The organism is Salinicola sp. CPA57 (assembly GCF_003206035.1).
Classification (GTDB): Bacteria; Pseudomonadota; Gammaproteobacteria; order Pseudomonadales; family Halomonadaceae; genus Salinicola; species Salinicola socius.
Genome location: NZ_PZJR01000009.1, coordinates 57,672 through 115,342, shown reverse-complemented (window position 1 = coordinate 115,342; position 57,671 = coordinate 57,672). Strand labels below are relative to the sequence as shown.

At 61.3% G+C, this 57,671-nt stretch carries 49 protein-coding genes and 2 tRNA genes (1 of these 51 only partly in view); 17 read left to right on the top strand and 34 right to left on the bottom strand.

What is annotated here, in order from left to right; all coding sequences use genetic code 11:
• The first annotated feature begins 83 nt into the window (after positions 1–83).
• From DOM36_RS10425 to DOM36_RS10410, 4 genes are all read left to right on the top strand, one after another.
• Positions 84–2,024: an exoribonuclease II gene (locus DOM36_RS10425; protein WP_110643055.1), complete on the top strand. Its 1,941-nt coding sequence runs from the start codon at positions 84–86 to the stop codon at positions 2,022–2,024.
• 193 nt (positions 2,025–2,217) lie between these two features.
• Entirely contained in the window at positions 2,218–3,351 is a 1,134-nt protein-coding gene (locus DOM36_RS10420) for a glycosyltransferase family 1 protein (protein WP_110643054.1), read from the top strand.
• Positions 3,344–4,159 (top strand): polysaccharide deacetylase family protein, encoded by an 816-nt coding sequence (locus DOM36_RS10415; protein WP_075569925.1) that lies wholly within the window; start codon positions 3,344–3,346, stop codon positions 4,157–4,159. The genes DOM36_RS10420 and DOM36_RS10415 overlap by 8 nt, the downstream gene beginning before the upstream one ends.
• Complete coding sequence (locus DOM36_RS10410) at positions 4,156–5,163, top strand: lysylphosphatidylglycerol synthase transmembrane domain-containing protein (RefSeq protein ID WP_075569926.1); 1,008 nt, start codon at positions 4,156–4,158, stop codon at positions 5,161–5,163. Before DOM36_RS10415 ends, DOM36_RS10410 begins: the two co-directional genes overlap by 4 nt.
• A gap of 169 nt (positions 5,164–5,332) precedes the next feature.
• Here the strand turns inward: DOM36_RS10410 and sucD are convergent, their stop codons facing one another.
• The 9 genes from sucD to sdhC all read right to left on the bottom strand — a co-directional run bounded on the left by sucD (position 5,333) and on the right by sdhC (position 16,988).
• Complete coding sequence (gene sucD, locus DOM36_RS10405; RefSeq protein ID WP_075569927.1) at positions 5,333–6,205, bottom strand: succinate--CoA ligase subunit alpha; 873 nt, start codon at positions 6,203–6,205, stop codon at positions 5,333–5,335.
• Positions 6,205–7,371, bottom strand: coding sequence for an ADP-forming succinate--CoA ligase subunit beta (sucC, locus tag DOM36_RS10400; protein ID WP_075569928.1), 1,167 nt, complete (start codon positions 7,369–7,371; stop codon positions 6,205–6,207). Before sucC ends, sucD begins: the two co-directional genes overlap by 1 nt.
• A gap of 118 nt (positions 7,372–7,489) precedes the next feature.
• Positions 7,490–8,941 (bottom strand): dihydrolipoyl dehydrogenase, encoded by a 1,452-nt coding sequence (lpdA, locus tag DOM36_RS10395; protein ID WP_075569929.1) that lies wholly within the window; start codon positions 8,939–8,941, stop codon positions 7,490–7,492.
• Positions 8,942–9,022: 81 nt separating this feature from the next.
• Positions 9,023–10,624, bottom strand: a complete 1,602-nt coding sequence (odhB, locus tag DOM36_RS10390) for a 2-oxoglutarate dehydrogenase complex dihydrolipoyllysine-residue succinyltransferase (RefSeq protein WP_110643053.1) — start codon at positions 10,622–10,624, stop codon at positions 9,023–9,025.
• 51 nt (positions 10,625–10,675) lie between these two features.
• Positions 10,676–13,507 carry a 2-oxoglutarate dehydrogenase E1 component gene (locus DOM36_RS10385; RefSeq protein ID WP_075569931.1) on the bottom strand — a complete coding sequence of 944 codons (2,832 nt, stop codon included), beginning with the start codon at positions 13,505–13,507 and terminating at the stop codon, positions 10,676–10,678.
• A gap of 260 nt (positions 13,508–13,767) precedes the next feature.
• Positions 13,768–14,478, bottom strand: coding sequence for a succinate dehydrogenase iron-sulfur subunit (locus DOM36_RS10380; protein ID WP_075569932.1), 711 nt, complete (start codon positions 14,476–14,478; stop codon positions 13,768–13,770).
• Between the two features lie 15 nt (positions 14,479–14,493).
• Positions 14,494–16,266, bottom strand: coding sequence for a succinate dehydrogenase flavoprotein subunit (sdhA, locus tag DOM36_RS10375; RefSeq protein ID WP_075569933.1), 1,773 nt, complete (start codon positions 16,264–16,266; stop codon positions 14,494–14,496).
• 3 nt (positions 16,267–16,269) lie between these two features.
• Entirely contained in the window at positions 16,270–16,617 is a 348-nt protein-coding gene (gene sdhD / locus DOM36_RS10370; protein ID WP_075562585.1) for a succinate dehydrogenase, hydrophobic membrane anchor protein, read from the bottom strand.
• Positions 16,611–16,988: a succinate dehydrogenase, cytochrome b556 subunit gene (gene sdhC / locus DOM36_RS10365; RefSeq protein ID WP_075569934.1), complete on the bottom strand. Its 378-nt coding sequence runs from the start codon at positions 16,986–16,988 to the stop codon at positions 16,611–16,613. The genes sdhD and sdhC overlap by 7 nt, the downstream gene beginning before the upstream one ends.
• A 496-nt stretch (positions 16,989–17,484) precedes the next feature.
• Here sdhC and gltA point away from each other — a divergent pair, with 496 nt between their 5' ends.
• Positions 17,485–18,771, top strand: a complete 1,287-nt coding sequence (gene gltA, locus DOM36_RS10360) for a citrate synthase (RefSeq protein WP_110643052.1) — start codon at positions 17,485–17,487, stop codon at positions 18,769–18,771.
• 381 nt (positions 18,772–19,152) lie between these two features.
• Here the strand turns inward: gltA and DOM36_RS10355 are convergent.
• The 3 genes from DOM36_RS10355 to gltX all read right to left on the bottom strand — a co-directional run bounded on the left by DOM36_RS10355 (position 19,153) and on the right by gltX (position 20,912).
• A tRNA-Glu gene (locus tag DOM36_RS10355) sits at positions 19,153–19,228 on the bottom strand.
• Positions 19,229–19,256: 28 nt separating this feature from the next.
• Positions 19,257–19,332 (bottom strand) — tRNA-Ala (locus DOM36_RS10350).
• 101 nt (positions 19,333–19,433) lie between these two features.
• On the bottom strand, positions 19,434–20,912 hold the full coding sequence (gene gltX / locus DOM36_RS10345; protein WP_075569936.1) for a glutamate--tRNA ligase: 1,479 nt from the start codon (positions 20,910–20,912) through the stop codon (positions 19,434–19,436).
• A gap of 305 nt (positions 20,913–21,217) precedes the next feature.
• Here gltX and DOM36_RS10340 point away from each other — a divergent pair, with 305 nt between their 5' ends.
• Complete coding sequence (locus DOM36_RS10340; RefSeq protein WP_110643051.1) at positions 21,218–21,826, top strand: helix-turn-helix transcriptional regulator; 609 nt, start codon at positions 21,218–21,220, stop codon at positions 21,824–21,826.
• 25 nt (positions 21,827–21,851) lie between these two features.
• Here the strand turns inward: DOM36_RS10340 and DOM36_RS10335 are convergent, their stop codons facing one another.
• Positions 21,852–23,045: an MFS transporter gene (locus tag DOM36_RS10335; RefSeq protein WP_110643050.1), complete on the bottom strand. Its 1,194-nt coding sequence runs from the start codon at positions 23,043–23,045 to the stop codon at positions 21,852–21,854.
• Between the two features lie 631 nt (positions 23,046–23,676).
• Here DOM36_RS10335 and DOM36_RS10330 point away from each other — a divergent pair.
• The 6 genes from DOM36_RS10330 (at position 23,677) to putP (ending at position 31,886) form a co-directional block, all read left to right on the top strand.
• A complete protein-coding gene (locus tag DOM36_RS10330) occupies positions 23,677–24,069 on the top strand; it encodes a hypothetical protein (RefSeq protein WP_075569939.1) in 393 nt (130 codons plus the stop codon).
• Positions 24,070–24,451: 382 nt separating this feature from the next.
• Positions 24,452–25,480 carry a tripartite tricarboxylate transporter substrate-binding protein gene (locus DOM36_RS10325; RefSeq protein WP_232823793.1) on the top strand — a complete coding sequence of 343 codons (1,029 nt, stop codon included), beginning with the start codon at positions 24,452–24,454 and terminating at the stop codon, positions 25,478–25,480.
• An 85-nt stretch (positions 25,481–25,565) separates the two neighbouring features.
• Entirely contained in the window at positions 25,566–25,937 is a 372-nt protein-coding gene (locus DOM36_RS10320; protein ID WP_110643049.1) for a hypothetical protein, read from the top strand.
• 24 nt (positions 25,938–25,961) lie between these two features.
• Positions 25,962–26,732: a helix-turn-helix domain-containing protein gene (locus DOM36_RS10315; protein ID WP_110643048.1), complete on the top strand. Its 771-nt coding sequence runs from the start codon at positions 25,962–25,964 to the stop codon at positions 26,730–26,732.
• A gap of 247 nt (positions 26,733–26,979) precedes the next feature.
• Positions 26,980–30,171 (top strand): bifunctional proline dehydrogenase/L-glutamate gamma-semialdehyde dehydrogenase PutA, encoded by a 3,192-nt coding sequence (gene putA / locus DOM36_RS10310; RefSeq protein ID WP_110643047.1) that lies wholly within the window; start codon positions 26,980–26,982, stop codon positions 30,169–30,171.
• A 224-nt stretch (positions 30,172–30,395) separates the two neighbouring features.
• Positions 30,396–31,886, top strand: coding sequence for a sodium/proline symporter PutP (gene putP / locus DOM36_RS10305; protein ID WP_110643046.1), 1,491 nt, complete (start codon positions 30,396–30,398; stop codon positions 31,884–31,886).
• 115 nt (positions 31,887–32,001) lie between these two features.
• On the opposite strand, the gene DOM36_RS10300 is transcribed toward putP, so the two are convergent.
• Positions 32,002–32,397 carry a GtrA family protein gene (locus DOM36_RS10300; RefSeq protein ID WP_075569944.1) on the bottom strand — a complete coding sequence of 132 codons (396 nt, stop codon included), beginning with the start codon at positions 32,395–32,397 and terminating at the stop codon, positions 32,002–32,004.
• Complete coding sequence (locus DOM36_RS10295; protein ID WP_232823792.1) at positions 32,394–33,470, bottom strand: glycosyltransferase family 2 protein; 1,077 nt, start codon at positions 33,468–33,470, stop codon at positions 32,394–32,396. The genes DOM36_RS10300 and DOM36_RS10295 overlap by 4 nt, the downstream gene beginning before the upstream one ends.
• Positions 33,471–33,722: 252 nt before the next feature.
• On the opposite strand from DOM36_RS10295, the gene DOM36_RS10290 reads away from it, so the two are divergent.
• A complete protein-coding gene (locus DOM36_RS10290; protein ID WP_075569946.1) occupies positions 33,723–34,277 on the top strand; it encodes an OmpW family outer membrane protein in 555 nt (184 codons plus the stop codon).
• A gap of 135 nt (positions 34,278–34,412) precedes the next feature.
• Here DOM36_RS10290 and DOM36_RS10285 read toward each other — a convergent pair whose 3' ends face one another.
• Positions 34,413–34,739 carry a YqcC family protein gene (locus DOM36_RS10285; RefSeq protein WP_075569947.1) on the bottom strand — a complete coding sequence of 109 codons (327 nt, stop codon included), beginning with the start codon at positions 34,737–34,739 and terminating at the stop codon, positions 34,413–34,415.
• 205 nt (positions 34,740–34,944) lie between these two features.
• Between DOM36_RS10285 and DOM36_RS10280 the strand changes: the two genes are divergently transcribed.
• The 4 genes from DOM36_RS10280 to DOM36_RS10265 all read left to right on the top strand — a co-directional run bounded on the left by DOM36_RS10280 (position 34,945) and on the right by DOM36_RS10265 (position 37,945).
• Positions 34,945–35,994: a DUF3549 family protein gene (locus DOM36_RS10280; protein ID WP_110643044.1), complete on the top strand. Its 1,050-nt coding sequence runs from the start codon at positions 34,945–34,947 to the stop codon at positions 35,992–35,994.
• 4 nt (positions 35,995–35,998) lie between these two features.
• Complete coding sequence (locus tag DOM36_RS10275) at positions 35,999–36,436, top strand: RimK/LysX family protein (RefSeq protein ID WP_075569949.1); 438 nt, start codon at positions 35,999–36,001, stop codon at positions 36,434–36,436.
• Between the two features lie 47 nt (positions 36,437–36,483).
• Entirely contained in the window at positions 36,484–37,392 is a 909-nt protein-coding gene (rimK, locus tag DOM36_RS10270) for a 30S ribosomal protein S6--L-glutamate ligase (protein WP_075569950.1), read from the top strand.
• A 112-nt stretch (positions 37,393–37,504) separates the two neighbouring features.
• A complete protein-coding gene (locus tag DOM36_RS10265) occupies positions 37,505–37,945 on the top strand; it encodes a hypothetical protein (RefSeq protein WP_075569951.1) in 441 nt (146 codons plus the stop codon).
• An 88-nt stretch (positions 37,946–38,033) separates the two neighbouring features.
• Here DOM36_RS10265 and DOM36_RS10260 read toward each other — a convergent pair whose 3' ends face one another.
• The 18 genes from DOM36_RS10260 to DOM36_RS10175 form a co-directional block, all read right to left on the bottom strand.
• Positions 38,034–38,693, bottom strand: coding sequence for an ElyC/SanA/YdcF family protein (locus DOM36_RS10260; protein ID WP_110643043.1), 660 nt, complete (start codon positions 38,691–38,693; stop codon positions 38,034–38,036).
• 271 nt (positions 38,694–38,964) lie between these two features.
• Complete coding sequence (gene sufT / locus DOM36_RS10255; protein WP_075569953.1) at positions 38,965–39,528, bottom strand: putative Fe-S cluster assembly protein SufT; 564 nt, start codon at positions 39,526–39,528, stop codon at positions 38,965–38,967.
• 52 nt (positions 39,529–39,580) lie between these two features.
• Positions 39,581–40,822, bottom strand: a complete 1,242-nt coding sequence (locus DOM36_RS10250; RefSeq protein ID WP_110643042.1) for a cysteine desulfurase — start codon at positions 40,820–40,822, stop codon at positions 39,581–39,583.
• Position 40,823: 1 nt separating this feature from the next.
• Positions 40,824–42,161, bottom strand: a complete 1,338-nt coding sequence (sufD, locus tag DOM36_RS10245) for a Fe-S cluster assembly protein SufD (protein ID WP_075569955.1) — start codon at positions 42,159–42,161, stop codon at positions 40,824–40,826.
• Positions 42,158–42,910 (bottom strand): Fe-S cluster assembly ATPase SufC, encoded by a 753-nt coding sequence (gene sufC, locus DOM36_RS10240; RefSeq protein WP_110643041.1) that lies wholly within the window; start codon positions 42,908–42,910, stop codon positions 42,158–42,160. Before sufC ends, sufD begins: the two co-directional genes overlap by 4 nt.
• A 75-nt stretch (positions 42,911–42,985) precedes the next feature.
• Positions 42,986–44,428: a Fe-S cluster assembly protein SufB gene (gene sufB / locus DOM36_RS10235; protein WP_110643040.1), complete on the bottom strand. Its 1,443-nt coding sequence runs from the start codon at positions 44,426–44,428 to the stop codon at positions 42,986–42,988.
• 102 nt (positions 44,429–44,530) lie between these two features.
• Positions 44,531–45,010 carry an SUF system Fe-S cluster assembly regulator gene (locus DOM36_RS10230; RefSeq protein ID WP_075569958.1) on the bottom strand — a complete coding sequence of 160 codons (480 nt, stop codon included), beginning with the start codon at positions 45,008–45,010 and terminating at the stop codon, positions 44,531–44,533.
• Positions 45,011–45,232: 222 nt separating this feature from the next.
• The gene (locus DOM36_RS10225) at positions 45,233–46,525 is read right to left on the bottom strand and encodes an adenylosuccinate synthase (protein WP_075569959.1); all 1,293 of its coding nucleotides are present in this window, start codon (positions 46,523–46,525) and stop codon (positions 45,233–45,235) included.
• An 89-nt stretch (positions 46,526–46,614) separates the two neighbouring features.
• Positions 46,615–47,796: an ATP phosphoribosyltransferase regulatory subunit gene (locus DOM36_RS10220; RefSeq protein WP_110643039.1), complete on the bottom strand. Its 1,182-nt coding sequence runs from the start codon at positions 47,794–47,796 to the stop codon at positions 46,615–46,617.
• Between the two features lie 264 nt (positions 47,797–48,060).
• Positions 48,061–49,026 (bottom strand): protease modulator HflC, encoded by a 966-nt coding sequence (gene hflC / locus DOM36_RS10215; protein ID WP_110643038.1) that lies wholly within the window; start codon positions 49,024–49,026, stop codon positions 48,061–48,063.
• Positions 49,026–50,273: an FtsH protease activity modulator HflK gene (hflK, locus tag DOM36_RS10210; RefSeq protein ID WP_110643037.1), complete on the bottom strand. Its 1,248-nt coding sequence runs from the start codon at positions 50,271–50,273 to the stop codon at positions 49,026–49,028. Before hflK ends, hflC begins: the two co-directional genes overlap by 1 nt.
• A 198-nt stretch (positions 50,274–50,471) precedes the next feature.
• Complete coding sequence (gene hflX, locus DOM36_RS10205) at positions 50,472–51,794, bottom strand: ribosome rescue GTPase HflX (RefSeq protein WP_075569963.1); 1,323 nt, start codon at positions 51,792–51,794, stop codon at positions 50,472–50,474.
• 14 nt (positions 51,795–51,808) lie between these two features.
• Entirely contained in the window at positions 51,809–52,060 is a 252-nt protein-coding gene (hfq, locus tag DOM36_RS10200; protein WP_075562615.1) for an RNA chaperone Hfq, read from the bottom strand.
• A gap of 127 nt (positions 52,061–52,187) precedes the next feature.
• Positions 52,188–53,144: a tRNA (adenosine(37)-N6)-dimethylallyltransferase MiaA gene (gene miaA / locus DOM36_RS10195; RefSeq protein WP_075570019.1), complete on the bottom strand. Its 957-nt coding sequence runs from the start codon at positions 53,142–53,144 to the stop codon at positions 52,188–52,190.
• A gap of 54 nt (positions 53,145–53,198) precedes the next feature.
• Positions 53,199–55,178 carry a DNA mismatch repair endonuclease MutL gene (gene mutL / locus DOM36_RS10190; protein ID WP_110643036.1) on the bottom strand — a complete coding sequence of 660 codons (1,980 nt, stop codon included), beginning with the start codon at positions 55,176–55,178 and terminating at the stop codon, positions 53,199–53,201.
• A 27-nt stretch (positions 55,179–55,205) separates the two neighbouring features.
• Positions 55,206–56,627: an N-acetylmuramoyl-L-alanine amidase gene (locus DOM36_RS10185; RefSeq protein ID WP_232823804.1), complete on the bottom strand. Its 1,422-nt coding sequence runs from the start codon at positions 56,625–56,627 to the stop codon at positions 55,206–55,208.
• A 149-nt stretch (positions 56,628–56,776) separates the two neighbouring features.
• Positions 56,777–57,271 (bottom strand): tRNA (adenosine(37)-N6)-threonylcarbamoyltransferase complex ATPase subunit type 1 TsaE, encoded by a 495-nt coding sequence (tsaE, locus tag DOM36_RS10180; RefSeq protein WP_075569965.1) that lies wholly within the window; start codon positions 57,269–57,271, stop codon positions 56,777–56,779.
• A protein-coding gene (locus tag DOM36_RS10175; RefSeq protein WP_110643035.1) for an NAD(P)H-hydrate dehydratase crosses the window boundary here: on the bottom strand, positions 57,255–57,671 show its end. It continues 1,101 nt past the right edge of the window; the window shows 417 of its 1,518 coding nt (coding positions 1,102–1,518); the start codon falls outside the window, past its right edge; the stop codon is at positions 57,255–57,257. Before DOM36_RS10175 ends, tsaE begins: the two co-directional genes overlap by 17 nt.

The following is a 57,671-nucleotide window of genomic DNA, read 5'->3' as shown; positions in this document are numbered from 1 at the left end:
AATGCCCCGGGCCGCCGCGCGATTGGCGTGCCCCTCGCGGAATCCGTATAGTGTCGCTCTCGTCCACCGACCGATCCGATCCGATGCTGCAGAACAACTCTCTTCTGGCCCAGTTGAAGCAAAACATTCGCGCCAGCACGCCGCGCGTCCAGGGCACCATCAAGGCGACCGACAAGGGTTTCGGTTTTCTCGAAGCCGAAGACGGCACGTCCTATTTCATCCCGCCGCCCGCCATGAAGCAGGTCGTCCATGGCGACCGCATCGAAGCGGTCATCAAGGAGGACGGCGACAAGAAACAGGCGGACCCCGAGACGCTGCTGGAGGCATCGCTGGATCGCTTCGTGGCGCGCGTGCAGAAGCGCGACGGGCGCCTGGCGGTGGTCCCTGACCACCCCTCGATCAATCTTTCGCTCAAGGCACGCCTCAAGCGCTCGCTGGAAGAGTCCGACATCGCCGACGGCGACTGGGTCGTCGCCCGCCTGATCCGCCATCCGCTGCGACCGGACGACCGCGCCTTCTTTACCCAGATCGACGAGCTGGTGGTCAAGAGCGAGGACCCGGCCGTTCCCTGGCGCGTCACGCTGGCACGCCACGCGCTGGAACAGGAGTGTCCGCCGGCCGCCGATGCCTGGCCGCTGAAGGACGAAGGGCTGGTCCGCGAAGATCTCACCGCGGAGCCGTTCTTCACCATCGATGGCGAGAAGACTCGCGACATGGACGACGCGCTGCGGGTCGAAGCCACCGACGACGGCTGGACCATGACGGTGGCGATCGCCGATCCCACCGCCTATGTGGACGAGTCCCACCCGGCGGACAAGGAAGCGCGTACCCGCGCCTTCACGGTCTACCTCCCGGGTCAGAACGTCACCATGCTGCCGGAAGCGCTGGCCGACGATCTGTGCTCGCTGAAGCCGGATGTGGAGCGTCCGGTACTGGCGTGCCGCCTGCAGGTGGGCCACGACGGCACGCTGGGGGAATATCGCTTCTTCGCCGCCACGATTCGCTCCCAGGCACGGCTGGTCTACGACGCGGTCTCCGACTGGATCGACGGCGAACCGAACGCCGAGGCGCCGGCGGCACCGATCGCCGAGCAGTTGACGGCGCTGGCCGAGCTCTCCCGCGCTCGCGCCGCCTGGCGCGAAGCCAACACGCTGGTGTTCAAGGATCGCCCCGACTACGCGTTCGATCTCGACGACGCCGGTAACGTGCTGGGCATCCGGGTCGAGGAGCGACGCATTGCCCAGCGCATGATCGAAGAGGCGATGATCGTTGCCAATGCCTGCTGCGCCGACCTGCTAGCCAAGGAAGTCGGCCACGGCATTTTCAACGTGCACCACGCCTTCGAACCGGAAAAGATCGATCAGGCGCTGGAATTCCTGGCCGCACAGGAGATTCCGGCAGAGCGCGAGCAGCTTTCCGAACTCTCTCGCTATCGCGAATTCCGCCGGGCGCTGGACGCTCGCGAAGACGCCTGGCTGGATGTGCGCCTCCGTCGCTTCCAGGGTTACACCAGCATGTCGGCCCGCCCCGGGCCTCACTTCGGCCTGGGACTGCCGGCCTATGCCACCTGGACATCGCCGATCCGCAAGTACGGCGACATGGTCAATCATCGCCTGATCAAGCGGGTCTTGAAGTCGGAAGTGGCCCCTGTGGAAGCCAGCCAGCAGCTGACCGAGCAACTGACCGAACGCCGTCGACTGAACCGAATGGCCGAACGTGACGTCAAAGACTGGCTTTACGTGCGCTATCTGGGTGCCACCCTCGACCAGGGCGAAGTGTACGATGCCGATATCATCGATATCCGCCGTGGTGGCATGCGGGTCCGCCTGATCGCCAACGGGGCGACCGCTTTCGTGCCGGCACCGTTGATCCACAGCGACCGCACTCAGGTCGCCATCGACGACAAGGAAGGCCGCATCCAGATCGCCGGCGAGCCGCGCTATCAGCTCGGTGGCTCCCTGCGCGTCAAGCTGGTCGAAGCGCGTGAAGCGACACGCTCGCTGGTGGCCACTCCCGCCGAGTGAGCGACGCAACGGCCCGGCAGCGCTGACGACGGCGCCGCCGGGCTACCACTATGGTGTGAACGCCCTGTGGCAGTAAAACGATATACTGCAATGTAGTCGGTCATCGATATCGTCAGTCATCGCCATTCTCGGGAATGTGCTTTTATCGACAGCGACGGTCTTGACAGGGAAAGTCTTTTAGAGGAGCGGCTCGTTGCATATTGCCGACGTCACGATGTTCTATGCCCCCGCCAGCGGCGGGGTTCGTACTTACCTCGATGCCAAGCATCGGCGCCTCGCCAAATTGCCGGGCATCACCTGCAGTCTGCTGATTCCTGGCTCGCAGCTGTTTTCCCACAACGGCATTCACGAAATTCCGTCACCGCCGTTACCGTTCAGCCAGGGATACCGATTTCCGCTTCGTCGCCGCGGCTGGGAGCGGGAGCTCGTTCGCCTGGCTCCCGACATCATCGAAGCCGGCGATCCCTACGTGACCGGCTGGGCAGCGCTGCAAGCGGGTCGCAAGCTCGACGTGCCGGTGGTCGGTTTCTATCACTCCGATCTGCCACGGCTGATCAGCAACAGAATGGGAAGCGGCACCGACAAGCTGGTAGAGCGATATGTCTATCAGCTCTACCGCCGCTTCGATCAGGTGCTGGCGCCAAGCCGGGTGATGGCGGAGCGGTTGACCCGCCTCGGCATCGAGCAGGTCGCCATTCAGCCGCTGGGCGTCGATCTGGAAACGTTTCATCCCAGCCGCCTGAATCCGGCTCTACGTCGACAGCTCAATCTCGACGACGACACCAAGCTGCTGATCTTCGTCGGGCGTGGCTCTCGCGAAAAGAATCTCCACGACCTGCTGGAAACCGCACGGCTGCTCGGCAAAGGCTACCATCTGCTGCTGGTCGGACCGAGCATGCCCAGCAACGTTCCCGATAATGTCAGCGTGATCGATCGCTACACGCCAACCGAAGAGGTCGCCAGCTGGCTGGCATCCAGTGACGCGCTGGTGCACGCCGGTACTCAGGAAACTTTCGGCCTGGTCGCGCTCGAAGCGATGGCCAGCGGTATTCCCGTCATTGCCGCGAGAGCCGGGGCCCTGGCCGAAAACGTGCCGCTGGGCTGCGGGCTGCTCAGCGAGCCGCACTCGCCGGCGGACATGGCGCGCGCCGTGAGGGAGCTGTTCTCCAACCACGATGCCGCGCAGGCCGGACGCCGCGCCCGCCGTTACGTGGAGCGCAATCACGATTGGGACATCGTCATCGACGGCCTGCTGTCACACTATCGTCGCCTCACCAGCGCCACCGAAGGCGCGGGAGAGGCCCAGCAGGGCTCGCAGCATGGATGATCGCCATTTTTCGCTGGTGCTCCACGATATCGCGCCGGAGACCTGGCCGGATTATCGCGGTTTCGTCGAAGCCGTCGATCGTCTCGGTGAACGTCTTGGTCAGCGCATCCCCATCACCTGGCTCGTCGTACCCAATTTCCACGGGCGTGGCGAATGCCGCGACAGTGATACTCTGCGCCGGGTACTCGATACGCGTCTGGCGCTGGGCGACGAGTTGACGCTACATGGCTATTACCATCGGGATGACGCGCCGGCGCCCCGCTCGCTGCGCGATTTCTACATGCGCCGGATCTACACCTGGGAGGGGGAATTCTATTCCCTCGATCGCGCTCGAGCCGGGGCCCTGCTCGACGAAGGAATGGCTCAGTTCGAGTCCTGCGGCTGGCCACATGGCGGCTTCGTGGCACCGGCCTGGCTGATGAGCCAGGGAACGCGTGAGGCACTGAAAGAGCGTCCGTTCACCTACACCAGCGACCCCCAACAGCTCTACCGGCTACCGGCCTTCTCCCCGCTGGAAGCGCCGAGCATCGTGTGGAGCGCCCGCAGCGCCTGGCGACGCGGCATGTCGCGCGTGGTCAGCGCCATTCAATATCGCCGTTTCCAGCACGCCGGGATGCTGCGGTTGGCATTGCACCCCGTGGATATGCGCTATCAGCCCTCCTACGACTACTGGCTGCAGATGGTCGAGCATTTGATGCGGTCGGGACGACAGCCGGTGACGAAACAGAGCTGGCTGAACCACGCTGCCCCCGATATTGCCTCGGACAATCTCGCCCAACGGGCGAACAAGGATCGCTCCGCGGCATGAAGCGCATCCTGTGGTTATTGGCGCTGGGCCTGGTGGCAGCGCTGGCAATACCGATTCTGATCGGTGGGCGTGGCATCGTCACCGAACTGCGGGGATTCCCCACTTCCCAGCTGCTGCTGATGATGGGCATGATCCTCGTCTGCTGGAACCTCAACGCCCTGCGCCTGAGGTTGTTGCTGGCCGGGCGTGCCGGGAAACTTTCCCAGACCCGCGCCTTTTCGATCGTCATGGCCACCGAGTTCGCCATCTGCGCCACACCCGGTGGGACCGGCGGCCCGCTGACCCTGCTTGGCCTGCTGGCTCGACGCGGCATCCGGCCGGCTCAGGCGTCCGCCATCTTTGCCGTCGATCAGCTCACCGATCTGCTGTTCTTCCTGTCCGGCTTGATTGGCGTGGCTCTCTACGTATTGATCGAGGCCGTCGATCTGAAGCTGGGCTGGCTGGTGGGTCTTCCCACTCTGCTGCTACTGACCGCGCTGGTGATGCTATGGCTGACGCTCACCCATTACGCCCGGGTCATGCATGTCACGGGGCGCTGGCTGGCCAGGCTCAACGTCAAGCGCCGCTCGCGATTCGGCTTCGCCCGTCGTCTGCTGCATTTTCGCAACTCGCTGATCGAAACCCTGCGGCTACCGCGCTGGTTGCTGCTCGCCGTATTCCTGCTCTGCTGCGCTCACTGGCTGATCCGCTACAGCATTCTCTACCTGGTCGTCCAGGGACTGGGGCAGCATATCGACTGGGCGTGGACGTTCCTGGTGCAGATGGTATCGATGGCTGCCGGCCAGCTCAGCTTCCTGCCGGGGGGCGCGGGAGGCGCCGAGCTGACATCATCCGCTCTGCTAACGCCGCTGATCGGCGCGCAGAGTGCCGCCGCCGCCGTGCTGATCTGGCGCTTCGTTACCTACTACTTCTATCTGCTGGCCGGATTTCCGATATTCGTCGCCACCGCGGGAAAGGCCTTCCTGCGCATGATGAACAAGCAGCGGGCCGCGGGCAAACGCTGACATCGAAACGACAGACAGCGTCAATCACCGGCCTGGTCGAGGCTGAGCCAGAACATTTTTAAAGGAAAGGCGGAAAACTGGCAGGTACATGGAAACAGATCGCCCCGTCAGGCGAACCTGACGGGGCGATGAGCGAGACATATCGTCTCCAGCGGTACAGCGAGAAGACTTACCAGCCAGTGGCGGCCTTCAGCGCATCACCGATCTCGGCGAGCGAACGCACGGTCTTGACGCCGGCATCTTCCAGCGCCTTGAACTTCTCGTCCGCGGTCCCTTTGCCACCGGCAATGATCGCACCCGCATGGCCCATGCGCTTGCCCGGAGGGGCAGTGACACCGGCGATGTAGGAGACCACCGGCTTGGAAACGTTGGCCTTGATATAGGCTGCGGCTTCCTCTTCGGCGTTACCACCGATTTCACCGATCATCACGATGGCCTCGGTCTGCGGGTCCTTCTCGAACATCTCCAGGATGTCGATGAAGGAGGAGCCCGGGATCGGATCGCCGCCGATGCCCACGCAGGTGGACTGACCGAAACCGTGATCGGTCGTCTGCTTGACCGCTTCATAGGTCAGGGTGCCGGAGCGCGACACGATACCGACACGGCCCGGCTTGTGGATATGACCCGGCATGATGCCGATCTTGGTCTCGCCCGGCGTGATCACGCCCGGGCAGTTCGGACCGATCAGGCGGACGCCCAGCTCGTCACACTTGACCTTGACGTCGAGCATGTCCAGCGTCGGGATGCCTTCGGTGATGCAGACGATCAGCTTGATGCCGGCGTTGGCGGCTTCGAGGATCGAGTCCTTGCAGAAGGCTGCAGGCACATAGATGACTGACGCTTCCGCGCCGGTCTTCTCGACCGCTTCCTTGACGGTGTTGAACACCGGCAGGCCCAGATGCTCCTGGCCGCCCTTGCCCGGCGTGACACCGCCGACCATGTTGGTACCGTAAGCAATCGCTTGCTCGGAGTGAAACGTCCCCTGGCCACCGGTGAAGCCCTGGCAGATGACCTTGGTGCTCTTGTCGATCAGGATACTCATTACTTGCCCTCCGCCGCTTTGACGACCTGCTGAGCCGCGTCAGTCAGGCTGGTAGCAGCGATGATGTTGAGTCCGCTGGAAGCCAGTTTCTCGGCACCCAGCTCGGCGTTGTTACCTTCCAGACGCACCACGACCGGCACGTTGACGCCGACCTGCTCGACGGCTCCGATGATGCCCTCGGCGATCATGTCGCAACGCACGATGCCGCCGAAGATGTTGACCAGCACGGCTTTGACGTTGGTGTCGGAGAGGATGATCTTGAACGCTTCCGCCACGCGTTCCTTGGTCGCGCCGCCACCGACATCGAGGAAGTTGGCCGGGCTGCCGCCGTTGAGATTGACGATGTCCATGGTGCCCATGGCCAGACCTGCGCCGTTGACCATGCAGCCGATGTTGCCGTCGAGCGCGACGTAATTGAGTTCCCACTCCTGAGCGTGCGCTTCGCGCTCGTCTTCCTGGGACGGGTCGCGCATCGCCTGCAGATCAGGATGACGATACATGGCGTTGGCGTCGAGGTTGATCTTGGCGTCGAGGCAGTGGAGATTGCCTTCGTCGGTGATCACCAGCGGGTTGATTTCCAGCAGCGCCAGATCCTTGTCGTGGAACAGCTTGGACAGGCCCAGGAAGATCTTGGTGAACTGCTTGATCTGTTCCTTGTTCAGGCCCAGCTGGAACGCCAGTTCACGCGCCTGATACGGCTGTGCACCGACCAGCGGATCGATTTCGGCCTTGAGGATCTTCTCGGGAGTTTCCTCGGCGACCTTCTCGATCTCGACACCACCTTCGGTGGAGGCCATGAAGACGACGCGGCGTGTGGAACGATCGACCACGGCACCCAGATACAGCTCGGTGGCGATATCGGTGCAGTTCTCGACCAGGATCTTGGCAACCGGCTGACCTTTCTCGTCGGTCTGATAGGTCACCAGGTTCTTGCCCAGCCACTGCTCGGCAAAGGCCTTGGCGGCTTCCGGGCTTTCGATCAGCTTGACGCCGCCGGCCTTGCCGCGGCCACCTGCGTGAACCTGTGCCTTGACGACCCACTTGTCGCCACCGATTTTCTTGCAGGCCTGTGCGGCTTCGTCCGGCGTGTCGACGGCGAAACCCTTGGAGACTGGAAGACCGTAATCGGCAAACAGCTGTTTGCCCTGATACTCGTGAAGGTTCATCGATTCATGCCATTAGGTTGCATGTGACTCGAATGGCAACGCGCCGAAAATCGGCGCGTCACCCCCGTGCCATTCCGCCAGGGAACGGCACCTATTGCAGGAAACGCGAGAGAGTGACTTACTTGCGCTTCTTGCGGTTGGCCATGTGAATGGCGTGTCCATCGACGGCCAGTGCCGCTTCGTGCACGGCTTCCGACAGCGTCGGGTGCGCGAAGCAGGTCAGTGCCAGATCTTCCGCGCTGGAGCCGAATTCCATCGCGATCACGCCCTGGGCGATCAGTTCGCCCGCGTGCTGACCCAGAATATGGACACCGAGAACGCGATCGGTTTCGGCATCGGCGATGACCTTGACCATCCCCTCCGGCGCGTTGTTGGCGAGCGCACGGCCACTGGCCGAGAACGGGAAGGCACCGGTCTTGACTTCGATACCCTGTTCCTTGGCCTGCTGCTCGTTGATCCCCACCCACGCCACTTCCGGCGCGGTATAGATGACGCTGGGGATGGCGTCGTAATTCATCTCCGGCTTCTGGCCGGCGATGAGATCGGCGACCATCACGCCCTCTTCGGACGCCTTGTGCGCCAGCATCGGACCACGCACGACGTCACCGATAGCATAGACGCCGGAGACGTTGGTGCGGCACTGATCGTCGACGAAGATGAAGCCGCGCTCGTCGAGCTTGATCCCGGCCGAGTCGTCGAGAAGGCTTTCGGTATATGGCTTGCGCCCGACGCAGACGATCAGCTTGTCGAAAGTCTGCTCCTGTTCACCGTTACCGTCGGTGTACTTGACCACGACTTCACGGGAATCGCCCTTGCCCTTGATCTCGGACCCGGTCACGCGCGCGCCCATCTTGATATCCAGCCCCTGCTTCTTGAACAGCTTCTGGGCATCCTTGGCGATCGCCTGATCGACCATCGGCAGGAACGTATCGAGCGCTTCGAGAACGGTGACTTCGCTGCCCAGGCGGCTCCACACGCTGCCAAGCTCGAGACCGATGACGCCGGCGCCGATCACGCCGAGACGCTTGGGCGCCTGGGCGAATTCCAGCGCGCCGGCGGAATCGACGATGATGTCGTCGGTCATCGGTGCCGGCGGAATGTTCACCGGCACCGAGCCGGAGGCGATGATGACATTGTCGGCTTCATAGGTTTCAGCCTTGCCATCGTGGCCAGTCACTTCGACTTTCTTGCCGTCGAGCAGCTTGCCGGTGCCTTCCAGGGCCGTGACGCCGTTGGACTTGAACAGCATGCTGATACCGCCGGTGTTCTTGGCGATGACGCTGTTCTTGAACTCCATCATCTTCTTCACGTCGGTCGAGACATCGCCGACGTTGATGCCGATCTCGGCATAATGATCGCGGGTCTCGACGAACTTGTGCGACGTTTCCAGCAACGCCTTGGAGGGGATACAGCCCACGTTGAGGCAGGTGCCGCCGTGAACCGTCTTGCCTTCCTTGTTGACCCACTTCTCGACGCAGGCGGTCTTGAGGCCCAGCTGAGCCGCATGAATGGCGGCAACATAGCCTCCAGGGCCCGCACCAATGACGATCACATCGAATTTATCGGCCATGAAAAATTTCCTGTTCGCTTCGTTTGCCATTCGCCGGGCAAGCCCGGCGAATCGACAGTCGGATGGTTGAGTCGAATGCGCTTAGATGTCCAGCAGCAGGCGCGCCGGATCTTCCAGCAGCGACTTGATGGCCACCAGGAACTGGACCGCATCCTTGCCATCGATCATGCGGTGATCGTAGGAGACGGCGAGGTACATCATCGGACGAATCTCGACCTTGCCGTTCACCGCCATCGGACGTTCCTGAATCTTGTGCATGCCCAGGATCGCGGTCTGGGGCGGATTCAGGATCGGCGTCGACATCAACGAGCCGAAGATGCCGCCGTTGGTGATGGTGAAGGTGCCACCTTGCATGTCGTCGATGCCGAGCTTGCCGTCACGGCCCCGCTTGCCGAAGTCGCCGATCGCCTTCTCGACGTCTGCCAGCTTCATGCTGTCGGTGTCACGCAGTACCGGGACGACCAGCCCGCGCGGCGTGGAAACGGCCACACCGATGTCCTGGTATCCGTGGTAGACGATGTCGGTGCCATCGATGGAGGCGTTGACGTCCGGGAAGCGCTTGAGCGCCTCGGTCGCCGCCTTGACGAAGAAGCCCATGAAGCCAAGCTTGACGTCGTGCGCCTGGAGGAAAGTATCCTTGTACTGGCTACGCAGGGACATCACCGCGCTCATGTCCACTTCGTTGTAGGTCGTGAGCATGGCCGCTGTCTGCTGGGCCTGGACCAGACGCTTGGCGATGGTCTGTCGCAGACGGCTCATCGGCACGCGCTGCTCCGGACGCTCGCCTTCGACCGCCGGTGCTGAAGCCGCCTTCGGCGCCGCGGCGGCCGGTTTGGCGGATTTCTTCGCGGTGCCGTCCTTGAGTGCCTTCTGAACGTCTTCCTTCAGGACGCGACCGCCCTTGCCGGTGCCTTCGAGCTTGCTGACGTCGAGATCGTTCTCGGCGGCCAGCTTGCGCGCGGCGGGTGCCAGAATCTTGCCGTCGACCTTGGCATCCTGCTCGCTGTCGGTCGAGCTGTCCTGTCCGCCGGCAGAGTCGCTGGAGGCACCGCTGTCGCCCTCGCCGCCCGCGCCTTCGGAGAAGACCGCCAGCAGCGCCTCGGATTCGACGACGTCGCCTTCCTGGACCTTGATCTCGGAGAGCGCGCCGTCGGCCGGCGCCACGACTTCGAGAACGACCTTGTCGGTCTCGATCTCGGCCAGGACTTCGTCGCGCTTGACCGCTTCGCCGACTTTCTTGGTCCAGCTGGCAACGGTACCTTCCTGCACGGATTCCGGGAAGCTCGGCGCCTTGACCTCATGGCTCTTGCCCGAGGCGGCGGGTTTGGCAGCCGATTCAGCTTCGCCACCAGCGTCTTCTTTGTCGCCGGACTCGCCTTCGCTGCCCGACTTGCCTTCGCTCTTGGCGTCGCTGGCCGGCTTCTCTTCGCTCTTGCCACCTTCGGAGGCAGCCCCGAGAACACCCAGCACCTGCTCGGATTCGCAGGTATCGCCTTCCTCGACCTTGATCTCGGAGAGCGTACCCGCTTCAGGTGCCACCACTTCGAGGACGACCTTGTCGGTTTCGATCTCGACGATCAGTTCATCGCGCTCGACGCTGTCGCCCACTTTCTTGTGCCAAGTGGCGACCGTTCCCTCGGCAACGGATTCGGGAAAAGTCGGCGCTTTGATATCAGTAGCCATGTCGTATCCTTAGTCTCTATTCTCTCGCGCCTGTCTCAGCGGCAAGGCGCCTTACGCGTTGAAAGCGTCGTCGACCAGCTGGCTCTGTTGCGCCACATGGACAGACATGTAGCCAGCAGCTGGGGCGGCAGATGCCGGACGGCCAGCGAACTTGAGGCTGTGATCCAATCCCTCGCGCACCATGCCCGCCACCAGGCGCAGATGATGCTGACTCTGATACCAGGCGCCCTGATTGAGCGGCTCCTCCTGACACCAGACGACCTGCTCCAGATTCGGATAGGTCTTGAGCGCTTCCCACAGCTCGTCCTTGGGAAAAGGATAGAGCTGCTCGACACGAATGACAGCCGTGTCATCACGCTCGTTTTCGGCGCGATAGGTCGCCAGATCGTAGTAGACCTTGCCTGAACAGAGCACGGCTCGCTTGACCTGCTGAGGATCCCGCTCGCCAATGTCGGGAATGACCATCTGGAAGCGGCCATCAGCCAGCTCTTCCATGGTCGAGGTCGCATCCTTGTGACGCAACAGGCTCTTGGGTGACATCACGATCAGCGGCTTGCGCAGCGGACGGATCACCTGACGCCGCAGCAGATGGAATATCTGAGCCGGGGTCGTCGGCACGCAAACCTGCATATTGTGTTCGGCACACAGCTGCAGGAAGCGCTCGAGGCGCGCCGAGGAGTGCTCCGGACCCTGCCCTTCGTAGCCATGCGGCAACAGCAACGTCAGGCCGCACAGCCGCGCCCACTTCGACTCACCGGAAGAGATGAACTGGTCGACAACGACCTGCGCACCGTTGAAGAAGTCACCGAACTGGGCTTCCCAGACGATCAGCGAGTTGGGCGCCGTCGTGGCGTATCCGTACTCGAACGCCAGCACGGCTTCTTCCGAGAGGAAGGAGTCGTGAATGGCGAAGGCCGGCTGATCGTCCTTGATGTGCTGCAACGGCACGTAGGTCGAGGCATCGGCCTGGTTGTGAACCACGGCGTGACGATGAGAGAACGTGCCGCGGCCGGTGTCCTGTCCGGTCAGGCGCACCGGATGGCCAGCGTCGACCAGGGTGGCGTAGGCCAGTGTCTCGGCGAAGCCCCAGTTGAGGGGCTGATTGCCGGCCAGCATCTTGCGACGCTCTTCATAGACCCGCGCCACCTGGCGCTGAACCTCGACGCCGTTGGGAATCTCGCTCATCTTCTGCGCCAGCTGCGTCAGATGTTCGAGCTCGCAACGGGTATCGGTATCGCCGCTCCATTCATGACCGAGATACGGTGTCCAGTCGACGAACAGACCCGTGTTGGGCTGTTTGACCAGCGCGTTGGCGACGTGATTGCCGGCCAGCAGGTCATCGCGATACTGCTCGCCCATCTGCTTGGCCTGATCTTCCGTCAGCACGCCTTCCTTGATCAGCTGCTCTACATAGAGGGTACGCGTCGACTTGTGCGACTTGATCTTGGCGTACATCAGCGGCTGGGTACCGGAAGGCTCGTCGGCTTCGTTGTGACCCCGACGGCGGTAGCAGACCAGGTCGATCACCACGTCGCGCTGGAATTCCTTGCGATAGTCGACGGCGACCTGGGTCGCATGCAGCACCGCTTCCGGATCGTCGCCATTGACGTGAAGAATCGGCGCCTGAACCATCTTGGCGATGTCGGTGCAGTATTCGGTCGAGCGCGCATCATCGGCGCGCGACGTGGTGAAACCGACCTGATTGTTGATCACGATGTGCAGCGTACCGCCGGTCTTGTAGCCCCGGGTCTGCGACATCTGGAAGGTTTCCATCACCACGCCCTGGCCGGCAAAGGCCGCATCGCCATGCACAACGATCGGCAGGACCTGCTTGCCCTCGTCGTCCTGACGACGATCCTGACGGGCACGAACGGACCCTTCGACCACCGGCGACACGATCTCCAGATGCGACGGATTGAACGCCAGCGCCAGGTGAACTTCGCCACCGGGCGTCATCACATTGGAGCTGAAGCCCTGGTGATACTTGACGTCACCGGAGCCCTGTTTGATCTGCTTCTTGCCGTCGAACTCGTCGATCAGCTCCGACGGGCTCTTGCCAAGAATGTTCACCAGCAGGTTGAGACGCCCGCGGTGAGCCATCCCGATCACCACTTCCTTGACGCCGTAGTTGCCGCTGCGCTGGATCACTTCGTCCATCATCGGGATGAAGGACTCGCCACCTTCCAGACCGAAGCGCTTGGTACCGGGATACTTCGACGCGAGGTAGCTCTCCAGACCTTCGGCGGCGGTCAATCGCTCGAGCAGATGCTCACGCTCGCTCTGGCTGTATTTCGGCTTGGAGCGCACCGATTCGAACCGCTGCTGTAGCCAGCGCTTCTCTTCGGTGTTGACGATGTGCATGAACTCACAGCCGATCGAGCGGCAGTAAGTCTGCTCCAGCGCCTCGACGATCTCCTTGAGCGGTGCCTCTTCCTTGCCCAGAAAGAACGAGCCGGTCTGGAACACGGTGCTCATGTCGGCCTGGGTCAGGTCGTGGAAAGAGAAATCGAGGTCCGGGACCGTATCCGGCTTGCGCAGACCGAGCGGATCGATGTCCGCACGCTGATGGCCTCGGAACCGATAGGCATTGATCAGCTGAAGAACCTTGACCTGCTTGCGGTTCTCGCTGCTGCCGGTAGCGGCCGATACGGTAGGACGACGCTCGCGCGCCAGCTGATAGAACTGTTCCCGAATGGGACTGAGAGGAACATCTTGGGAGGGAGTGCCTTCCAGGCGCGGTAGCTGGTCGAACGCTTGGCGCCATTCATCGGGGACAGTCGCGGGGTCATTCAGATACTGCTCGTAGAGCGCTTCCACATAGTGGGCGTTGCCGCCGCTCATATGGGAAGTGCGCCACATCAACTCCATTATGCCTTCTTGCATCTCTGGTTCACCCTACACTGATGGGGTGTTGTCGGCGCCGGTCGCAGCTGCGCGCCTCGGCGTCACTCCGGTACCGTCGCGAGACGGCCAACGACCATGCCACTCAAGGCGTCATCATGATCGTTAAAAGCCGGTGCACGAGGCACCGGCCAAAATCTCGAGCGTCGATCGGCTGCGACATCGCGCCGCAGCCGAATCGCGTGGCGACATGATAACAAGCCAAGCGCTACGATTTAAGTCGTAGATGTCGCCTTTGACGATCAGGTCGCGTTGGACAGCAGCATTTCGCGAATTTTTCCGATCGCCCGGGTGGGGTTCAACCCCTTGGGGCAGACCGCGACGCAGTTCATGATGCCGCGGCACCGGAACAGACTGAACGGGTCTTCCAGCTCGGCAAGACGCGCCTGGGTGGCGTTGTCGCGGGAATCGGCCAGGAAGCGGTAAGCCTGCAGCAGGCCGGCGGGACCGACGAACTTGTCAGGGTTCCACCAGAACGACGGGCAGGAGGTCGAACAGCAGGCGCAAAGAATGCACTCGTACAGCCCATCCAGCTTGTCACGCTCTTCCGGAGACTGAAGACGCTCGATGGCGGGCGCCGCGGAGTCGTTCTGCAGATACGGCTGCATGCGCTCGTACTGCTTGTAGAACAGCCCCATGTCGACCACCAGGTCGCGCATGACGGGCAAGCCCGGCAGCGGCCGCAGCACCAATTTATTGGCCTTGACCACGGCCGACAGCGGCGTAATACAGGCCAGGCCATTGGTACCGTTCATGTTCATGCCGTCGGAGCCGCAGACACCTTCCCGGCAACTGCGACGAAACGCCATCGAACTGTCCTGGTCCTTGATCATGGTCAGGATGTTGAGAACCATCAGATCGCGACCTTGAGTGTCGATCTGAAATTCCTGCATGTACGGCGCGGAATCGGTCTCAGGGTTGTAGCGATAGACGGAAACCTGAAGATTGGACATCGTTGACAACCCCCCTTAGTAGGTACGGATTTTCGGCTCGAAGGTATCGACCGTCTTGGGCGTGAAGTTGACTTCCCGCTTGGTCACGGTCTTGTCGCCCGGATGGAAGAGCGAATGCTTGAGCCAGTTGACGTCGTCGCGATCGGGATAGTCGTAGCGGGAGTGAGCGCCACGACTCTCTTTGCGCTCCAGCGCCGCGACCGCGGTGGCTTCGGCCACTTCCAGCAGATTGTCGAGCTCGAGAGCCTCGACACGCGCGGTGTTGAAGACGTCGGACTTGTCGCCCAGGTGCGCCTGACCGATACGCTCGCGCAGCTCCGCCAGCTTCTTGACGCCTTCCTGCATGTTGTCTTCCTGACGGAAGACGCCGAAGGCGTTCTGCATGGTGTTCTGAAGCTCCGTCTTGAGCTCGGAGACCGACTCGCCGCCACTGGACTCGTTCCAGCGCGCCAGGCGACTCGTGGCCCGATCGATATCCGAGGCGGAGGCGTCGAGATAGTCGATCCCTTCGCTGAGCGCCTTGTCGATATAGATACCAGCGGCACGACCGAACACCACCAGATCGAGCAGCGAGTTGCCGCCCAGGCGGTTGGCACCGTGCACCGAGACGCAGGCGGCTTCGCCACAGGCGAACAGACCGTTGACGATCTGATCGTTGCCGTCGCCATCCTGGGTGATGGCCTGGCCGTGCACATTGGTCGGAATCCCGCCCATCATGTAATGACAGGTCGGGGTGACCGGAATCGGCTCCTTGACCGGATCCACGTGAGCGAAGGTCTTGGAGAGCTCGACGATACCCGGCAGGCGCTTCATCAGCACCTCTTCACCCAGATGGTCGAGCTTCAACATGACGTGATCGCCGTTCTCGCCGCAGCCACGCCCCTCCAGCACTTCCATGACCATGGAGCGCGCCACCACATCGCGACCCGCGAGATCCTTGGCGTTGGGCGCATAGCGCTCCATGAAACGCTCGCCGTCCTTGTTGATCAGGTAACCGCCTTCGCCACGGCAGCCTTCCGTCACCAGGGTTCCCGCACCGTAGATCCCGGTCGGGTGGAACTGCCACATTTCCATGTCCTGCATCGGGAAGCCGGCGCGCAGCGCCATGCCAATACCGTCACCGGTATTGATCAGGGCGTTGGTAGTCGAGGCAAAGATACGCCCCGCACCGCCGGTCGCCAGCACCGTCGCCTTGGATTTGACGTGCACGACTTCGCCGGTTTCGATGCACAGTGCGATGCACCCTACGACGTCGCCGTTGGCGTTTTTCACCAGGTCGATGGCGTACCATTCGTCCAGGAAGACGGTGTTGTTTTTCAGGTTGTTCTGATAAAGCGTGTGTAGCAGCGCATGGCCGGTACGGTCGGCCGCCGCACAGGTGCGAGCCGCCTGGCCGCCCTTGCCGAAATCCTTGGACTGGCCGCCGAACGGACGCTGATAGATACGGCCGTTATCGAAGCGCGAAAACGGCAGCCCCATGTGCTCGAGCTCGAATACGGCCTTGGGGCCTTCGGAGCAGAGATATTCGGCGGCGTCCTGGTCGGCGATATAGTCGCCGCCCTTGACGGTGTCGTACATGTGCCAGCGCCAGTCGTCATCGGGATCGGCCGAGCCGATGGCGCACGTGATGCCGCCCTGCGCGGAAACCGTATGTGAACGGGTCGGGAACACCTTGGACAGGACCGCGGTCTTCTTGCCGGACTTGGCCAGCTCGAGCGCCGCTCGCAGACCGGAACCACCACCACCGATGATGATGGCGTCGAATGTCAGGTTACGCATGGTAGACATGGATCAGGCTCCCCAGAGGACTTGAACGCCCCACACCAGAAAAACGAAGATGGCGAGAATCACGACGGCCTGAAAGCCGAAGCGAACGCCGGTGTGCTTGAGATAGTCGGTGGAAACCGTCCACAGGCCGACCCAGGCGTGAGCCGCCATGGAAATGAAGGCCAACAAGGAGAAGATACGCATCCAGGTCTGCGCGAACAGACCACTCCAGGTGGCGTAATCCAGGTTGGGATGGAACAACAGATAGGCCACGACGAACAGCGCGTAGAGCGCCAGAACGACGGCAGACACTCGCTGGATGAGCCAGTCTGAAAGCCCGCTGCGACCCAGATTCGTGATATTGGTTACCATACCCAGACTCCCGCCAGAACCACCAAGACAGCACTGATCACGACCGTGATCTGCGCCTTGCGATTGCCACCCTCAAGATCGACACCGTAGCCGGTATCCATGAGCAGGTGCTTGATTCCCGCGACAAAATGAAAACCGAGCGCCGATAGCAGGCCCCAGGCGATCAGTTTCGCCAGCACATTGTTCGCCAGCGCGTCGCGCACCGATTCGAACCCCTCGGGGGAGGACAGCGATGCGTCCAGCGCCCAGAAGCCGAAAATCAGGCCGACGAACAGAATGACGCCGGTAATGCGATGTGCGATCGAGGTGAGTGCGGGAAGTGGAAAATGGATGGTGGATAGGTCGAGGTTTACTGGACGTTTGCTATTCACGGCTCTTAAACACTCTCTTAACCCTGAAGGGTTATGCCCGTTCAGGGGCGGTGGTTTTTAGAAGCAGGATCACGGTCGCAAAAGCAGTTCCGATGCGGCCCAAACCGGCTGACGATGCCAAATCGTGCGGTAGCAGATTATAGGGTTTGGGTAACCGTATGACAAATCGCCTCACGACGCGAAACCGGCCAAAAAGCCGCGAAACCCTCTCCGGCACGCCCTCCAGGTTGTCGACAGTCGATTCAAATTCTTTCGTTACTGTCAGCCTGCCCCACTCAATGGGTATGATGACGACTCGACCCGCCGGCCAATGTACCCCTTTCGCGCAAGCCCTGACGCCACCAGCCTTTCGCAAACGGGGAACAGCGCCGCAGCCACGGCATCACGAGGATTTGGGCGAATTGACAATCCCTTGCGGAAATCTATAGTGGGCGAACTATTTTTTGTCCGCACGGCAGTAAAGACAAAGGCTTATGTCACGATAAAGGAGGCCATCATGGCTGACAGAAAAGCGAAATTATCGGTCGATGGTGTCGACAATGCCATTGAGCTACCGGTTTATCCCGGCACCATTGGCCCCGACGTCATCGACGTCCGCAGCCTGACCGCAGAAGGCCTGTTCACTTACGACCCCGGCTTCGTTGCTACTGCCTCGTGCGAGTCCGGCATTACCTATATCGATGGCGCTGCCGGCATGCTGCTTCACCGCGGCTATCCGATCGATCAACTGGCGGAAAACTCCGACTACGTCGAGCTCTGTTACCTGTTGATGTTTGGCGAGCTGCCCTCCGACGAGGAGTACGAGACATTCAGTAGCACGATTGCTCGCCACACCATGGTTCACGAGCAGATCGTCAACTTCTACAAGGGCTTCCGCCGTGACGCGCACCCGATGGCCGTTCTCTGCGGCGTCGTCGGTGGCCTGGCCGCCTTCTATCACGACAATCTCGATATCACGCAGGCCGATCAACGCCATGTCAGCGCCATCCGCCTGATTGCCAAGATGCCGACCCTGGCCGCGATGTGCCACAAGTACAATATCGGCCAGCCGTTCATGTATCCGCGCAATGACCTCAATTACTCGGAAAATTTCCTGCACATGATGTTCGGCAATCCGTGCGAGAACTACGAGGTCAACCCGGTCATCGCCAAGGCCATGGATCGAATCTTCATGCTCCATGCCGACCACGAACAGAACGCGTCGACATCCACCGTACGCATGGCGGGCTCCACCGGCGCCAACCCCTTCGCCTGCATCAGCGCCGGCATCGCCGCCCTCTGGGGTCCAGCCCACGGTGGCGCCAACGAAGCGGTACTGGCGATGCTGGACGAGATCGGCGACGACTCGGAAGAGAACATTCAGCGCTTCATCGACAAGGCCAAGGACAAGGATGACCCGTTCAAGCTGATGGGCTTTGGTCACCGGGTCTATCGCAACTTCGACCCGCGCGCCAATGTGATGAAGGAAACCTGCGACGAGGTGCTGGGTGAACTGGGCCTGGGTAACGACCCGCAGCTACAGATCGCCAAACGGCTCGAGCAGATCGCGCTGGAGGATGAATACTTCATCGAACGCAAGCTCTACCCCAACGTCGATTTCTACTCGGGCATCATTCTCAAGGCCATCGGCATCCCGACCAACATGTTCACCGTCATTTTCGCGATGGCGCGGACCGTCGGCTGGATCTCTCACTGGAACGAAATGATCACCAACGGCTACCGTATCAGCCGGCCTCGCCAGCTCTATACAGGCCATGACAAGCGCGATTACCCGCAGAAGTAGGTCTGCCCGGCGCGATGCCGACCTCCGAAACCGCCGACACCCGTCGGCGGTTTTTTTGTGCCTGACTAGCGACGCGGAAGATTTCCACACTTCCTGTGGATAAGCCTGTTAAAAACCCTTCGATAATGTCACGAAACCGCCTCCAGAGGCGCCTCGGCAACAGATTGTCTAATTTTTAACCAATGCTAAATGTTTGATTTACATAGTTTTTATTTTACACGTACGGTTTTTCAGCGAGTTAGAAGCATCACAAGGAAAGAGAAAGCAAGCGGTGGAAAAGCGCGACGAATGTCAAGCGTCGTGAGCACCGAACAGAAAGGTTATCAACAACCACGCGAGTGGGTGGATATCGATATCAGAGAGGGATAAAGGGGAAGAAGATGGCGTCCCATAGGGGGTTCGAACCCCTGTTACCGCCGTGAAAGGGCGGTGTCCTGGACCACTAGACGAATGGGACGCTGAAAACAGCCCGAAAGCCGGTTCTTTGGTGGAGCCTAGCGGGATCGAACCGCTGACCTCAACACTGCCAGTGTTGCGCTCTCCCAGCTGAGCTAAGGCCCCGTTCCAAGAACGGGGCGAAATATACGGTCATCTCACTGATAAGTCAACGCTTTAACGCGAAGAAATTGCGACTGCAGGGCTAGCGTCGTCGCCCTCCTGCCTCAGAGTTCGCGATACGCCTTTTCCAGCCGCTTGGCCTGCTTCTTGGACACACCGCCCAGCACTTCGATGGCATGCCGAAGACGAGCCCGAGTCATGTCCGAACCGAGAATTTCCATGGCATCGAGCACCGAGGTCGAATGAGCGCTGCCCGTGACAGCGACGAATACCGGCGCGAGAAAAGCCTTCATCTTCAGCTCGAAGTGCTCGGCGAGACGCTTGACCTGAGCCAGCAGCTCCTCTTTTTCCCAACGCGTCACGGACTCCAGGCGCCAGACCAGGAATTGCAGCAATGCCAGCAGGGTATCGCGCTCGAGGTTGATATCGGCGAAGCTAGCCTCACGAACGTCAGGCAGGCCCGCAAAGAAATGTCCGGCCAGCGGCATGGCATCCGACAGCGTCGAGATCCGCGGGCGGATTTGCGGCAGAATCTGGCCGACATAGGCCTCGTTGAAAGCCCAGTCACGCAACGCCTTCAGCAATGCCTCGTCATCGAGATCTTCGCGGATGTAGACGCCGTTGAGCCAGGTCAGCTTGTCGAGATCGAATACCGGGCCGCCCAGCGAGACCCGCTGGATATCGAAATTCGCCATCATTTCATCGAGCCCGAATTTTTCCCGCTCGTCCGGCATCGACCATCCCATTCGCCCCAGGTAGTTGGTCACGGCCTGCGGCAGGAACCCCATGCGACGGTAGTAGTTGATCGACGTCGGGTTCTTGCGCTTGGAAAGCTTCGATTTGTCCGGGTTGCGAAGCAACGGCATATGGCACAGTCGCGGCATGGGCCAGCCGAAATATTCGTAGAGCAACTGATGCTTGGGTGCGGAGTTGATCCACTCCTCGCCTCTCAGCACATGACTGATGCCCATCAGGTGGTCGTCAACCACGTTCGCCAGATGGTAGGTCGGCATCCCGTCGGACTTCATCAGGATCTGCGCATCAACCTGTGCCCAGTCCACCTCGATTCGACCGCGAAGCATGTCGTCGACTTCACACACACCTTCGGAAGGTACATTCATCCGGATGACATAGGGAAAACCTTCGGCCTCTCTACGCTGTTGCTCTTCCGGTTCCAGCGCCAGATCCTGAGGCTTCAACGCCAGATGGAGCCCCGCGGCCTTGCGTGAATCCCGCAGCGCATCGAGCTCCTCGCTGGTGCGATAGCACTTGAACGCATGGCCCAGTTCGAGCAGACGATCGGCATGCTCGGCATAGATATCGCCGCGCTCGCTTTGCCGATAGGGACCGTGGGGGCCGCCGACATCCGGGCCTTCGTCCCAATCCAGCCCCAGCCAGCGCAGCGAATCGAGAATCATCTGCTCCGACTCGGCAGTGGAACGCTGGCGATCCGTGTCCTCGATGCGCAGGATGAATTGCCCGCCATGCTGACGAGCAAAGCAGAGATTGAAGAGGGCGATATAAGCCGTGCCGACGTGCGGATCGCCGGTGGGCGAAGGCGCAATACGCGTGCGTACCGTCATGTAATCCATTCCGTTGATGAACGAGCCGCCACATTATACGCTCCCAAAGCGATGGGCTGCAGCGCCCGACCAGCTCTCTTCCAGGCTTTTCGGTGGTGTCGCTGCAGATGACGAACTACGCTCAAGCAGTCGGCCACGGCTCAGCGACGCTGATCGTCTGTCCGATAACGTACTCGGAAAACCTCGATTCTCTTCAACGACACGATTTCCCACGAGATTTCGGAACGACAGGGTCGTAACCCGAAACATACTTCGGCAGCGAGTGGATATCCTCACTGCACCAATTACGCAGGCGAGATTCATGGATGGACGGGTTAGGACCACGAATCAAACAACTCCGCCTTCAGGCCGGCATGAGCAAGGCCGCGCTTGCAAGACGGGTGGGCGTCTCTGACGTCACGATTTCCTATTGGGAATCAGGCACCATCAAGCAGATCGGTCATGAGCGCCTGGTCGCGCTGACCTCGGCGCTGAACTGCTCGATCAAACAGCTGCTCGATGATGACTCGTTGAATGCCATATCGGCCACTTCTCGGACGTCGAGCACCGCCGTGCTCAGTCTTCAGGCGCACCTTGGCGTGCCTTGGGAACAGCAGGAAACCGAAACAGGCGGGCTGTCTACCCTGCAGATGCTGACTCGGGATTGCCATCTGGTGACGCCGGCAGAGAACGAGTCATTCGATTTTCTGTTCGAGGGAGACTTGGCTGCGATCGCGACTTGCGACAGGTTCCAGCAGGATGGCTTGTATCTACTGGAGCGCGAAGGCTTGCTGCAGATCCAGTACCTGGAACACCTCGCCTCCGGCCGAATGCGCGTCAGCGGCGAGCAACTTCAGGGTGTGACCGTCGAGAGCGTTCGCCACCCACCCTTTCGTATCGTCGGTTATGTCAGAGCCCGCTGGTGTCGCCAGTAGTCGACCAATACGCGGGCGATCGGATTCAGCCATGACGCTGCTGTTGGCGATAGGCGAAAAAGAACACGATCAGGCCACCCGCCGCCGTGGCCGCCCCCACATAACCGGTAATGGTCCAGCCGAAGCCAGCCCCGATGGCAATTCCGCCCAACCATGGCCCCAGCGCATTCGCCACATTGAAGGCCGCGTGATTGGAAGCGGCGGCCAGCGTCTGCGCATCCGCGGCCACGTCCATCAAGCGCGTCTGCAGTGCCGGAGACAGTGACACCATGGTGCCGATCGCCACGCAGATCAGCAGTACCGACCAGAGAGACTGCGCGGCGAGCGGGAACAGCAGCAAGATCGCAATGCACCACACCAGCAGCCAGCCGACCCCCTTGAGCTGCATACGATCATAGAGCTTGCCGCCGACGATGTTGCCGATGATGGCACCCGCGCCGAACGCCGCCTGGGCAACGGGTATCCAGTAAGGCGACACCTGAGTCACGTTGATCAGCACCGGAGCCAGGTAGCTGAACACGCAGAACATGCCGGCGAAACCGATCGCCCCCACCCCCAAGGTCAGCCAGACCTGAGAACGCTTGAGCGCCGTCAGTTCCTGCGCGGGACTGTTGCGTTTCTCCTGCCGGTTCAACGGCAGGTAAATGAACACTAGAATCACGGTCAGAATGGCGATACCGCCGACCATCGCGAAGGCCAATCGCCAACTCAGCAGTTGACTCAACCAGGTGGCGAAGGGATTGCCCACCAGCATGGCGATGGTCAAGCCCGACATGACACGGCTGACGGCCTGCGCCCGCTTGTGCGAAGGAACGAGCGACGCCGCGACCAGAGAGGCCACGCCGAAATAGGCACCGTGCGGTAACCCCGAGATGAAACGGAAGACCATCAAGGTGTGATAGTCAGGGGCGAAAGCGCTGGCAATATTGCCCAACGCGAAAAATGCCATCAGCATCAGCAGGAGGTGACGCCGGTAGAAATGCGATCCCATGACCGCTATCAACGGTGCGCCGACTACCACACCCAGCGCATAGGCACTGATGACGTTACCGACCTGCGGCTCCGAAATGTTCAGCGCTTCGGCGACATTGGGCATCAGCCCCATGATGGTGAATTCGCCAACCCCGATGGCGAACCCACCCACGGCCAGCGCCAGCTCGATCAGTAACGCATATCGCCGCGAAGGCTTCGCAGCAGTGGACCCGGACGCATTGGCCACGAAACCCTCCTACTTTAGTCTAATACCGTAAAAGTCGTCATTATTCACACCTCGCCAGCGAATGGAACCATTGAGACCACTTCTTTTGGCCGCTTTCCCTCTGCGCTCGGCAATCGACGCCACAGGAAAACCGGAAAAATGAACTGACGAAATGGCGGCGAACAGTGGCCGACAGCCCACCCCATGCCGATCTGCGGTATCACTGACAAACAAACGATCGTATTAAACCTTGGATTTAATATTAAAAAAGCACAATCTTAACTAATGAAAGATATCACGAGACAAGGTTGGCCTCATTGGACACCGTTAGCTGCCAACTCAGCCCTCCCCATCAAGCCGACAAGCAGAACGAAACTCGAAACCTTCGAAATAAATCATTAAAAACAATAATTTATCTGATAACATCCGCACCGATACCGTCACTAGGCAGTCAAAAAAGCCAAAAAACATTCATCATGCAAAATAGACGCGGCCCTATACCAACTACGCATCTATCGGCATATTGAGCTATGTTAACCTTAACATGACCGTATCATGATCGAGACGTACCGCGTCATTTCATAACATCAAAAAAATTTATGACAGGCTTATGGCAACCGACAGTATTACTCATGATCACGTGGTAAACGCCATGTCCGACTGGCTCCGCGTCAATGGCTATCAGTGCGGCAGCAGCCGCCTGGGTACACGCTCGCAAATCGACCTCGAAGCCACCCCGGTATTTGGACAGCGTCGGCTGATCGTCGACTGTCGCGGAGAAGACAGCCATCGCGAGGGCCACGATCCCTGGATGGAGATTACGCAGGCATTCTTCTATCTCATCCAGGACACCGAAATACCCGATGGGTCGACTCGGGTCTCATTGGCACTACCCGACACGACAGAATTTCGTCGCCGGATGGCGGGAATGAAAGACTTCTGCCTGCGTCAGGGCATTACGATATTCTGGGTCGCGAAAACCGGCCGTGTCAGGCAGTGGGCCGAAGATGCCTGGTTTGCCGAGGGCATCAGGGCCCTGCCCTAGCAGGACGCGATCACGAACCAGCACCGACTTTCAAGCTTGATTTCCATGGTCAAGGAACTTTTCGGGCACCGGCTGCTCTCAGTAAGCAAGAGATTCGACACAGCAGTTGCTATGCGGTTTCTCGAGCTCACTGTAATGATCGTTATCGCCGCGCTCTGCGCGGCGTTTTTTTGTCTGGACGTTAGCGCCCTATTCCCTCTCTTTTGACCTATCCCGTTGCTGCCCACGGTCAGCCCCCGCCAAAGGCCAATGGCGAACGCGGGACCAATCCGTTACTGTCTCGCGATCGCCGATGCCACGAATTTGGCGCCCCAGAATAACGACATCGATAGCTCGATGAAGATTCGATATTTCGCTGAAGACACCGTACGGATCCTTGCCCATGCACCCTTTTGCCATTTCCGCCTGCACGACTTCTATCTCCCTGACCAAGCTCGTCAAACGGGTCTGCCGAACGATGCCTCTGCTGGCAGTCATGCTCGTCACGCCCGTGCACGCCGCCCCTCAGGGCAAGGTCGACTGCATCGCGCCAGCCCAACCGGGAGGTGGCTGGGACTTCACTTGCCGTTCCGTGGCCAGGGCATTGCAGGAGCTATCGATGATTCCTGCCGCAATGCAGACGATCAACGTGCCCGGCGCCAGCGGCGGCGTTGCTTTCAGTCACGTACAGGCGAAGCGGTCCGGCGATGATGACCTGATCGTGGCGGCATCGACCGCCACGACCACACAACTGGCATTGGGCAACTATCCCGATGGCGATGCCGACCAGGTCCGCTGGGTGGCGACCCTGGGCGCTGACTATGGCGTCATCGCCGTTCCCGCCGACTCTCCTTATCAGTCACTGCCGCAGCTTCTGGATGACCTCAAGGCTGATCCCGGCAGCGTGACGTTCTCCGGGGGCGATGTCGCCGGCGGCTTCGATCATATCAAGGTGCTGATGGCGGCCCGTAAAGCGGGCGTTACCCACATTCGCGACATCAAGTACCTGGCCTTCGATTCCGGATCGGTCGCAATCAGCCAGTTGCTGGGCGGGCATATCGATGCGTTTACCGGCGATCTCAGCGAAGCCAAGAGTTTCGTCGACAGCGGGGATTTGCGCGTTCTGGCGATCTTCGCCGAGGAGCGCCTGCCCGGCAATCTGGCAGACATCCCGACCGCGAGAGAGCAAGGTATCGATGTGGTTGCCCCCAACTGGCGAGGCTTCTACACGCCAGCGGGCGCTTCTCAGAAAAGTTACGACTGGTGGAAACGGACCCTGGACGAGCTCTACACGTCGCCGCAGTGGAAGCAGATCATGACGCAAAGCGGGCTACTGCCGTTCCACAAATCAGGCGACGACCTGGATCGTTTCGTCGACCAGCAGATCACTGACATCCGGGAGATCGGCAGCGAGCTGGGCATGCTTCGCTAGCGCCCCACTTTCCCGTCCGTTTGGGAGACGCGGCAACCGCCATGGTAGACTGACACGGTTGCCGCGCACTGGAGAGAGCGCCTGAATGTCCTTGTTTCTTCTGGTCTTCGCCGTCTGCCTGCTGGTCAGCCTGGCCACCGTGGCAGCGTTGATGCTGTCGCGAACGCCGCGCTATCGCACCCAGGCACAGGATCTACTGGATCTCTTCGACGCCGTGCTCGATAACCGTGCCAGCGAAGCGCGCTGGAATACGCTGATCGGTTATCCGATCCGCCACGATGCCTTCCTGGAAAATCTGCGTCGGCGGAGCCAGTATCTGATGGAAACCCACGGTCGCCCATGGCAAGCCGCTCAGGGAGGATCGCTCTTTTCCCGCAGCGGCCGTGAAGAGATTGCCGCGCTGCGTGATCATCTGGCCACTCATCAGGCGCTCGAAGGGCGCGAATACCGTGCCTGATCCGGGTCGGCCGAGGCAGGGCGCATGACCGACACGATTCGGCTGGCGCCGCTCGATAATGCCATTCAGCATCACCATCACGACTATCATCAGATCGTGATCGGTCTCTCTGGCTATGCGGAATTCGAGATTGCCGGACAAAGCGGGATCGTGGCTCCACTCTCCGGCTGTCTGGTACCGGCCAATATCGAACACTATTACGAAGGGATCGGCGACAATCGGCAGCTGATCATCGATCTACCGGACGACGCCAGTGCCTTGACCGGCATGCATCGCCGATCGAGAAGCCTGTTCGATCGCCCGGGCTATTTTTCGCTGGACGAGTCGCTGCAGCACTATCTCCAGTTTCTGATCCAGGAGATGACTCGGGCCAATCACGCCTCAGGGGATCTGCTGGTCACGACGCTGCTCAGTTCGCTACATGCGCGTCTTGGCGCCACGCTGTGTCCGCCGACTCTGACCAAGCGATCCGGTCGGTCTCTGGATATTCCACGACTCGAGCAGTTCGTTATCGCGAGGCTGGATCGACGCCTCAGCGTATCCGATCTGGCCAACCTCGCCTGCCTCAGCGAGGCGCACTTCGCCGAGCGCTTTCGTGATCAGACGGGAATTACGCCTTATCAGTTCGTGATGCGACTGCGATTGACTCGAGTCCGTGAACTGACGACGTCCACCGACATGCCGCTGGCTGATATCGCGGAACGTACCGGGTTTGCCAACCAGAGCGCGCTGAGCCACGCCTTCAGGCGCCACTATGGCCACTCGCCGATGCAGCTGCGTCGTCTCTCCCGATAAGCCGTCTTTCCCGAGAAGCAGCCGCTCCTGATAAACCACTATCCCGGTAATAAACCACTATCCCGGTAATAAACCACTATCCTGTCCGTCATCCCGGTCTTTTGACAAATCTCCCCGGATAATTGGCAAGAACCCCCAGGCTGTTTCACGCTAGAGTCAGATGCCAAGACTTTCCATTTGGTGCCGGCCATCAGCGTGTTTCACGCGCAGACGCTGACACCAACGCTGAATACCCAGGGATTGAACGATGCTAAGAGCCGACCAAATGCTGGACGCTGCCACCTGGCAGACTTCGCTGGATGAACTGTTCATCCGCGTCAGCGATCATTACATCGTCGACGAAGACGCCTATCTGACCGAGCTCTGCACGTTGTTGAATGCCGGCGAGGCCGATTTTGCGCGCATTGGCGACAACACCGCGCAGCTGGTTCGCGACGTGCGCGCCATGGATACCGCTGTCGATTCCATCGATGAACTGCTTCAGCAGTACAGTCTCGACACTCAGGAAGGCGTGCTGCTGATGTGTCTGGCCGAAGCGTTGCTGCGTATTCCCGACAAGACCACCGCCGATGCACTGATCGAAGACAAGCTGGGGGTCGCCGACTGGAAGCGCTACCTGGGCCAAAGCGAGTCCTGGTTCGTCAATGCCTCGACCTGGGGCTTGCTGATGACCGGCAACGTGATCCAGCTGGACAAGCCGAGAGAAGGCAAGCCGGCCAACTTCATCAATCGCATGGTCAATCGCATGGGCGAGCCGGTCATCCGCAGCGCGATGTATCAGGCGATGAAGATCATGGGGCAGCAGTTCGTGCTGGGGCGCACGATCGACGAGGCGCTCAAACGCTCGAAGCCGCTATTCAACAAGGGCTACACCTACTCCTACGACATGCTCGGCGAGGCGGCACGCACCCGCCAGGATGCCCAGCGCTACTTCGACGACTACGCCTCGGCGATTCGTCAGGTCGGCGACACCAGCATGAAGCTGGATGCGAAAACCCCGGCGCCGTCCGTGTCGATCAAGCTTTCGGCGCTCCATCCGCGCTATGAATTCGGTCGTCGCACCCAGGTACTCGAAGAGCTCGTTGGCACCGTCAAGCAGCTCGTCGAGATGGCCCGCGAGCGCCAGGTCGCACTGACCATCGACGCCGAAGAGGTCGATCGCCTGGAGCTGTCGCTCGAAGTCTTTCGTGCCGTCTTCGAAAGCGACGTCTGCCGTGGCTGGGGCCACTTCGGACTCGTCGTGCAGGCTTACGCCAAGCGCTGCCTGCCGGTGCTGCACTACATCAATCGACTGGCCGATCAACAGGGTGACGAGATTCCGCTGCGTCTGGTCAAGGGCGCCTACTGGGATACCGAGATCAAGGAGTCGCAGAAGCTCGGCGTCGACGGCTATCCCGTCTATACCCGAAAGGCCTGCACGGATGTCGCCTACCTCGCCTGCGCCCGGTTTCTGCTCTCCGAGAACACCCGCGGCCGCATTTTCCCCCAGTTCGCGACCCACAACGCGCACACCATTACCAATATCCTGGAACTATCCAATAACGCCGGCCGTGCGTTCGAATTCCAGCGCCTGCATGGCATGGGCGAGGCGCTCTATGACGCCGCACTCAAGCGTGCCCCGCAAGGCACTTACTGTCGCATCTACGCCCCTGTCGGCGCGCACAAGGATCTTCTGCCTTACCTGGTTCGCCGGCTGCTCGAGAACGGCGCCAACTCATCCTTCGTTCATCAACTGGTCGATCCGCGCGTTCCCGTGGAATCGCTCTGCGTTCATCCGATCGCGGCGCTCAAGCCCTATCCGACCTTCGCCAATACCCGGATTCCATTGCCGCAAGATATCTATGGTCCAGCACGCAAGAACTCCAAGGGCGTCAACTTGAACATCAATAGTGAATATCAGCCGCTCATCGATCGCATGGCAGCGTTCATGGATCGGGAATACCACGCCAAGCCGCTGCTGGGCATCGATGTCGCCGACGACGATAGTCAGCGCCAGCGCGTCACCAGTCCATACGACCGTCGTCAGGCTGTGGGCAGCGTACAGTGGACGACGCGTGAGCAGACAGAGCAGGCAGTGGACATCGCCTGGCAAGCGTTCCCGCGCTGGAGCGAAACGCCGGTCGAAGCGCGCGCGGCCATCCTCGAGCGTCATGCCGATCTGATGGAAACGCATCTGGCGGAGCTAATGACACTCTGCTCCCGCGAAGGTGGCAAACTGCTCACGGACGGTGTCGACGAGATTCGCGAGGCGGTGGATTTCTGCCGCTACTACGCCGCTCGGGCAAGAGAGCTGTTCGCCGAGCCAACCGCGTTGCCCGGGCCGACCGGCGAGTCCAACGAACTGATGATGAGCGGCAAGGGGGTCTTCGCCGCGATCAGCCCGTGGAACTTCCCCGTCGCCATCTTTACCGGCCAACTGGTCGCGGCCGCCGTCGCGGGCAATACCGTGCTGGCCAAGCCCGCCGAACAGACTTCGCTGATTGCCAACCGCGTCATCGAGTTGCTCCACGAAGCCGGCATGCCACGCGATGTCGTACAGCTCCTGCCCGGCGACGGCCCGACCGTGGGCAGCGTCCTGAGCAGCGATCCTCGGATTACCGGTGTCGTCTTCACCGGCTCCACCGATACCGCACAGATCATCAACCGGGCCCTGGCCGCCAGGGATAACGCCGCCCTGCCGACGCTGATCGCAGAGACCGGCGGCATGAATGCGATGATCGTCGATTCTACTGCCCTGCCCGAGCAGGTGGTGGCAGACGTGGTTCACTCTGCCTTCCAGAGTGCCGGCCAGCGCTGCTCCGCGCTTCGCGTGCTCTATCTGCAGGAAGACATTGCCGACCGTGTCATCGAGATCCTGCGCGGGGCGATGGAGGAGCTGCGGATCGGCGATCCCCGGGATCTGGGCACCGATGTCGGTCCGGTCATCGACGAAGACGCCCGCAAGGGTCTACTCGAGCATGTCGAGACGATGAAAGCCGAGGGCCGCTTGATCGCCGAGGCCCGGCTCAATCCTGAGCAGACCGGCAACGGCACCTTCGTCGCTCCCATGGCATTTCGCATCGACGGCATCGAATCGATGCAGACCGAGCAGTTCGGCCCGTTGTTGCACATCGCCCGCTACCGTGCCGATCAGATCGATGCCGTCATCGACGCCATCAATGCCAAGGGGTTCGGGCTGACATTCGGCGTTCACAGCCGCAACGAGAACTTCACCAATCACGTCGCCAGTCGCATCCGGGTCGGCAATGTCTACGTCAACCGCGACATCATCGGTGCCGTCGTCGGCGTGCAACCCTTCGGCGGACAAGGCTTCTCGGGTACTGGCCCGAAGGCAGGCGGACCGCACTATCTGTTACGCTTCGCCACCGAAAAGACGCGCACCATCAACACGGCGGCGCTGGGAGGGAACGCCTCGCTGCTCGCCATGGGTGACGAGTGATTCCCGCTCGTCCCCGGCGACAGCAAACCGCAGGAAGCGGCTCATGGTGACAACAGTGGTTGAAAACGGTGGTTGAAAACAGTGTTTGAAAACAACGCCAATACAGGCTGCACGCGGGAACGCTCTCTGATCGTGATGCTCGACATCAGCGCTGCGGCCCGCCTGCGCCCCCATACCCGCCGGCGCCGCGTCCGGCCTAACAATTAAGAGACAGGAGACGTTTTATGGCTATTGGTGTCTGGATAAGCCTGTTTGCCTACTTTGCGCTCATGATCGCCATCGGCCTTTATGCCATGCGCACGTCCACATCCACGTCCGAAGATTACATGCTGGGTGGCCGAACCCTGAGCCCGCAGGTGGCGGCGCTATCAGCAGGCGCCTCGGACATGAGCGGCTGGCTGCTGCTGGGTCTGCCCGGAGCGATGTTCGTCTCCGGTCTGGGCTCGGCATGGATCGGTACCGGCCTGTTCGTTGGTGCCTTCTTCAACTGGCTGCTGGTCGCGCCGCGTCTTCGCGAGCAGACGGTGCACTATGGCAACGCGATCACCATTCCTGCCTTCCTGGCTAACCGGTTCCCCTCTCGGGCGATGTCGCTGAGGACGGTTTCCGCCATCGTCATCGTCATCTTTTTCGCGATCTATACGGCGTCGGGGCTGGTGGCAGGCGGCAAGCTCTTCGAGAGCGCGTTTTCCGGCGTCATCAATCTTGGCGGTCTGAGCGATTACGCGGCCGGCGTCGTCATCACGCTCGGCGTGGTGCTGGCCTATACCGTCGTCGGCGGTTTCCTGGCAGTGAGCATGACCGACTTTGTCCAGGGCTGCATCATGATGCTGGCTCTGGTGATCATGCCGGCGGTCGTCATCTTCGGGGACGGGGGCGGCGGTTTCTCGCAGGCCTCCCAGACGCTGAATGAAGTCGACCCGACGCTGCTGTCGTGGACGGACGGCCTGACCTTCATTGGATGGCTTTCGGCGGTGACCTGGGGACTGGGTTATTTCGGGCAGCCGCACATCATCGTGCGCTTCATGGCAATTCGATCGCTGAAAGACGTTCCCGTGGCTCGCAACATCGGCATGAGCTGGATGCTCATCTCTCTGATCGGCGCGATCTCCCTAGGCATATTCGGCCGCGCCTATGCGATCCGCAACGGGATGGAGGTCCAGGACCCGGAAACGATCTTCATCATCCTCGCGAACCTGCTGTTTCATCCGCTAATCACCGGCTTCCTCTATGCGGCGCTGCTCGCTGCGATCATGAGCACCATATCCAGTCAGCTTCTGGTGGCATCTTCGTCACTGACCGAAGACTTCTATCGCCTGTTCCTGCGCAAGCAGGCCACGGAGAAGGAAACGGTCGCCGTGGGCCGGATCAGCGTCGTGCTGGTCGGCGTCGTGGCCGCCATCATTGCGTCCGATCCGAACTCTCAGGTTCTGGGCCTGGTCAGTAACGCCTGGGCAGGCTTCGGCGCGGCATTCGGCCCGCTGATCATCTTGTCCCTGATGTGGTCACGCACGAACGGCGCCGGCGCCATCGCGGGCATGGTCGTGGGCGCGCTCACTGTCATGGCGTGGATTGCGCTGGGCTGGAGCAACGAGTTCCTGGGTGGCCCCGGCGTCTACGAGATCATTCCCGGATTCATCGCCTCCTTCGTTGCCATTCTGGTGGTGAGCCGCATGACTGCCGATGCCGGTGAATATAAGCAGATCACCCGTTAAGGTAGCGCATTCAACGCGGTCGACGTCGCCAAAAGGGCTCCTTCGGGAGCCCTTTTCGATGCCACCGATTCATCCTTTCGCAGCCTGATACGACTACCGGTGGAGCTCGCGACGCTCACGAGTGCCTGGGTTCGCGAAATGCCCATACCCGCGAACCGACGTAGGTGATCAGCGGCACGGTGAGTGTGGCGATACCGATGGCCCAGAAACCGGCAATCTTCGTGGAGGCCAGCAATACTGCCAGCACTCCGTTGTTGAGCAAAAACCCCAGCACTGCCAGCGTGAAAAAGCGTCTCGCCCGCCCGCGGCGGCGGAAGGTCAGCCGCCGGTGGCCAATCAGGGATATCTGAAAGGCGACCAGAAAGCCGCACAGATTGACGACGAATTCCGACAGGGTCGGCCACGAGGCGCTGAGGATGGCCGCCACCCCGAGATGAGATGCCGTCGCCACCCCACCTACCAGTCCAAACCGCGCCGCGGTCTTGGCCTCTCGTTTGAGTCGCCGTTTCATGAAGCGTCGGGCGCGGTGGCTATCGAGCCATCCCCGTCCCTTTTCCGGCCTTCCGCGCCCCCTGACTCTTCGTCGGCCACACGCTCTTTCGCCACCAGACGGTCCTCGGCTACCAGACTGTCCTCGGCTACCAGACTGTCCTCGGCCACCAGATAAAGTGGCCGCTGCTTGGTTTCGATGAATAATCTTCCCACGTACTCCCCCAGTATGCCGACCGACAGCAGCTGCATGCCGCCGAAGAACAGGACCGCCGTCATCAGCGACGCGTAGCCGGGTACGTCGTTGCCGACAACGATCACCCTGCCGACCAGAAGCAGAATGTAGAGAAAGGCCAACCCCGCGATGACGGCGCCGAAGTACATCCAGATACGCAGGGGCCAGGTCGAGAAACTGACCAGACCGTCGATAGCGAAGTTCCAGAGTTTCCAGAAGTTGAACTTGCTGGCTCCGCTCGCTCTCGCCGGCCGGTCATAATAGACGCCGATCGAACGGTATCCGGGCCAGCTGAACAGCCCCTTCATGAAGCGGTTGCGCTCGGGCAGGCGCTTGATCGCCTCGACGACGCGGCGATCCAACAGCCGGAAGTCTCCCGCGTTGCTGGGAATATGCGTCTCCGCCAACCGGTTGAAGAAACGATAGAAGAGCCCCGCGGAGGTGCGTTTCGCCTGGGTGTCCTCATCCCGCGACCCGCGAATGCCATAGATCATGTCGTAACCGCCATCCTGCCAGAGGCGAATGAATTCCAGAATCACCTCCGGCGGGTCCTGCAGATCGACGTCCATCGGCACCACCGCGTCGCCTCGAGCATGATCAAGGCCTGCCGTCATAGCGGCTTCCTTGCCGAAATTGCGCGTCAACGAGATCACCCGAACGCGGGGATCCAGCGATACCCTCTGCCGCAGCCTGACGAGCGTCTCGTCCGTGGAGCCGTCATCGACGAACAGAATTTCCAGCCTTGGCACGACGTCACCCAGCGCACGATCCACCGCCTCGAGGAAACGCTCGGTGGCAGCCTCCTCGTTCATGACCGGTACCACGATCGACAACATCCAGTCCCTTCGACGACTATCCACGAGCACTTCCTGCGCAATTGTGATCTTCGGCCCGACTTGCATTGGCAACCGGCGCCATCACGACTAGGTTAATCCTAGCTGCTCGTCGATGGTTGCGCACAAACAGGCGCAAACCCTGCCCCGGCATAAAAAAACGCTGTTTCAAAATTTTACTGGACATAAAAAACAGCGTTTCCTATCATGACGACGTTGTCTCATAGAATGTGAAGACCGGTAACACGGCTTCATGATGAAAGAAAAGGAGTCCTTATCATGACCAAGACCAAACTGTTCTCTGCAATGGTAGTTGCCGGCACTTGCGCATTCGGAGCCCAAGCTGCCTTCGCCTACGGCGCTGGTGATTTCTACGGCCGTCTGGGTGTTGCCAAGACCGATACCGACGACGGTTATGCCGGCGACAGCGACAAAGGTGCCTACTTGGGTCTGGGCTACATGGTCCACGACAAGATCGGTGTCGAGCTGAGCTCCATGACCGAAACCAAGGTTCACGCCGAAGGTGGGGACTTCAAGCAGGTGCCGATCAACCTGATGGCGCAGTACTATCCGCTGGGCGGGATGGATTCGCGCGTTCAGCCGTACGCTGGCGTCGGTGTCAACTACACCACGTTCTCTGACGAGAGCGGCGTCGGCAGCATCGATGACTCCTGGGGCGCCGCTGGCCAACTGGGTGTCGATCTGAACGTGACTGACAACTTCGGCTTCAACGCCTTTGCTCAGTACACCGATGTCAGCGCTGACATCAGTGGCGGCCGCGACCTGGATCTCGATCCGGTCACCGTTGGCGCCGGCGTCACGGCTCGCTTCTAAGCGAACATCGACAGGTAGTCATGACCGGGCCCCTGGGCCCGGTTTTTTGTGTCTATGGTTTAGAGAGGCTTGATTTAAATAGACGTGGTTTAGAGAAACCTGGTTCAGCGAACTCAAGACGAATGCGTCCTTCTCTCATGCTTGGGTGACGATCCGGTCGACAGCCGCCAGCTCGCGCACCACCGGCTCTCTGCGGGAAGCAGGCACGTCCTTGAGCCAGACCTCCATCGCCGGTGCAACGGCACAGCTGGCAGGTAGCGTGGCCCGAGCATCGACCAGTGCCTGCAGACGGGCCATGAAGACGTAACGCAACCACTGCGGCAGCACCATGGTGTCGACGCAAAACGGCTGCTGACTGTCGAAGGCCTGAGGATCCGGTGGCGACACCTCCCAAAGCTCGGCTTCGATCAGAGTGGTTTTCAACTCGCGCAGGGCACGAGCCAATTCATCGTGCGAACTCATTCTTTCTCCTGTTGATAGCTTGATGCGGCTCTTCAGGGTTGCTCACAGAAACGCTGAAAGAGCCTGTGGATAAACTTGGGACACCTCGTCCCGGGCGCCGCAGCCCGTACCTCAGCGAAGACTGTTCAATTTTTGGTCAAACCCTGTTCAGCGTCACTGGCGCAAGTTACAGTGCGCGCCTCGAGGAACACGGCGACCGCCTATCATGCAAACGCTGAGCGATTTTTTCACGCAGAGTGGCGCGGAACTTGCGCTGTCGACCCTGGGCCGGCGCGTGGAACCGATGCGTCAGGACACCTTCGCCGCTTTCGAACAGCAGCGCGAGCCGTGGCCAATGCCCTGGAACGGTCAGGCGCAGGTCGCATGCGCCCTGCGCTGGCCGGCCACGTTCAAGGATCCAGCGATCTGGTTTCTGTCGCTACCGCTCGATGAGCAGGGTCTGCTGGTTCCAGCCGCACGCGACGAATTCCTCGATCGCTTGCTGCAGACGTTGAGCACCCCGACCTCGGATACGCCAATCACCGATCCGTCAGTGAATAATAATGTCACTCAGGACTCGCTAGAAACGCGTAATCTGATGCAGGACAACCCGCTGGCGTTCGAACCGGAGCTGCATCAACGAGCGCTGCTGCATGCTCGCCTGTCTCGTCATTTCGGGCAACCGCCGTCGATGCATTCGGATATGGCGCGCCGCTATCTGATCGGTGACGACGCGCTAGATTGGCAGATGCTCGGACTCCAGGGATTGGCCGATCAGGTGGTCGCCAAAGAGCCGGCCGTCATCGAGGCATTGGCGAGCCGTCTGACCACCCTGCCACGTGCCATGACGCTGCCGCTCTGCTATCTGATGGAACATGGCGATACGCCGGTCGAGCTGCTTCCCGTCATGTGGCAAGCCATGGCCAACGCTCGCGAGGCCCAGGACATCGAGGCATTCTGCGCGCTGTTGAGAGCCTTGCTGGGCAGTGATTCGCCCCAGGTCGGCGAGTGGCTCGATCATATTCTCGCCGATGATGATCTCATGGCCGCCGACTGCCTTGCAGCCATCGCTGCGCGCGGCTGGCAACATCTCGAGCATGAAATTCGACTCGGACGGTTTCTGGAGCGGCTGGCAAACTGCAAGGACGCCAACTTTCGTCCTGTGGTGCGCGATTTGGCATTGATCCCTCGCCTGCGCCTGCCCATATTGATGATGCTGCGTCAGGCACCGGCGGACTCTTCCGTGGGACGGCTCGTCAGAGAATGGAACGCTTGAACCCATGAAAGCACTACCCTATCAGGCCAAGGCAGTCATCGGCCGGCGCGAGATGATCACGCTGCCGGATCTACACCTCACGCTGTGCTGCAAGGCAGACACCGGTGCGCGAACCTCGGCCTTGCATGCAGAACAGATAGAACCCTATGAAGAAGACGGCCATCCGTGGATCCGGTTCATCACTCGCTCGAGTGGTCAACAGAGCACCCACCACGAATGCCAGCTGCCGTTGCACGACCGCCGGAGAGTGAGAAGTTCCAATGGCCAGCAGGAGTGGCGCTACGTCATTCGTACGCGCCTCATCCTCGGTGGCCTGGATTTTCCCATTGAACTGACACTGACCGATCGCAGTAACATGCGTCACCCCATGCTGCTGGGAAGGCGCGCCATGCGACGCCTGCTGGTTGCCCCGGGTGCCGCATTCCTGCACGGTGAACCCTGACCGCTGTTCGCCACGCCTTCTCACTTACGCTCCGGAGCTCCCCGCGCATGCATATCGGCATCTTGTCACGCAATCGCAACCTTTACTCGACGCGCCGCTTGATCGAAGCCGCCGAGCAGCGTGGTCATAGTGTCAGAGTCGTCGACACGCTGCGCTGCTACATGAGCATTGCCTCGCATCGCCCCTCGATCCATTACAAGGGCGCCGAACTTGAGCCTTTCGACGCCATCATCCCGCGTATCGGTGCCTCGGTCACATTCTACGGCTGCGCGGTCCTGCGCCAGTTCGAGATGATGAGCACCTACGTGCTCAACGACTCGGTCGCGATCACGCGTTCACGCGATAAATTGCGCTCTCTGCAGTTGCTCTCGCGCAAGGGGCTGGGGCTGCCGGTCACTGGCTTCGCTCATTCACCCGATGACATTCCCGATCTGATCACCATGGCAAAGGGCGCACCTCTGGTGATCAAGCTGCTGGAGGGCACGCAGGGGATCGGTGTCGTACTGGCAGAAACCAACCAGGCGGCCGAATCGGTCATCCAGGCATTCATGGGCATGAAGGCGAACATCATGGTCCAGGAGTACATCAAGGAGGCCAAAGGCGCCGATATCCGCTGTTTCGTCATCGGTGACAAGGTCGTGGCATCGATGAAACGCCAGGCTGCCGAAGGCGAATTTCGCTCCAATCTGCATCGAGGCGGCACCGCCAGCGTCATCCGTATCACGCCGGAAGAACGCTCCACCGCCATTCGCGCGGCCAAGGCGATGGGGCTTGGCGTGGCAGGCGTTGATCTGCTGCGTTCCAACCATGGTCCGGTGATCATGGAGGTCAATTCTTCTCCCGGCCTGCAGGGCATCGAATCCGCCACCGGCAAGGACATCGCGGGTCAGATCGTGGAGCATCTGGAGAAAAACGCCACCCCTCCGCGTAAAGCGCCGCAGAAGCCGAAAGGCTAGTTTGAGGAAAAATTGAACAAATAGCCGGAAATACTAGATTTTTCTGCACTCAGGGGTAGCAAAACAGTGTTTCCGGCCGCACAATTTGTGTCACCTCAGGAGGTGGCCGCATATGTTTCTCGACAATCGCCAAGTGGCGATGGACAGCGTACTCGAGGCGCTGGCCGACAGTCTCGATTACTTTCAGGACAATCTCGATCGCCTGCGCCCGGCGCTGCGTAATGCCCTGAAACCCCATTACGAGGAACGTGGGGTGGCCATGCGCGAGCTACAGCAACTGGTCCGCGAGCACCTCGATATCCTGCCCCGCGATGCCGACGTCGAGCGCGACGACTATCTCTGGCTCTGGAGCCGCATCAAGAGTTTCGTAGGTAACGACAGTGCCGTGCTGCTTGGCGAGCTGCTGGAGCAGGAACGCGTGCTGATGCAGGCGCTGGGCAACGCCTTCACCCACCCGCTACCGGAAGCGCTGGAACCTACCCTGGAACGGTGCTGGAAAAACTGCCGAGCACTGATTCGCGAGATCAACAAGCTGCAGCAGCGTCAGCGCTGACCGGCAGACTACGGTCTACTGGACCGCCCTACCCCGCCAGCCTCGCCAATTCGGACTCCCTGGATCACCGGGAAACGGAGCAACCCGCTCACGGCGGTGAAAGCCGAATCGGCTCCAGAGGACCCAGAAAATAGGGTTCCCGCCCCCAGACGTAGAGATCGCCGAAGGTCGCAGCGCGGGCGAGCCACTCGCGCAGGCGAAGCCGCCATTCGCCCTCGACGCCGTCATCGGGCACCGCGCAACCGGTGGCCTCGACGCCGAGAGCGTCGGCGATGAACAGTGCCCGCGGCAGGTGCCAGCCCTGAGAAATCAGCATCAGTCGATCCGCGCCAAACACCTCCTTGGCCCGGACAACGCTGTCGAAAGTACTGAAGCCGGCATAATCGAGCGTCAGCAGAGCATCGTCCACGTTGCGATGACGCAGAGAACGCCACATGCTGATGGGCTCGTTGTAATAGCGCGTGCGGTTGTCGCCGGAAAGCAGCAGATGCCGAACACGGTGAAGCCGCAGCAGTTCTGCCGAGGCTTCCATTCTGGCCTGATAGTAAGGATTGGTGCCGCCCGCTCGCAGCCACTGAGCAGTGCCGAAGACCAGGCCCACCGGCTGTGTGGTGCACAGTGGCAGCTCGTGCTCGATGCGATCTTGGGTCTTGTGAAGTATCCACAGATTGATCGCCGCGACACCGATCACCAGCAGCAACAGGCCCGCCATCACCGCCTTGACCAGCGCTTTCAGAACCCCAAGCATGAATCGACGACACCGTTAGCGTGGGGGAAAGGTAGGCATGAGACGCTCCAGCCAGAAATCGAATGGCGAGCAGGAAACGGAATAGAAGTGTCGATCTGCATATCGCTTTCGCTTGCCCAGACGGCGTTAAAAATCGGCTGGTGCGCCAGCCCGGTCAAGATGCTCATTGACATCGCGTAAACGGGTACGCCAGCCCGGTCCGTCTGCGCCGATTTTTGCCTTGGCTACGCGCCCCGGCCTTGCCTTCGCTCGTCGACTTTTCAGACAAAGCCTAGAACATCCCCAGCTCAAGGCGTGCCTCTTCGCTCATCATCTCACGCCCCCAGGGCGGGTCGAAAACGATTTCGACGTGAACCTTGGAGAACTGCGAGGCCCCGAGAATCTTGCGCCGTGCATCTTCGGCGATGACATCTCCCATGCCACAACCGGGGGCCGTCAACGTCATGCGAATGGTCACCATCCGCTCGCCAGTAAGAAGCCGCTCGATGCGACACCCGTAGACCAGTCCCAGATCGACGATATTGACCGGTATCTCCGGGTCGAAACAGGTCCGCAGCTGATCCCAGATGAAGGCTTCCATCTCCGCCTCGTTCGCATCGGGATCCAGCGTCGGACGTTCTAGCGCCTTGAGTCCCAGTGCGTCGAGATCATGCCCCTCGATCAGGTAGAGACGTCCTTCGTAGCTGACGCTGATCGAGCTGCCCTTGGCCTGCATCACCACCACCGTGCTGTCTTCGGTCAGCGTGATGGTCTTGCCGAACGGGATCGAAATGACATCGACATCCCGTTGCAGCGGCATTTCCTGGCCCTTGTAGACCTCGTTGAGAGGATCCATCATTGCTCCTGACAGAATTGCCGGCCCGGACATGCCGGGAGCCGGAACCGGCTCAGCGCAGCATGCCCAGCACGCGCCGCAAGGCCTCGACGAATGCGTCGACTTCCTCCGGCGTGTTGTAGACCGCCAGCGACGCGCGACAGGTCGCTTCGACACCAAAATGATTCAGCACGGGTTGGGCACAGTGGTGTCCGGTGCGAATCGCCACGCCCAACTGATCGATCAGCAGACCGATATCCTGGGAATGTGCGCCGTCGACGACGAACGAGATCACGCCGGCCTTCTGCGGTGCCGTGCCGATGATCCTCAGCCCGTCGACCTGCTCGAGTTTCTGGGTGGCATGATCGAGTAACCACTGCTCCCAGGCCGACAGTCGCTCGATCCCGAGCGCATTGACCCAGTCCAGCGCCGCGCCCATGGCGATGACGTCCGCCACCGATGGCGTCCCGGCCTCGAAACGGTGCGGGACCGCCGCAAACTCGGTGCCACGCTCGAAGGAGACCCTCGAGATCATCTCCCCGCCGCCCTGCCACGGCGGCATGGACTCGAGAAGGGATGCCTTGCCATAGAGCGCTCCGGCACCCATCGGCCCGTAGACCTTGTGACCCGAGAAGGCATAGAAGTCGGCATCCAGCGCCTGCACGTCGACCGCCTGATGCGGCACCGCCTGGGCACCGTCGACCAGAATCCGCGCGCCACACGCATGCGCGTCACGCGCCATCTCGGCGATGGGGTTGATCGTGCCCAAGGCGTTGGAAATGTGGTTGACGCAGACCAGTTTGGTCCGCTCGCCCAGCATCCCGCGATAGGCGTCCTGATCCAGCACGCCTCGCGCATCGACGGGGATGACATTGATCGCGATACCCAACTCACGCTCGAGCAACTGCCAAGGCACGATATTGGAGTGATGCTCCATCAGCGAGACCACGACCTCATCGCCGGCCTTCAGATTGGCTCGTCCCCAGCTGTTGGCCACCAGATTGATCGCTTCGGTGGTGCCACGGGTGAACACGATCTCCTGCGGCTCGAACGCATTGAGGTGGCGTTGCACCTTGCTCCGCACACCCTCGAAGGCGGCCGTCGCTTCGTCCGCCAGCGTATGCAGCCCACGATGGATGTTGGCGTTGTAGCGGCGATAGTAGTCGCTGAGGCTATCGATGACCGCCACCGGCGTCTGGCTGGTGGCCGCATTGTCGAGATAGATCAGCGGCTGGCCATGGACTTCCCGATCGAGAATCGGAAAATCCCGTCGTACTGCCGCCAGGTCCAGCGTCAGATCGGTAATCGCGGTCATCTCAGGCCTCCTGAATCGCCTCGGCGGTTTCCACCAGATCCGCCAGATTGAAGCGCTCCGGCAAACGACCGGCGACAGCTCTTTCGACTCGCTCGGCGATGACGTTGAGACGGACCTTGTCCATTACCTCGCCGACAAACGCCAGCGTCAGCAATGCCCTGGCCATCGGCTCATCGATACCGCGACTGCGCAACGCATAGACCGCGTCTTCGTCCAGCTGGCCCGTGGTGGCGCCGTGAGAGCACTTGACGTCGTCTGCGTAGATCACAAGCTCCGGTTTGGTATCGATCTCGGCGCGATCGGACAGCAGCAGGTTGGCGTTGTTCTGATACGCCTCGATCTGCTGAGCGTCCTTCTTGACGAAGACCTTGCCGTTGAACACACCGCGAGAGCGATCATCGAGAACGCCCTTGTAGTTCTCGTTGGAGAACGTGCGCGGCGCGTTGTGATTGACCAGCGTATGGTTGTCGACGTGCTGACGCCCCTGAACGAAGAACAGCCCGTTATAGGCGGCTTCAGCGCCCTCGCCATTGAGATCCGTCACCAGATCCGTGCGCACCAGCGCACCACCGAGGTTCATGTTGTACGAGTTGAAGCGGCTATCGCGCCCCTGATCGACATGAATGCTGGCCACGTGCAGATCCGTCAGTGCGGCTTCCTGCAACTTGTAGTGATCGATGATAGCGCCGCGATCGAGCAGCACCTCGGTCACCACGTTGGTGAAGTTGGCCGCCTCGGACTCACCCGAGTAGTGCTCGATGATCGTCGCCTCGGCGCGTGCGCCCGCCTCGATCAGTATCCGCGGATGACTCATCACCGGCTGTCCGTTGGCCCGCGACAGCAGCAGCACATAGATCGGCTTGTCGACTACCGTTCCCGACGCCAGGCGCACGATGGCACCTTCGTCGGCAAAGGCCGTGTTCAAGGCGGTAAAGGGCGAGAAGTCGACGCCCGCCAGACGGCCCAGCGAGCCTCCGACCGCTTCGTGATTGGCGACTATCGCCTGGGATAACGGCTCGATGGAGACACCGGACGGCAGCCCGTCGAGCTCGGACAATGCCGGGCTGAACAGACCGTCGACCAGTACCAGCCGGTAGGCATCGATATCCAGACGCTGCTCGTCGAAGCGGGCGGAATCGAACTCGGCGTCGGTCGCCAGCGCGAAGTCACCCTCGGCTATACGGCGCACGTCGGTATATTTCCACTGCTCGTCACGGCGGGTCGGGAAGCCCATGGCCTCGAAGCGCGCCGCGCCAGCCTGTCGGCGTGCCGCTACCCAACTGGGATCCCCGCCTCGGCGCGCAGTCAGACGCTCGAGAAAGCGTTCCGGTGCACTCATGCGACAGACTCCTCCAGCACCCAGTCATAGCCCCGGTCTTCGAGTTCGAGCGCCAGGTCCTTGCCACCGCTCTTGACGATACGGCCGTCGACCAGCACATGAACGTGATCCGGCACGATATGATTGAGCAAGCGTTGGTAGTGAGTCACCAGCAGGATCGCGCGGTCGGCGTTGCGCAGCGAATTGACCCCATCGGCGACGACCTTCATGGCGTCGATATCCAGGCCGGAGTCGATCTCGTCGAGCATCGCCAGCTTCGGCTGCAGAATCAGCATCTGCAGAATCTCGTTGCGCTTTTTCTCGCCGCCGGAAAAGCCTTCGTTGACGGCACGCTGCAGGAAGCTCGGATCCATCTTCATTTCGGCGCTTTTTTCACGCACCAGCTTCATGAATTCCGGCGCCGGAATTTCCCCCTCGCCACGCGCGGCTCGCTGAGCATTGAGGGCGGCCTTGAGCAGATAGATATTCTTGACCCCGGGGATCTCGATCGGGTATTGAAAGCCCAGCAACAAGCCGGCGCGAGCACGCTCCTCGATTTCCATCTCGAGCACATCCTGGCCTTCGAACAGAATCGTGCCCTGAGTCACCTCATAACCGTCTTTCCCGGCGATCACGGCCGACAGTGTCGACTTGCCGGCGCCGTTCGGGCCCATGATGGCGTGAACCTCACCGGCATTGATGGTCAGGTTGAGACCCTTGAGGATCACCTTGTCCTCGACCGTGACGTGAAGATCTTTGACTTCGAGCATGTGTCACCCTTGAAACGAGAGAGACCGCCGACGCAGCCTCCCGGATTGGCGTGTAAATTCGACTGTGGCGGCGGATCAGCCTACCGAGCCTTCCAGCGTCACGTTGAGCAGCGCTTCCGCTTCGACCGCGAACTCCATCGGCAGCTCCTGAAAGACATCCTTGCAGAAGCCGTTGACGATCATGCTCACCGCGTCCTCTTCATCGATACCGCGGGCGCGGCAGTAGAAGAGCTGATCGTCGGCGATCTTGGAGGTGGTCGCCTCGTGCTCGACAGTGGCGGTACTGTTGCCGATTTCCTGATACGGGAACGTGTGGGCACCGCACTGATCGCCGATCAGCAACGAATCACACTGGGTATAGTTGCGCGCGCCCTTGGCGCGCGGCCCGATCTTGACGAGGCCGCGGTAAGCCTGGTCACTACGACCGGCGGCGATACCCTTGGCAACGATGGTCGAACGGGTGTTCTCGCCGATATGGATCATCTTGGTGCCGGTGTCCGCCTGCTGACGACCGTTGGTCACGGCAACGGAATAGAATTCACCGATACTCTCCTTGCCGCGCAGCATGCAGGAGGGATACTTCCAGGTGATGGCAGAGCCCGTCTCGACCTGAGTCCAGCTGATGCGGGAGCGGTCGCCACGGCAATCGCCGCGCTTGGTGACGAAGTTGTAGATCCCGCCCTTGCCGTTCTCATCCCCCGGATACCAGTTCTGCACCGTGGAATACTTGATGTAGGCATCCTCGAGCGCGACCAGCTCGACCACCGCTGCATGAAGCTGGTTCTCATCGCGCATCGGCGCGGTACAACCCTCGAGATAGGAGACCTGGGCCCGCTTGTCGCAGATGACCAGCGTACGCTCGAACTGCCCGGTATTGGCGGCGTTGATGCGGAAATAGGTCGACAGCTCCATCGGGCATTTCACGCCCTCCGGCACGTAGACGAACGAGCCATCGGTAAAGACTGCCGAGTTGAGCGCGGCAAAGTAGTTATCCGACTGCGGTACCACCGTGCCCAGATACTGACGCACCAGCTCCGGGTATTCCCGGATGGCCTCGGAGATGGAGCAGAAGATCACGCCAGCCTCGTGAAGCTTGTCCTTGAACGTCGTGGCCACCGAAACGGAATCGAACACCGCATCGACAGCAACACCGGCCAACGCAGCCCGCTCATGCAGAGGAATACCCAACTTCTCGTAGGTTTCGAGCAGTTTGGGATCGACCTCGTCCAGACTCTGCGGGCGATCTTCCGGTTTCTTCGGCGCGCTGAAGTAAGAGATCGCCTGATAGTCGATCGGCGGGTACTCCAGATGCGACCACGATGGCGGCGTCATCTTCAGCCACTGGTGATAGGCCTCCAGACGCCACTCGAGCATCCATCGCGGCTCTTCTTTCTTCTGGGAAATGAAGGCGATCGTGCTTTCGTCAAGCCCAGGCGGCACGGTCTCGCTTTCGATGTCGGTCACGAATCCCTGCTTGTATTCGCGACGGACCAACTGCTCCATCTCTTCGCTAGCCATGGTCTTCTCTCCTCTCCACCGAGAGTCTTAGGACGAAGACACGGTCCCGACGAGTGCGGGTGGCAACGAGCCGCCACCTCCCACCGTCATCGCCACGCCTTCTTAATGTTCGCGCACTGCCCCGATCGAAGAGGGCAACGTCACGCTTTGAATCGGTAACTGCACCGGCAGCTTGAGCGGGCTGGACTGGGCGAGATGCGCCAGCGTGACGCACTCGAGCAGTGTCCGCACCGCCTGCGACACCCGCTGCCAGTTGTCCGCCACACCGCAGGTATCCAGCAAGTCACACTCGCCATCGGCGTGGCTGCACTCGGTCATTCCGATCGGCCCTTCGATGGCGGCGATGATGTCGCTGGCCGTGATCTCCGCCGGAGACCGGGACAGCACATAGCCACCGTGAGAGCCCCGACGGGATTCCAGCAACCCACTCCTGGCCAGCATCTTGAGCGTCTTGCCCACCGTGGGGTGAGGAAGATTGACCTGCCCTGCCAACTCGGTCGCGGTGTGCGCCTGCTCGGGGTCCCGTGCAATCTGCGCCATGATCACGGCCGCGTAATCCGTCAATTTCGATAGCTTCAGCATGCGGTGATGCCCTCTCGATCCTGACAGCTGCCATATAGGACCATTTTAGTCCTCTTTACACACGCTGTGAACCCTAACCGTCGGCGCGAACGGCATGCCCGCCCGCGATCGTGCATCGGTCGATCAGGTCGGCGCTGAGTACACGACGGCCGGTTCTCCAAAACGACTCGACCCGCTGCCGGAAGCAGCGGGTCGAGCTCTTCGATCACGACCCCATCAGGATCAGTCGAACGGATTGCGCAGCACGATCGTCTCGTTACGGTCGGGGCCGGTGGAGATGATGTCGATGGGCGTCCCCACCTCCTCTTCCAGGAACGCAATATAGGCCCGTGCGTTGGCCGGCAGACCATCGATCGTTCGCACCCCGATGGTGGATTCGCTCCAGCCCGGCAGATCGTGATAGAGCGGTTCGATCGCCTCGTAGCCTTCGGAGTCGACGGGATTATCGATGGTCTCGCCATCCTTGCTGCGATAACCGACGCAGACCCGAATGTTCTCGAGACCGTCGAGCACATCGAGCTTGGTCAGGCAGATCCCCGATACCGAGTTGATCTGCACCGCGTGGCGCAATGCCACCGCATCGAACCAGCCACAGCGGCGCGCGCGCCCGGTCGTGGCACCGAATTCATGGCCTTTCTCTGCCAGATGCCGGCCGAACTCATCGAACAGCTCGGTGGGGAACGGGCCGGAGCCGACACGCGTGGTATAGGCCTTGGTGATACCCAGCACGTAGTCGAGATAGAGCGGGCCGACGCCAGAACCGGTGGCGGTGCCACCGGCCGTGGTATTGGAGCTGGTGACGTAGGGATAGGTACCGTGATCGATATCCAGCAACGAGCCCTGGGCACCTTCGAACAGGATGTTCTCGCCGGACTTGCGAATATCGTGGACCAGCGAAACCGTGTCGCAGACCATCGGCCGCAGCTCTTCGGCAAAATCCATCGCCTGATCCAGCACTTCCTGGAAATCGACGGCCGGTTCGCCGTGATAACGGGTCAGCACGAAGTTGTGATAGTCGAGCACTTCGCCCAGCTTGGAGGCGAATCTTTCACGGTGCAGAATATCGCCCAGACGCAGGCCGCGACGTGCGACCTTGTCTTCGTAGGCCGGCCCGATGCCCCGTCCGGTAGTCCCGATCTTGGCAATGCCACGGGCCTTTTCGCGCGCCTGATCGAGGCGAACATGGTACGGCAGGATCAGCGGACAGGCGGGCGACAGACGCAGGCGCTTGCGCACCGGCACGCCCTTGGCTTCCAGCTCCTTGATCTCCTCCATCAGCGCTTCCGGCGACAACACCACGCCGTTGCCGATCACGCAGATCTTGTCTTCACGCAACACGCCGGAAGGGATCAGGTGCAGGACCGTCTTGTGACCATCGATCACCAGTGTATGGCCGGCATTGTGCCCACCCTGGAATCGCACCACGGCACTGGCGGACTCGGTCAACAGATCGACGACCTTGCCCTTGCCCTCGTCGCCCCACTGAGTACCCAATACGACTACGTTCTTGCCCATTGCTCTCGTCTCTTGATCAACCCGTCGCGATCCGGTCATTCGTCGCGATTCGTTCGCTGTACCCATGTCGGCGCGTGACCGTCATCGGCTTAGTTCAGCGGCTCGGTACGCCACTCGCCATCCTGGAGCACCAGGTGGCGATTGCAGCGGTGTGCGCCCGGACCGGTCTGCTGGTCGGGCAAGGCCTGGATCACGCGCTCTCCCTGCGCCCGCAGGCGATTGATGGCATCGTTGAGCGCGGCATTCTCCCGATTCGGCGCCCAGATACCATTGGTTGGCGGCTCTCGCTCGGCCAGAGTCGCCAACTGCTTGAGATCCATGGAAAATCCGGTGGCCGGACGGGCACGACCGAAGGCCCGACCGGTGTCGTCGTAGCGACCACCCTTGCTCAGCGCCTGACCGTACCCCGGTACATAGGCCGCAAACACCATCCCGGTGTGGTACTGATAGCCGCGAAGTTCGGCCAGATCGAAGTAGAACGACACCTCGGGATGCTCGGCCACGACGCCACGATGCAACCGAACCAGTTGGTCGAGTGCATCCATCACCGCGTCCGGGGCACCGGCCAGCGCCAGCCGGGCATGCTCCAGAATCTCCGCCCCGCCATGCAGCCGCGGCAGCCCGCAGAGCATCCGGGCAAGCTCGGGGTCCGCGACATTGGCAGTCACCAGCTCGTCGATCACGATATAGGCCTTGCGCTCGATGGCATCGAAAAGTGCACGCTCGACGCCATCCTCCCACACGACGGCACCCATCAGTTCGCGATAGATCGCGATGTGGCTAAGCGCCAGGTGGATCTCCCTGGCCCCCGCCGCCTCGAGACTGGACAGCGCCAGCCTCAACACTTCGATATCGGCATCCAGCCCCGCGTGGCCGAACAGTTCGACGCCAACCTGCATCGGGCTTCGGCCGCCCTGATGCTTGTCCGCCTGCGCACGCAGCACCGTGGCGCAGTAGCAAAGTCGCACCGGGCCCTGGCGCTTCAGCGAATGTGCATCCATGCGCGCGACCTGCGGAGTCACGTCGGCGCTGGCGCCCATCATTCTGCCGGTCAACTGATCGGTCAGCTTGAAGGTCTGCAAATCCAGGTCGGTGCCGGTGCCGGTCAACAGCGAATCGAGAAATTCGACCGGCGGCGGCATGACCAGGTCGTAACCCCAGCGGTCGTACAGGTCGAGCAGCGTCCGACGCAACTCCTCCATCCGGGTTGCCTGCGGCGGCAGCACTTCATCCATGCCGTCGGGTAGCAACCAGCGGTCAGCGATCGTCATGAGCTTGTCCTGCCCAGCGTTGATTCGGTAATGATCGGGAGCAAAGGAAAGCTTCGCCATCCCATGTTAGTCGCAGCCGCAGAGCCGCGAGGTACAGCTGCCTTGCGCGAAGACCGGATCGTGTCAAAACGGGATTGCGCATAAACAGGCCGCACAAAAAAGCCGGGCGAAACCCGGCTGAACGATGGTATCACGAAACCCCCTCGGGGAAATCCCGTGGGGGTTCGATTTCCTAGATGTCGGTAGCATTCACCGATCCGATCCTCATGGCGCCGAAGACCCCGTCGGTGTCGGATTTTTCAGATAGCGGAAGAAGTCGCTGTCATCCGGGCTCAGCACCAGCAGATCCTTGCCCTCGCCGTTGAAGCTGTCACGGTAGGCCTGCATCGAACGATAGAACGAGAAGAAGTCCGGTGCCTGCTGATAGGCGCTGGCGTAAATTTTCGCTGCCTGCGCGTCACCTTCACCCCGTGTGGTCTCCGCTTGTTGACGACCGTTGGCCAGAATTTCCTGACGCTGACGATCGGCATCGGCACGAATCGCTTCGGCCTGCTGAGAGCCTTCGGCCCGATAGGTTCTGGCCGCCTGTTCCCGCTCCGAGTTCATGCGCTCGTAAACGGCCTGGGTCACCTCCGGGGGAAGCTCGATTCGCTTGACGCGGATATCGAGGATATGAACCCCCAGCTCGTCGCGCATCGCCTGATCGAGCTGCTGCACCGGCTCGACCATGAGCTCTTCGCGGGCGCCCTCGACGGTGTCGGCGCCCTTGTCCTTGCCGGGGAGACCCTTGGCGTTGCTCTCGGCCGCGATTCGCTCCTGAATGATGGAGGACATCTCGGTCTGGCCGAACTTGTTGCGCAATGCCTCGTCGGTCCGCGGCGCGATCAGGTTCTCGGCGACCTGGATATTGCCACGCGTTGCCTCGTAGAACTGCTGGGGATCGGCGATCTTCCACTTCACGAAGGAGTCGACGATCACCGCCTTGGAGTCCGCGGTCAAATAGCGCGTGGCGCTGGAATCGACCGTCTGCACGCGCACATCGAAGATCCGCACGGTGTTGAACACCGGCAGCTTGAAGTGCAGGCCGGGGCCGATATCGTTTTCGATCACTTCACCGAAGCGCAGCTTGATGGCGCGTTCGGTTTCATTGACGACGTAGAAACTGGCGCTGGCGAACCAGGCCAGCAGCGCCAGAATGATGACCCCGATCAGGGCGCGATTGTTAAACATTAGCGACCCTCCCGCAGGCCGGAGCTACGCGTCGGCTGCTGCGAGCCACTGTTCATGTGATCCACTACCTGCTTTGAAATCTGTTCGAGCTGCTGCATGCTCATCGAGGACGAATCGCTCTGGCTGCTCTTGCCGCCGGACTGCATCTGATTGAGCGGCAGCACGGTCACGGCGTTGCCGTCGCCAAGATCGACGAGCGCCTTGGGCGTCTTGCTCAGCACCTGGCTCATGGTCTCCAGATAGAGGCGTTCACGCGTCACATCCGGCGCCTGGCGATATTCGCCCAGCAACGAATTGAAACGATTGGTCTGGCCGGTAGCATCGGATACCGAAGCGGCCTTGTAACCGTCGGCCTCCTCGATCAGACGCCGCTGCTGACCCTTGGCCTCGAGCACGACTGCCTGACTATAGGCATTGGCCTGGTTGATCGAGCGCTGCCGCTCTTCCCGGGCCCGGATGACGTCGTCGAAGGCGTTCTGGACCTGGTCCGGTGGCGCGGTCGACTCGACGTTGACGGTCTGCAGGCGCAGGCCGGTGCCGTAGGCGTCCATGTAAGCCGTCAAGCGCTCGAAGACCCGTTGTCCCAACCGGTCACGGCCGGTAGTCAGGATCTCCTGCAGATGCATGTTGCCGACTTCCTGGCGCAATGCGGAATCCATCGCATTCTGCAACGTCATTTCCGGCTCGTTGACGTTGACCAGAAATGCATGTGAATCGCTGACCACATACTGTGCCGAGACGCTGACCCGGACGATGTTTTCGTCGCTGGTCAGCATCGAGTCGGTCTGGGTCGCGGAGCGAATGCTGGTCACGTTGACGTTATCCACACGATCGATGATCGGCGGATTCCAGTGCAGACCGGGATTCAAGGTATCGGTGTACTTTCCAAGCCGGAAGACCACGCCGCGCTCGGACTGGTCGATCAAGTGGAAACCGGATCCGGCCCAGATCACGGCCGCAACGATCAGCACCAGAGTCGGCAATATGAAGGGATTGCGCTTGCTGCCATCGGAGCCGTCACCGCCGGACCCACCGCCTGAACCGGAACGCTTGCCGCGACCGCCGAGCAGACGACTGATCTTGTCCTGAAACTTCTTCAGCGCTTCGTCGAGATCCGGTGGCCCCTGATTACCCCTGCCATTGTTGCCACCACCGTTATTGCCACCATTACCACTCGGGCGCTTTCCTCCTCCACCGCCCCAGGGGTCCTGCTGGTTGTTGCCACCACCAGGCTCATTCCAAGCCATACCTAGTCTCCAAGATGCAGTCAAAGCGTTGCGTCGGGCCAAAGCATTACGCGTGGCATCGGGAGCATGAGCCGCCGTGGCGTTGCACCGGTGTGCACAGGGCGAGGCTAGATCGGACCGAGGCCCAATCCCTGCCACCCTGCATCATTCGGGTCCGATCGTCGGACCACGAAGCTCCCCTGCGTCGTTTTCCTCACCTCAAACCTGTTCCCAATCGGCAACCGGCGTTTTTTCGGAGGTGGGCAAGTAATCGTCGGCGCGTTCGCCCAAGCGAGCCATCATCTGCATAAACTCTCGCCGGGGCAAGCGAATCTCCAGATTCGAGCGGCCATCCTCGTCGAACGTTTCTTCCTGTACGGCCTGCGATTCGTGCAGTGCCGCTCGTAGTCGACCCTGCTCGGGCGTCAGCGTCAAGCGGATATCGAGGATATCCTCGGCCAGCCATTCGCCGAGCGCTTCCCGCAGCAGTTCGAGGCCTTCGCCGTCACGCGCCGAGAGCCAGACGACCTGCGGGAATCCATGACTGTCGCGCTCGATTCGCGGCGAGGTGCCCAGCAGATCGATCTTGTTCATGACCAGCAGTCGAGGCACATCGTCGGCGTCGATCTCAGACAGCACACTATCGACCTGAGCGACATTGAGCTCGCGGTCCGGATCGGCGGCGTCGATCACGTGCACGATCAGGCTGGCTTCGGTGGCCTCCTGCAGCGTGGCCCGAAAGGCCTCGACCAGCTTGTGCGGGAGATGCCGAATGAAGCCGACCGTATCTGCCAGCACGACCTCGCCGACGTCCGGCACATCGAGGCGACGCAGCGTGGGATCGAGCGTGGCAAATAGCTGATCGGCGGCATAGACCTCCGCCGAGGTGATCGCGTTGAACAAGGTCGATTTGCCGGCGTTGGTATACCCCACCAGCGAGACGCTCGGGATTTCCGCCCTCGCCCTGGCGCGCCGGTTCTGATCGCGCTGCTTGCGGACCTTCTCCAGGCGCTTGTGAATCGACTTGATCCGCCCACGCAGCAGGCGACGGTCGGTCTCGAGCTGGGTTTCACCCGGGCCGCGCAGACCAATACCGCCCTTTTGTCGCTCGAGGTGGGTCCAGCCACGGACCAGCCGGGTGGACATGTACTCGAGCTGTGCCAGTTCGACCTGGAGCTTGCCCTCGTGGGTCCGCGCGCGCTGCGCGAAGATATCGAGAATCAACCCCGTTCGATCGAGCACGCGACACTCCAGCGCACGCTCAAGATTGCGTTGCTGAGAGGGAGACAGGGCATGATTGAAAATGACGAGTTCAGCACCGTGGACGCCGAGGGCGGTCTTGACCTCCTCGAGCTTGCCACTGCCGATGAAGGAACGAGGATCGGGACGGCGCCGACTGCCCTGAATCAGGGTAGCCGACTCCGCCCCGGCAGAGCGCACCAGCTCCAGGAGTTCACCCGGATCTTCGCGCTCCTGCTCGTCCTGAAAGTCCACATGGACCAGAATCGCCGTTTCGCCGGCGTCGGGACGTTCGAAAAACAATCACTACCTCTCGATTAGCTATCGAGTCCGGGCGCTGCGGCGGGATCCTGCGGCGGCAACCGGACGTTGCGGGACGGTACGACCGTCGAAATGGCATGCTTGTAAACCATCTGACTGACGGTGTTGCGCAGCAGGATGACGAATTGATCGAAAGATTCGATCTGTCCCTGCAACTTGATGCCGTTGACCAGAAAAATGGAAACCGGGATGCGCTCCTTGCGCAGAATGTTCAGGTACGGATCCTGAAGGGACTGTCCTTTGGACATGTTGCTCTCCCTAATGCTGTTATGAGTGATGCTGTTTTAGTTGGGCGGCGATTCGTTCTGACTCGGCATCACACCAGCGGCATCGCGTGCCGCGAGTATAGGTCTCGACGAAGCCCGCCATTTTACGCTAACTGCCGTGGTCACGCACGATTTTCGCAATCTGATCACCAGCATTTGCCGCGCAGCTGTCGACCCAGTGAAGGTCCGGCCAGCGCCTCAGCCAGGTCAGCTGGCGCTTGGCCAGCTGGCGCGTGGCGGCGATACCGCGCTCACGCAGTGCGACGTGATCATAGGCGCCTTCGAGATGCTCCCACACCTGCCGGTAACCGACGCTCTTCATCGATGGCAGGTCCGGATGAAGATCGCTCCGCTGTTTCAATGTAGCCACTTCCGACACGAATCCACCAGCGAGCATGATATCGAATCGCTGGGCGATACGCGCATGCAGAACGTGACGCTCGGCAGGCGCGAGAGCTATGGACAACAGCCGCCACGGAAAGTTTTCACGCTGCTGTCGTCGCCAGTGTTCGGAAAGCGCCACGCCGCTCAATCGATAGACTTCCAGTGCCCGAATCAGACGCTGGCGGTTACGCGGATGGATCGCCTCGGCCGCCTGGGGATCGAACCCGGCGAGCTCCGCATGCAGCGCCTCGAACCCTTCGCGCTCGCCGCGCTGGCGAAGTTTTTCGCGCAGTGCCGGATCGGCTTCCGGCATGGTGGCGACCCCGTCGATGAGACGCTTGGCGTACATCATCGTGCCACCCACCAGCAGCGGCAATTTGCCGCAGGCCGTGATCGCTTCCATTTCACGCAACGCATCGCGGCGAAATTCCGCCGCCGTGTAGGCTTCGGCCGGATCACGAATATCGATCAGCCGATGAGGTGCCCGCGCCAGCTCGTCGGGCGACGGCTTGGCCGTGCCGATGTCCATGCCGCGATAGACCATCGCCGAGTCGACGCTGATCAGCTCGGCGCCGAAACGCTGGTGCAGCGCGATCGCGTTGTCGGTCTTGCCGGAAGCGGTGGGCCCGAGCAGAAGGACCGCCAGCGGACGGTCGTCGCGGCGCGAGCCCGACGGTGACAGCGCAGAATCGTCGTCGCGCAGGCGATCATCGTTTTCGTTCACTGGCGCCCTCGTTCACTGGCCACGAAGAAACAGCTTGTCCAACTGGGCCATCGACATCTCGGTCCAGGTGGGTCGACCATGATTGCACTGCCCGCTGCGTTCGGTGCGCTCCATGTCGCGCAGCAGCGCGTTCATTTCCGGCACCGTCAGCAGTCGATTGGCTCGCACGCTGCCATGGCAGGCCATCGTACTGAGCAGCTCGTTGATACGGGTCTCCAGGCGATCGGAGCGTCCGAAACGTTCGAGATCGCCCAGCATGTCGCGAATCAGCGGTTCGATGTCCGCATCCGCCAGCAGCGCCGGCACCTGCCGTATCAGCAGCGTCTCCGGGCCGGCGGCATCGAGCACGACGCCCAAACGGGCAAAGGCATCGCGCTCGTGCTCTGCGACTTCGGCCTCGCCGGCACTGACCGCCATCGACACCGGCACCAGCAGCGGCTGCGCGTCGAGCGCTCCGGCATGAATCTGCTGCTTCATGCGTTCGTAGACAATCCGCTCATGGGCGGCATGCATGTCGACGATCACCATGCCGCGTTCGGTCTGCGCCAGAATATAGACGCCGTGCAGCTGCGCCACCGCATAGCCCAGCGGTGGCGCCTGCGTATCGTCGGTGGCCGGCAAGGTCGTCACCGCGGCAGTCGGACGCTCCTTGAGGGCCGTGTCGGCCGCTTCGCCGCCCGGCGCTTCTGCACCGTTCTCGCGCGGCGTCAGCAGCGTCGATTCATGCTCCGGGTGCAGCGCATGATAGCCGGCCATGAATTCGCGGATACGCTGGGCGGCAGGACGATTCGACCCGGACGGCCCTGTCCCTGGCGAATGCTGGCCGGCCAGCGGCATGCGCTGCTGCTGCCAATCCGGCGGCCTGTCGTTCGAGGTCGGATATGCCTGGTCATCCAGGTCTGGCCGAACCGGCGTTTCGATGTCACCGCCGATCGACTCGCCCGCCTCTGCACTCTCCGCCGCCGGCTCGTTGGGCTTCACCGACGCCAGCGCGCGGTGCAGGCTCGAGAACAGGAAATCATGAACCAGACGGCCATCGCGAAAGCGCACTTCATGCTTGGTCGGGTGCACATTGACGTCCACGACCCGCGGATCGAGCTCCAGATACAGCACGAACACCGGATGCCGACCGTGAAACATCACATCGCGATAGGCCTGACGAATGGCATGCGCGACCAGGCGATCCCTGACGATGCGGCCATTGACGAAGAAATACTGCTGATCGGCCTGAGCCCGCGAATAGGTCGGCTGCCCGACCCACCCCCACAGCCGGAGCCCGGTGACCTCCAGCTCGACGTGCAAAGCCTCGTTCAGGAAACGCTTGCCCAGCATCTCGCTGATTCGCCGCTCCCGGCCGGCCTGATCCGAGGCCACGCCGGGCAGCTGATGCACGACCTTCTGGTTGTGACGCAGCACCCAGGTAATATCGAAACGGGATAGCGCCAGACGCCGAAAGGCCTCCTCGACGTGACCGAACTCGGTCTTCTCGGTACGCAGGAACTTGCGCCGCGCCGGCGTGTTGAAGAACAGATCACGCACCAGCACCGAGGTCCCGCGCGGATGCGGCGCAGGCGTCACCCGCGGCTCCATCTGGCGGCCCTCGGCGACCACTCGCCAGCCACCGGAAGGATCGTCGGCGGCGTTGGAGATCAATTCGAGGCGCGAGACAGAGCTGATCGATGCCAGCGCCTCGCCCCGAAATCCCAGACTGGAAACGTCCTCGAGATCGTCGAGGGAGGCGATCTTGCTGGTGGCGTGGCGGGATAGCGCCAGCGGCAGGTCACCCTCGCCGATGCCGATCCCGTCGTCGCGCACCCGAATCAACCGCGAGCCACCCGCCTCGAGTTCGACCTCGATACGCTGGCTGCCGGCGTCGATGGCGTTCTCGACGATCTCCTTGACCACCGAGGCCGGACGCTCGACCACCTCTCCGGCAGCTATCTGGTTGGCCAGTCGGGGATCGAGAATGCGGATGCGAGACGATTCAGTCATCGGTGAACTCCCGTTCGTTGCCCGGCTTCATGGGATCGTCAGCACCTGGCCAACCCGCAGGATATCGCTATCCAGCCCATTGGCCTGTTTCAGCACCTTCATGCTGATGCCATGGCTGGACGCCACCTGGGACAACGTATCCCCGCCCTGCACCCGATACTCGTTGCTGGCGCTGCCGCGACCCTGATCACGTTGCCAGGCCAGCAGACTCGAGGGGGGCGGATGCTGGCGGAAATGCGCCACGATCCCTTCGTAGATCGCCTGGGCGAGCTCGGCCTGGTGTGCCGGCGACTTGAGCTGGGCCTCCTCGCGGGGGTTGGAGATAAAGCCGGTCTCGACCAGCAGTGACGGAATATCGGGTGATTTCAGCACCACGAAGCCGGCCTGCTCGACGCTGGACTTGTGCAGCTTGTTGATCCGTCCGAGCTGGTCGAGCACCTGACCGCCGGTGGCCAGCGAATCGTTCATCGTCGCCGTCATCGTCAGATCGAGCAGCACGCCGCGAAGCACCTCATCCTTGTCGTCGAGGCTCAAATTGCCGTCGACCCCGCCGATCAGGTCGGACTGGTTCTCGCTCGCCGCCAGCCAGCGCGCGGTTTCCGAGGTCGCGCCACCCTGGGACAAGGCGTAGACCGAACTGCCGTAAGGCTGGGCGCTGCGTACCGCATCGGCGTGGACCGAGACGAAGAAGTCCGCCTTCTGCTGTCGGGCGATCAGCGTGCGCTGGCGCAGGCCGATATAGTAGTCGCCGTCGCGGGTCAGGAAGGCCTTGAACCCCGGCGTCTGATCGAAGCGCTGCTTCACCTTGCGCGCGATCTGGAGCACCACATCCTTCTCGTGCGTACCGTCGGGGCCCGAGGCGCCGGGGTCTTCGCCACCGTGTCCCGGATCGACGGCGACGATGATGTCGCGCCTGGGATGCGGCTGCGCCTCGACCGCGGAGGCGACCGCCTCGGCCTCCCGCGGGTTGCCTTCGGCAACGGCTTCGGTCTGTGCGCGTTGCGCGGCGATCTCCTGGTCGCGAATCATCGCTTCGATAGGATCGATGGGGTCCTTGACCGCACTAGCCCCGGGATAGTCGAGATCGACCACCAGACGATCGCTGTACTGATCGTTGGGCGGCAGCGTGAAACTCTTGGGCGCGACGGCGCGGCTGACGTCGAGCACGACCCGCAAGCCGCCACTCTCGCGAACCCCGGTCCGCACCTTGGAAATGGCGCTGTCATCCAGATCGAGCTTGCCGATATCGAAATCCAGATCGGTGCTATCAAGGTCGATCACGACGCGGTCGGGGTTATCGAGCGTGAAGACGTTGGCGTTGACCGGCCCCGACATGTCGAACACCAGCCTGACGTGATCCGGCGCCGACCACAGCCGCATGTTGTCCACCTCGACGGCCTGAGCCTGCGCGCTGACGCCAAGGCAACAGGCTGCGATCAGCCCCGCCATTCGGCGCTGACCACTGCATCGGTGCATGCGCAGCCAGGTGCGCGCCATCAGGCTCAACAGCAGAGACGTGGCATGACGCAGGGTGACAACGGGCTTCGCTAACGACTCACGACCGGGCTGGGTGGTGTCATGGCGCGTCTCTTGTACATCTATCGGCATTCATCTTCCTTGTGACTCACTGAATCTCGCAATCCAGCCGGCAGTTGAGCCAGCACGGTGTTTCCCTGTTCGCTGTGAGCGATGCCCGTGGCGACGCGCCCCGAGGCGCAGACCGCGAGATGAATCTCGAGATCCGGCCTGGGTAGCCACCCTGCACCACGGCTCGGCCACTCGATCAGACAGAGTGCGTCGTCGCCCAGCATGTCGCGGGCACCGAGGAACTCCAGCTCTTCGGGATCACCCAGACGATAGAGATCGAAATGAAATATCCGGGCCGACGCGGTCTCATAGGGCTCGACCAATGTGTAGGTCGGACTCTTGACCGCGCCGACATGGCCGTAGGCCCGAAGAATGCCCCGCGCCAGCGTGGTCTTGCCGGCACCGAGGTCGCCGATCAGGTGGATCTGACCGCGACCGGCCAGCGCCCGGCCCAGAGATTCCCCGAAAGCTACCTGGGCGGCTTCGTCGTTAAGCGTGATCGGCATGAGTCGAGACAGATTGAGGGTTGGCCAGAGTTCGCGCATAGGATGCCAGATCGGTCGCCAGCAAACCACGCTCGCCGGCATCCAGCGCCGCCGCATCGGCCGCCAGTGCGTGAAGCAACACTCCGATTCTCGCCGCCTCGCCGAGCGATCCGAGCTGGCCGACGAGCCCTGAGATGATGCCGGTCAGTGCATCGCCCATGCCACCGCTGCCCATACCGGGATTGCCGAACGGGCAAAGCGTGAGCCGTTCGCCGTCGTAGACCAGCGTCCCCGCGCCCTTGAGCACAATGGTGCCGCCCCAGCGCCGCTGCAGGGCAATGACGGCATGGCGTCGATCCCGCTGCACCTCACCGGTGGAGAGCCCCAGCAGTCGTCCGGCTTCGCCGGGGTGCGGTGTCAG

Excerpts from the sequence above, each read along its gene's own strand:
- DOM36_RS10425 (WP_110643055.1), top strand. The coding sequence starts at position 84 with ATGCTGCAGAACAACTCTCTTCTGGCCCAGTTGAAGCAAAACATTCGC.
- DOM36_RS10415 (WP_075569925.1), top strand. The coding sequence starts at position 3,344 with ATGGATGATCGCCATTTTTCGCTGGTGCTCCACGATATCGCGCCGGAG.
- DOM36_RS10410 (WP_075569926.1), top strand. The coding sequence starts at position 4,156 with ATGAAGCGCATCCTGTGGTTATTGGCGCTGGGCCTGGTGGCAGCGCTG.
- sucD (WP_075569927.1), bottom strand. The coding sequence starts at position 6,205 with ATGAGTATCCTGATCGACAAGAGCACCAAGGTCATCTGCCAGGGCTTC.
- sucC (WP_075569928.1), bottom strand. The coding sequence starts at position 7,371 with ATGAACCTTCACGAGTATCAGGGCAAACAGCTGTTTGCCGATTACGGT.
- lpdA (WP_075569929.1), bottom strand. The coding sequence starts at position 8,941 with ATGGCCGATAAATTCGATGTGATCGTCATTGGTGCGGGCCCTGGAGGC.
- odhB (WP_110643053.1), bottom strand. The coding sequence starts at position 10,624 with ATGGCTACTGATATCAAAGCGCCGACTTTTCCCGAATCCGTTGCCGAG.
- DOM36_RS10385 (WP_075569931.1), bottom strand. The coding sequence starts at position 13,507 with ATGCAAGAAGGCATAATGGAGTTGATGTGGCGCACTTCCCATATGAGC.
- DOM36_RS10380 (WP_075569932.1), bottom strand. The coding sequence starts at position 14,478 with ATGTCCAATCTTCAGGTTTCCGTCTATCGCTACAACCCTGAGACCGAT.
- sdhA (WP_075569933.1), bottom strand. The coding sequence starts at position 16,266 with ATGTCTACCATGCGTAACCTGACATTCGACGCCATCATCATCGGTGGT.
- sdhD (WP_075562585.1), bottom strand. The coding sequence starts at position 16,617 with ATGGTAACCAATATCACGAATCTGGGTCGCAGCGGGCTTTCAGACTGG.
- gltA (WP_110643052.1), top strand. The coding sequence starts at position 17,485 with ATGGCTGACAGAAAAGCGAAATTATCGGTCGATGGTGTCGACAATGCC.
- gltX (WP_075569936.1), bottom strand. The coding sequence starts at position 20,912 with ATGACGGTACGCACGCGTATTGCGCCTTCGCCCACCGGCGATCCGCAC.
- DOM36_RS10340 (WP_110643051.1), top strand. The coding sequence starts at position 21,218 with ATGGACGGGTTAGGACCACGAATCAAACAACTCCGCCTTCAGGCCGGC.
- DOM36_RS10330 (WP_075569939.1), top strand. The coding sequence starts at position 23,677 with ATGTCCGACTGGCTCCGCGTCAATGGCTATCAGTGCGGCAGCAGCCGC.
- DOM36_RS10325 (WP_232823793.1), top strand. The coding sequence starts at position 24,452 with ATGCACCCTTTTGCCATTTCCGCCTGCACGACTTCTATCTCCCTGACC.
- DOM36_RS10320 (WP_110643049.1), top strand. The coding sequence starts at position 25,566 with ATGTCCTTGTTTCTTCTGGTCTTCGCCGTCTGCCTGCTGGTCAGCCTG.
- DOM36_RS10315 (WP_110643048.1), top strand. The coding sequence starts at position 25,962 with ATGACCGACACGATTCGGCTGGCGCCGCTCGATAATGCCATTCAGCAT.
- putA (WP_110643047.1), top strand. The coding sequence starts at position 26,980 with ATGCTAAGAGCCGACCAAATGCTGGACGCTGCCACCTGGCAGACTTCG.
- putP (WP_110643046.1), top strand. The coding sequence starts at position 30,396 with ATGGCTATTGGTGTCTGGATAAGCCTGTTTGCCTACTTTGCGCTCATG.
- DOM36_RS10300 (WP_075569944.1), bottom strand. The coding sequence starts at position 32,397 with ATGAAACGGCGACTCAAACGAGAGGCCAAGACCGCGGCGCGGTTTGGA.
- DOM36_RS10290 (WP_075569946.1), top strand. The coding sequence starts at position 33,723 with ATGACCAAGACCAAACTGTTCTCTGCAATGGTAGTTGCCGGCACTTGC.
- DOM36_RS10285 (WP_075569947.1), bottom strand. The coding sequence starts at position 34,739 with ATGAGTTCGCACGATGAATTGGCTCGTGCCCTGCGCGAGTTGAAAACC.
- DOM36_RS10280 (WP_110643044.1), top strand. The coding sequence starts at position 34,945 with ATGCAAACGCTGAGCGATTTTTTCACGCAGAGTGGCGCGGAACTTGCG.
- DOM36_RS10275 (WP_075569949.1), top strand. The coding sequence starts at position 35,999 with ATGAAAGCACTACCCTATCAGGCCAAGGCAGTCATCGGCCGGCGCGAG.
- rimK (WP_075569950.1), top strand. The coding sequence starts at position 36,484 with ATGCATATCGGCATCTTGTCACGCAATCGCAACCTTTACTCGACGCGC.
- DOM36_RS10265 (WP_075569951.1), top strand. The coding sequence starts at position 37,505 with ATGTTTCTCGACAATCGCCAAGTGGCGATGGACAGCGTACTCGAGGCG.
- DOM36_RS10260 (WP_110643043.1), bottom strand. The coding sequence starts at position 38,693 with ATGCTTGGGGTTCTGAAAGCGCTGGTCAAGGCGGTGATGGCGGGCCTG.
- sufT (WP_075569953.1), bottom strand. The coding sequence starts at position 39,528 with ATGGATCCTCTCAACGAGGTCTACAAGGGCCAGGAAATGCCGCTGCAA.
- DOM36_RS10250 (WP_110643042.1), bottom strand. The coding sequence starts at position 40,822 with ATGACCGCGATTACCGATCTGACGCTGGACCTGGCGGCAGTACGACGG.
- sufD (WP_075569955.1), bottom strand. The coding sequence starts at position 42,161 with ATGAGTGCACCGGAACGCTTTCTCGAGCGTCTGACTGCGCGCCGAGGC.
- sufC (WP_110643041.1), bottom strand. The coding sequence starts at position 42,910 with ATGCTCGAAGTCAAAGATCTTCACGTCACGGTCGAGGACAAGGTGATC.
- sufB (WP_110643040.1), bottom strand. The coding sequence starts at position 44,428 with ATGGCTAGCGAAGAGATGGAGCAGTTGGTCCGTCGCGAATACAAGCAG.
- DOM36_RS10230 (WP_075569958.1), bottom strand. The coding sequence starts at position 45,010 with ATGCTGAAGCTATCGAAATTGACGGATTACGCGGCCGTGATCATGGCG.
- DOM36_RS10225 (WP_075569959.1), bottom strand. The coding sequence starts at position 46,525 with ATGGGCAAGAACGTAGTCGTATTGGGTACTCAGTGGGGCGACGAGGGC.
- DOM36_RS10220 (WP_110643039.1), bottom strand. The coding sequence starts at position 47,796 with ATGACGATCGCTGACCGCTGGTTGCTACCCGACGGCATGGATGAAGTG.
- hflC (WP_110643038.1), bottom strand. The coding sequence starts at position 49,026 with ATGTTTAACAATCGCGCCCTGATCGGGGTCATCATTCTGGCGCTGCTG.
- hflK (WP_110643037.1), bottom strand. The coding sequence starts at position 50,273 with ATGGCTTGGAATGAGCCTGGTGGTGGCAACAACCAGCAGGACCCCTGG.
- hfq (WP_075562615.1), bottom strand. The coding sequence starts at position 52,060 with ATGTCCAAAGGACAGTCCCTTCAGGATCCGTACCTGAACATTCTGCGC.
- mutL (WP_110643036.1), bottom strand. The coding sequence starts at position 55,178 with ATGACTGAATCGTCTCGCATCCGCATTCTCGATCCCCGACTGGCCAAC.
- DOM36_RS10185 (WP_232823804.1), bottom strand. The coding sequence starts at position 56,627 with ATGGCGGGGCTGATCGCAGCCTGTTGCCTTGGCGTCAGCGCGCAGGCT.
- tsaE (WP_075569965.1), bottom strand. The coding sequence starts at position 57,271 with ATGCCGATCACGCTTAACGACGAAGCCGCCCAGGTAGCTTTCGGGGAA.